General features: G+C 72.0%; 54 protein-coding genes and 2 tRNA genes (1 of these 56 only partly in view). 39 read left to right on the top strand and 17 right to left on the bottom strand.

All coding sequences use genetic code 11. The features are described 5' to 3' along the window. A protein-coding gene (locus CUC05_RS21925) for a multicopper oxidase domain-containing protein (RefSeq protein WP_108668277.1) crosses the window boundary here: on the top strand, positions 1-1499 show its 3' portion. Its footprint begins 796 nt before the window's first position; only the last 1499 of its 2295 coding nucleotides appear in the window; the start codon falls outside the window, past its left edge; it ends in the stop codon at positions 1497-1499. 96 nt (positions 1500-1595) lie between these two features. Further along, on the top strand, positions 1596-2537 hold the full coding sequence (locus CUC05_RS21920) for a Gfo/Idh/MocA family protein (protein ID WP_108668276.1): 942 nt from the start codon (positions 1596-1598) through the stop codon (positions 2535-2537). 21 nt (positions 2538-2558) lie between these two features. Here CUC05_RS21920 and CUC05_RS25465 read toward each other — a convergent pair whose 3' ends face one another. Beyond that, on the bottom strand, positions 2559-3068 hold the full coding sequence (locus tag CUC05_RS25465) for a hypothetical protein (protein ID WP_205712489.1): 510 nt from the start codon (positions 3066-3068) through the stop codon (positions 2559-2561). A 75-nt stretch (positions 3069-3143) separates the two neighbouring features. Here CUC05_RS25465 and CUC05_RS25460 point away from each other — a divergent pair, with 75 nt between their 5' ends. Both CUC05_RS25460 and CUC05_RS21905 read left to right on the top strand, forming a co-directional pair. Next, a complete protein-coding gene (locus tag CUC05_RS25460; protein WP_205712488.1) occupies positions 3144-3617 on the top strand; it encodes an NUDIX hydrolase in 474 nt (157 codons plus the stop codon). Beyond that, complete coding sequence (locus tag CUC05_RS21905) at positions 3614-4693, top strand: hypothetical protein (RefSeq protein ID WP_108668273.1); 1080 nt, start codon at positions 3614-3616, stop codon at positions 4691-4693. The genes CUC05_RS25460 and CUC05_RS21905 overlap by 4 nt, the downstream gene beginning before the upstream one ends. A gap of 54 nt (positions 4694-4747) precedes the next feature. On the opposite strand, the gene CUC05_RS21900 is transcribed toward CUC05_RS21905, so the two are convergent. Further along, positions 4748-5254, bottom strand: a complete 507-nt coding sequence (locus CUC05_RS21900; protein WP_108668272.1) for a GNAT family N-acetyltransferase — start codon at positions 5252-5254, stop codon at positions 4748-4750. A 261-nt stretch (positions 5255-5515) separates the two neighbouring features. Here CUC05_RS21900 and CUC05_RS21895 point away from each other — a divergent pair, with 261 nt between their 5' ends. The 5 genes from CUC05_RS21895 to CUC05_RS21875 all read left to right on the top strand — a co-directional run bounded on the left by CUC05_RS21895 (position 5516) and on the right by CUC05_RS21875 (position 11203). Continuing rightward, entirely contained in the window at positions 5516-6844 is a 1329-nt protein-coding gene (locus CUC05_RS21895) for a sugar phosphate isomerase/epimerase family protein (RefSeq protein ID WP_205712486.1), read from the top strand. A 96-nt stretch (positions 6845-6940) separates the two neighbouring features. Beyond that, complete coding sequence (locus tag CUC05_RS21890; protein ID WP_108668270.1) at positions 6941-8002, top strand: 3-isopropylmalate dehydrogenase; 1062 nt, start codon at positions 6941-6943, stop codon at positions 8000-8002. 69 nt (positions 8003-8071) lie between these two features. Beyond that, positions 8072-8995, top strand: coding sequence for a branched-chain amino acid transaminase (locus CUC05_RS21885; RefSeq protein WP_108668269.1), 924 nt, complete (start codon positions 8072-8074; stop codon positions 8993-8995). A 40-nt stretch (positions 8996-9035) separates the two neighbouring features. Next, the gene (locus CUC05_RS21880) at positions 9036-10448 is read left to right on the top strand and encodes an NAD(P)/FAD-dependent oxidoreductase (protein ID WP_108668268.1); all 1413 of its coding nucleotides are present in this window, start codon (positions 9036-9038) and stop codon (positions 10446-10448) included. A gap of 2 nt (positions 10449-10450) precedes the next feature. Then, complete coding sequence (locus CUC05_RS21875) at positions 10451-11203, top strand: adenylate/guanylate cyclase domain-containing protein (RefSeq protein ID WP_157965875.1); 753 nt, start codon at positions 10451-10453, stop codon at positions 11201-11203. Here the strand turns inward: CUC05_RS21875 and pfkA are convergent. Continuing rightward, positions 11181-12149 (bottom strand): 6-phosphofructokinase, encoded by a 969-nt coding sequence (gene pfkA, locus CUC05_RS21870; RefSeq protein WP_108668266.1) that lies wholly within the window; start codon positions 12147-12149, stop codon positions 11181-11183. The two genes, CUC05_RS21875 and pfkA, sit on opposite strands and share 23 nt — an antisense overlap. Before the next feature lie 106 nt (positions 12150-12255). Here pfkA and CUC05_RS21865 point away from each other — a divergent pair, with 106 nt between their 5' ends. From CUC05_RS21865 to CUC05_RS21830, 8 genes are all read left to right on the top strand, one after another. Further along, positions 12256-14148, top strand: a complete 1893-nt coding sequence (locus tag CUC05_RS21865; protein ID WP_205712485.1) for a potassium/proton antiporter — start codon at positions 12256-12258, stop codon at positions 14146-14148. Between the two features lie 165 nt (positions 14149-14313). Beyond that, entirely contained in the window at positions 14314-15390 is a 1077-nt protein-coding gene (locus CUC05_RS21860) for a DMT family transporter (protein ID WP_108668265.1), read from the top strand. 106 nt (positions 15391-15496) lie between these two features. Next, the gene (cimA, locus tag CUC05_RS21855; RefSeq protein ID WP_108668264.1) at positions 15497-17077 is read left to right on the top strand and encodes a citramalate synthase; all 1581 of its coding nucleotides are present in this window, start codon (positions 15497-15499) and stop codon (positions 17075-17077) included. A gap of 16 nt (positions 17078-17093) precedes the next feature. Beyond that, on the top strand, positions 17094-18086 hold the full coding sequence (locus tag CUC05_RS21850; protein WP_108668263.1) for a YihY/virulence factor BrkB family protein: 993 nt from the start codon (positions 17094-17096) through the stop codon (positions 18084-18086). A 78-nt stretch (positions 18087-18164) separates the two neighbouring features. Beyond that, the gene (locus CUC05_RS21845; protein WP_108668262.1) at positions 18165-18932 is read left to right on the top strand and encodes a fumarylacetoacetate hydrolase family protein; all 768 of its coding nucleotides are present in this window, start codon (positions 18165-18167) and stop codon (positions 18930-18932) included. A 387-nt stretch (positions 18933-19319) separates the two neighbouring features. Then, entirely contained in the window at positions 19320-20849 is a 1530-nt protein-coding gene (locus CUC05_RS21840) for a glutamate--tRNA ligase (protein WP_108668261.1), read from the top strand. A gap of 10 nt (positions 20850-20859) precedes the next feature. Then, positions 20860-21618 (top strand): hypothetical protein, encoded by a 759-nt coding sequence (locus CUC05_RS21835; protein WP_108668260.1) that lies wholly within the window; start codon positions 20860-20862, stop codon positions 21616-21618. 62 nt (positions 21619-21680) lie between these two features. Further along, positions 21681-22337, top strand: coding sequence for an alpha-ketoglutarate-dependent dioxygenase AlkB (locus tag CUC05_RS21830; RefSeq protein ID WP_108668259.1), 657 nt, complete (start codon positions 21681-21683; stop codon positions 22335-22337). Between the two features lie 92 nt (positions 22338-22429). Here CUC05_RS21830 and CUC05_RS21825 read toward each other — a convergent pair. Together CUC05_RS21825 and CUC05_RS21820 are read right to left on the bottom strand one after the other, a co-directional pair. Continuing rightward, positions 22430-22503: transfer RNA gene (locus tag CUC05_RS21825), tRNA-Glu, on the bottom strand. A gap of 74 nt (positions 22504-22577) precedes the next feature. Further along, positions 22578-22649: transfer RNA gene (locus CUC05_RS21820), tRNA-Gln, on the bottom strand. A gap of 161 nt (positions 22650-22810) precedes the next feature. On the opposite strand from CUC05_RS21820, the gene CUC05_RS21815 reads away from it, so the two are divergent. Beyond that, positions 22811-23743 carry a PrsW family intramembrane metalloprotease gene (locus tag CUC05_RS21815; RefSeq protein WP_108668258.1) on the top strand — a complete coding sequence of 311 codons (933 nt, stop codon included), beginning with the start codon at positions 22811-22813 and terminating at the stop codon, positions 23741-23743. Between the two features lie 180 nt (positions 23744-23923). Here the strand turns inward: CUC05_RS21815 and CUC05_RS21810 are convergent, their stop codons facing one another. Further along, the gene (locus CUC05_RS21810) at positions 23924-24286 is read right to left on the bottom strand and encodes a hypothetical protein (protein WP_108668257.1); all 363 of its coding nucleotides are present in this window, start codon (positions 24284-24286) and stop codon (positions 23924-23926) included. A gap of 24 nt (positions 24287-24310) precedes the next feature. Between CUC05_RS21810 and CUC05_RS21805 the strand changes: the two genes are divergently transcribed. Further along, positions 24311-24580, top strand: coding sequence for an SCO5555 family protein (locus tag CUC05_RS21805; protein WP_157965874.1), 270 nt, complete (start codon positions 24311-24313; stop codon positions 24578-24580). 4 nt (positions 24581-24584) lie between these two features. On the opposite strand, the gene CUC05_RS21800 is transcribed toward CUC05_RS21805, so the two are convergent. The 3 genes from CUC05_RS21800 to CUC05_RS21790 are packed head-to-tail and all read right to left on the bottom strand — an operon-like array spanning position 24585 to position 28868. Next, positions 24585-24791 carry a cold-shock protein gene (locus CUC05_RS21800; protein ID WP_108668255.1) on the bottom strand — a complete coding sequence of 69 codons (207 nt, stop codon included), beginning with the start codon at positions 24789-24791 and terminating at the stop codon, positions 24585-24587. Positions 24792-24835: 44 nt separating this feature from the next. Then, positions 24836-25531 (bottom strand): 2-phospho-L-lactate guanylyltransferase, encoded by a 696-nt coding sequence (gene cofC, locus CUC05_RS21795; protein WP_157965873.1) that lies wholly within the window; start codon positions 25529-25531, stop codon positions 24836-24838. Between the two features lie 52 nt (positions 25532-25583). Next, positions 25584-28868, bottom strand: a complete 3285-nt coding sequence (locus tag CUC05_RS21790) for a cell wall-binding repeat-containing protein (protein WP_157965872.1) — start codon at positions 28866-28868, stop codon at positions 25584-25586. 261 nt (positions 28869-29129) lie between these two features. Between CUC05_RS21790 and CUC05_RS21785 the strand changes: the two genes are divergently transcribed. From CUC05_RS21785 to CUC05_RS21775, 3 genes are all read left to right on the top strand, one after another. Further along, positions 29130-30155 (top strand): NAD(P)H-dependent glycerol-3-phosphate dehydrogenase, encoded by a 1026-nt coding sequence (locus CUC05_RS21785; RefSeq protein WP_205712484.1) that lies wholly within the window; start codon positions 29130-29132, stop codon positions 30153-30155. Then, positions 30152-31324, top strand: coding sequence for a D-alanine--D-alanine ligase family protein (locus CUC05_RS21780; RefSeq protein ID WP_108668252.1), 1173 nt, complete (start codon positions 30152-30154; stop codon positions 31322-31324). The genes CUC05_RS21785 and CUC05_RS21780 overlap by 4 nt, the downstream gene beginning before the upstream one ends. A 124-nt stretch (positions 31325-31448) precedes the next feature. Beyond that, the gene (locus CUC05_RS21775) at positions 31449-32021 is read left to right on the top strand and encodes a hypothetical protein (RefSeq protein WP_108668251.1); all 573 of its coding nucleotides are present in this window, start codon (positions 31449-31451) and stop codon (positions 32019-32021) included. 59 nt (positions 32022-32080) lie between these two features. Here the strand turns inward: CUC05_RS21775 and CUC05_RS21770 are convergent, their stop codons facing one another. Together CUC05_RS21770 and CUC05_RS21765 are read right to left on the bottom strand one after the other, a co-directional pair. Next, positions 32081-32314: an Lrp/AsnC ligand binding domain-containing protein gene (locus CUC05_RS21770; protein WP_108668250.1), complete on the bottom strand. Its 234-nt coding sequence runs from the start codon at positions 32312-32314 to the stop codon at positions 32081-32083. Between the two features lie 25 nt (positions 32315-32339). After that, entirely contained in the window at positions 32340-32549 is a 210-nt protein-coding gene (locus CUC05_RS21765) for a dodecin family protein (RefSeq protein ID WP_108668249.1), read from the bottom strand. A gap of 63 nt (positions 32550-32612) precedes the next feature. Between CUC05_RS21765 and thiL the strand changes: the two genes are divergently transcribed. Further along, positions 32613-33599: a thiamine-phosphate kinase gene (thiL, locus tag CUC05_RS21760; protein ID WP_108668248.1), complete on the top strand. Its 987-nt coding sequence runs from the start codon at positions 32613-32615 to the stop codon at positions 33597-33599. A gap of 30 nt (positions 33600-33629) precedes the next feature. Here the strand turns inward: thiL and CUC05_RS21755 are convergent, their stop codons facing one another. Both CUC05_RS21755 and CUC05_RS21750 read right to left on the bottom strand, forming a co-directional pair. Then, positions 33630-34160: a GNAT family N-acetyltransferase gene (locus CUC05_RS21755; RefSeq protein WP_205712483.1), complete on the bottom strand. Its 531-nt coding sequence runs from the start codon at positions 34158-34160 to the stop codon at positions 33630-33632. 14 nt (positions 34161-34174) lie between these two features. Next, the gene (locus CUC05_RS21750; protein WP_205712482.1) at positions 34175-34903 is read right to left on the bottom strand and encodes an AAA family ATPase; all 729 of its coding nucleotides are present in this window, start codon (positions 34901-34903) and stop codon (positions 34175-34177) included. A 55-nt stretch (positions 34904-34958) separates the two neighbouring features. Here CUC05_RS21750 and thiD point away from each other — a divergent pair, with 55 nt between their 5' ends. The 12 genes from thiD (at position 34959) to CUC05_RS21690 (ending at position 46151) form a co-directional block, all read left to right on the top strand. After that, positions 34959-35798 carry a bifunctional hydroxymethylpyrimidine kinase/phosphomethylpyrimidine kinase gene (thiD, locus tag CUC05_RS21745; RefSeq protein ID WP_108668299.1) on the top strand — a complete coding sequence of 280 codons (840 nt, stop codon included), beginning with the start codon at positions 34959-34961 and terminating at the stop codon, positions 35796-35798. Positions 35799-35815: 17 nt separating this feature from the next. After that, positions 35816-37966, top strand: coding sequence for an ATP-dependent DNA helicase RecG (locus tag CUC05_RS21740; RefSeq protein WP_170128083.1), 2151 nt, complete (start codon positions 35816-35818; stop codon positions 37964-37966). Positions 37967-38185: 219 nt separating this feature from the next. Continuing rightward, on the top strand, positions 38186-40492 hold the full coding sequence (locus tag CUC05_RS21735; RefSeq protein ID WP_157965871.1) for a hybrid sensor histidine kinase/response regulator: 2307 nt from the start codon (positions 38186-38188) through the stop codon (positions 40490-40492). 58 nt (positions 40493-40550) lie between these two features. After that, positions 40551-41174, top strand: coding sequence for a 16S rRNA (guanine(966)-N(2))-methyltransferase RsmD (rsmD, locus tag CUC05_RS21730; protein WP_108668244.1), 624 nt, complete (start codon positions 40551-40553; stop codon positions 41172-41174). Continuing rightward, positions 41171-41680 (top strand): pantetheine-phosphate adenylyltransferase, encoded by a 510-nt coding sequence (gene coaD, locus CUC05_RS21725; RefSeq protein ID WP_108668243.1) that lies wholly within the window; start codon positions 41171-41173, stop codon positions 41678-41680. The genes rsmD and coaD overlap by 4 nt, the downstream gene beginning before the upstream one ends. An 11-nt stretch (positions 41681-41691) precedes the next feature. Then, positions 41692-42345, top strand: coding sequence for an ATP synthase F0 subunit B (locus CUC05_RS21720; RefSeq protein WP_108668242.1), 654 nt, complete (start codon positions 41692-41694; stop codon positions 42343-42345). A gap of 184 nt (positions 42346-42529) precedes the next feature. Next, positions 42530-43072: a YceD family protein gene (locus CUC05_RS21715; protein ID WP_114592518.1), complete on the top strand. Its 543-nt coding sequence runs from the start codon at positions 42530-42532 to the stop codon at positions 43070-43072. Positions 43073-43117: 45 nt separating this feature from the next. Next, positions 43118-43300, top strand: coding sequence for a 50S ribosomal protein L32 (gene rpmF / locus CUC05_RS21710; RefSeq protein ID WP_108668240.1), 183 nt, complete (start codon positions 43118-43120; stop codon positions 43298-43300). 31 nt (positions 43301-43331) lie between these two features. Further along, positions 43332-44258 carry a phosphate acyltransferase PlsX gene (locus CUC05_RS21705; RefSeq protein ID WP_108668239.1) on the top strand — a complete coding sequence of 309 codons (927 nt, stop codon included), beginning with the start codon at positions 43332-43334 and terminating at the stop codon, positions 44256-44258. Next, complete coding sequence (locus CUC05_RS21700) at positions 44255-44545, top strand: acyl carrier protein (protein WP_108668238.1); 291 nt, start codon at positions 44255-44257, stop codon at positions 44543-44545. The genes CUC05_RS21705 and CUC05_RS21700 overlap by 4 nt, the downstream gene beginning before the upstream one ends. Before the next feature lie 77 nt (positions 44546-44622). Continuing rightward, positions 44623-45321, top strand: a complete 699-nt coding sequence (gene rnc / locus CUC05_RS21695; protein ID WP_108668298.1) for a ribonuclease III — start codon at positions 44623-44625, stop codon at positions 45319-45321. Continuing rightward, on the top strand, positions 45318-46151 hold the full coding sequence (locus CUC05_RS21690) for a DNA-formamidopyrimidine glycosylase family protein (protein ID WP_108668237.1): 834 nt from the start codon (positions 45318-45320) through the stop codon (positions 46149-46151). Before rnc ends, CUC05_RS21690 begins: the two co-directional genes overlap by 4 nt. 30 nt (positions 46152-46181) lie before the next feature. Here the strand turns inward: CUC05_RS21690 and CUC05_RS21685 are convergent, their stop codons facing one another. Together CUC05_RS21685 and CUC05_RS21680 are read right to left on the bottom strand one after the other, a co-directional pair. Continuing rightward, positions 46182-46571 carry a hypothetical protein gene (locus CUC05_RS21685; RefSeq protein ID WP_157965870.1) on the bottom strand — a complete coding sequence of 130 codons (390 nt, stop codon included), beginning with the start codon at positions 46569-46571 and terminating at the stop codon, positions 46182-46184. Continuing rightward, positions 46568-47581 (bottom strand): alpha/beta fold hydrolase, encoded by a 1014-nt coding sequence (locus tag CUC05_RS21680; RefSeq protein ID WP_108668235.1) that lies wholly within the window; start codon positions 47579-47581, stop codon positions 46568-46570. The genes CUC05_RS21685 and CUC05_RS21680 overlap by 4 nt, the downstream gene beginning before the upstream one ends. Positions 47582-47800: 219 nt before the next feature. On the opposite strand from CUC05_RS21680, the gene CUC05_RS21675 reads away from it, so the two are divergent. From CUC05_RS21675 to CUC05_RS21665, 3 genes are all read left to right on the top strand, one after another. Next, positions 47801-48004 (top strand): coiled-coil domain-containing protein, encoded by a 204-nt coding sequence (locus CUC05_RS21675; protein ID WP_108668234.1) that lies wholly within the window; start codon positions 47801-47803, stop codon positions 48002-48004. A gap of 165 nt (positions 48005-48169) precedes the next feature. After that, entirely contained in the window at positions 48170-51742 is a 3573-nt protein-coding gene (smc, locus tag CUC05_RS21670) for a chromosome segregation protein SMC (RefSeq protein ID WP_108668233.1), read from the top strand. Between the two features lie 77 nt (positions 51743-51819). Further along, positions 51820-54138 (top strand): cell wall-binding repeat-containing protein, encoded by a 2319-nt coding sequence (locus CUC05_RS21665; protein ID WP_108668232.1) that lies wholly within the window; start codon positions 51820-51822, stop codon positions 54136-54138. Between the two features lie 12 nt (positions 54139-54150). Here the strand turns inward: CUC05_RS21665 and CUC05_RS21660 are convergent, their stop codons facing one another. After that, on the bottom strand, positions 54151-55059 hold the full coding sequence (locus tag CUC05_RS21660; protein ID WP_108668231.1) for a sulfotransferase: 909 nt from the start codon (positions 55057-55059) through the stop codon (positions 54151-54153). A gap of 139 nt (positions 55060-55198) precedes the next feature. Between CUC05_RS21660 and ftsY the strand changes: the two genes are divergently transcribed. Next, on the top strand, positions 55199-56476 hold the full coding sequence (gene ftsY / locus CUC05_RS21655) for a signal recognition particle-docking protein FtsY (protein ID WP_108668297.1): 1278 nt from the start codon (positions 55199-55201) through the stop codon (positions 56474-56476). Positions 56477-56499: 23 nt separating this feature from the next. Here ftsY and CUC05_RS21650 read toward each other — a convergent pair. Next, a partial coding sequence (locus CUC05_RS21650) for a hypothetical protein (protein ID WP_157965869.1) occupies positions 56500-56889 on the bottom strand: 390 nt, incomplete at its 5' end.

Genomic DNA, 56889 nt, shown 5'->3' with positions numbered 1-56889 from the left:
GACGGGCCGACGGCCTGCCGCTGGTGCAGGTCGGCACCGACGGGGGGTTGCTGGCCGCCCCGGCCACCAGGGGAGAGGTGGAGGTGTGGCCGTCCGAGCGCGTCGACCTGCTGCTGGACCTGTCCCGGATGGCCGACGGGGAACGGGTGGTCATCGTCGACGCGGGGGTGGGCGACCTGATGGCCGTCGACGTGACCGGCGGCCCGACGGAGCCTGCGATCCTGCCGAGCGAACTGGGGCCCGCCCCCGCCCTCGACCCACCGGAGGTCGTCCGCACCATCACCCTCGACGAACACGGCGGCCGCTTCCTGCTCAACGGGCACGGGTACGACGACGCCGTACGCGACGTGTACGCGCGGCTGGGTGCGGTCGAGCGCTGGCGGCTGGTCAACACGACCTCCTTCGGCCACCCCATCCACCTGCACCTGGTCAGCTTCCTCGTCCGCGGACGGACCACCACCGCCGGCGCCGTGGCCCCGCTGCGACCCGAGGACCAGGGGTGGAAGGACACCGTGCTCGTCCGCGCGTTCGAGACCGTCGAGCTGGACGCCCGGTTCGCCGACCACCTCGGCGACTTCATGTACCACTGCCACGTCCTCGAGCACGAGGACCACGACATGATGAGCCAGTTCCGGGTCGTGGACCTCGGCCGCATCGCCGGCAGCAACCGTGTCCGGACCGCCGCAGCGGTGTCGGCGCACGGGGGCGGGACGGGCGGGACGGTCGTCGTCGCCAGCGGGCTGGAGTGGGCCGGCGCCCTGGCCGGGGCGGCGCTGGCCGACGCCCTCGTGCTGGTGCTGGGGGAGGCGCTGGACGAGGTCGCGGAGGCGGAGCTGCGCCGACGTGGTCCCGACCGGATCGTCATCGCCGGCTCGACGGGGCAGGTGTCGGCCGGCATCGAGGGGGTGCTGGCCGGGATCGCACCGACCAGCCGCGTCGACGCCGACGACCCCGTTGACCTCGCCGCCGGGGTCGCGCGGACGCTGGCGGACCGGGCCGACCGGGTGGTCGTCGCCACGGCCGATCGGTTCCCGGACGCCCTCGCCGCGGGTGTGCTCGGGATCCCGGTGCTGCTGACCGCCCCGACGGCGCTGTCGCCGACGTGCGGGCAGGCGGTCACCGACCTCGGGGTGTCGTCGGTGGTCATCGCCGGTGGCCCAGCGGCGGTCAGCGAGGACGTCGCGGCGGAGATCGCCAGGCAGGGGCTGGCCGTCACGAGGATCGCCGGGCCGGACCGGATCGCCACGGCGGCGGCGTTCGCCCGGGAAGCCGGCCTGCGCCCCACGGTCTACGCCGCCAGCGCCACGAGGTTCCCCGACGCGTTGTCGGCCGGGATCGCCGCGCGGCGGGACGGGACGCTCGTGCTGGTCGACGACGGCGGGCTGGCCCCGGACGCCGAGGCCGTGCTGGTCGACGCGGGTGTGACCCGGATCCGGATCGTCGGCGGGGAGGCCGCCGTCGGCCTCGGGGCCGAGTCGACCCTCGCCGCGCTGCTCTGAAGCCTCGGCTCGGTGGTCGGCGCTCGGCCTGCCGGTTGCGCCCGCGGGACGGACGGCCGACCCCCCGGGGTGACACGTTGGGTACCCTCCGCCGTCATGCTGCGCTGGGGAATCCTTGGAGTGAACACGACGGCGGAGGAATCCGTCGGCCCGGCCATGCGCTCGGTCGGTCACGACCTGGCCGTGGTCTCCGCCGAGACGTTGACTGCTGCCCAGCAGTTCGCGGCCACCCAGGGGGTCCGGCGAGCCCGTCGGGACCACGCCGAGGTCCTCGTCTCGCGCGATGTCGACGCGGTCTTCGTTGCCCTCCCCACCTCCGAACGCGAGCACTGGGTCACCGAGGCGCTGCACGCCGGCAAGCACGTCCTGTGCCTCAAGCCCCTCTCCATCGACGCCGACGGCGCCGCCCGCATGGCCGCTGCCGCGGCGTCCGGGGCCGGCCTGACCCTCATGGAGGCCCTCCCGCTGCGGTTCCACCCGCGTACCGCCGCGCTGCTGGAGCTGGTTCGCTCCGGCGGCATCGGTGCGGTCCGGCTGGTCTCGGCCACGTCCGCCTATCCCATGACCGACGCCGACAGCTACCACGCCGACCCCTCACGCGGTGGCGGTGCCCTGCTGGACGTCGGAGCGGACCTGGTCAGCCTGATCCGCTGGGTCCTGGGCGAGGAGCCCGACGTCGTCCGGGCGGTCACCCGCCGCTGGGCGTCGGGGGCCGACGCGACGACCTCGGCCGTCATGGGTTTCCCGTCGGGGGCCACCGCGGCGCTGCACGCCTCGTTCGACTCGGCCCGTCACTCCACCCTGGAGATCGTCGGCTCCGACGGGACGCTGCGCATGCCTCGTCCCTTCACCGCGGGCCCCGGCGACCAGGCCGCGCTGCTGCGCTCCGACGAGGTCATCGGCACGTGGCGTGCCGACCCCTGGGAACGACTCCTCGAGGCCTTCGAGCACGCCACGCAGGGCATTCGGCCGCCGATCGACGTGGAGGACGCGGTCGCGACCGCCCACGTCATCGACTGGATCGCAGCCTCCGGCTGACCGGCAGCCCGGTCGGCCCCGTCAGGACCGCAGGCGGTCCAGCAGGGCCTCGGACTCCGAGGACAGGCGGGCGATGAGGGCCTCGGACTCCGAGCGCACGCGGTCGATCATGGCGTCGGACTCCGACGTCAGGCGCTCGATCAGCGTGTCGGGTTCCTGACGGCTGCGGCGCCAGCGCATCACGCCGAACGCGGCCGCGCCGAGCACCAGGGCGCCCGCACCGACGATGGCCGGCGCGGTCCGGTACCAGGGGTCGACCTGCTCGGGGGCGGCGTCCGGATGGGACGTGTCGAGCTTCCCGGTGGACGGGTCGGCCTTGTGGGCGCCCAGCTTGGCGGCCATGGCGTCGAGGTCCGGCTTGTCCTGCACGGGGCCGGACCTGCTGCCGGGTCGGTTGCCCTTCGGCACGTGGCCGTCGCCGCCGGACGGGGTGGGGAACGAGGATGCCTCGAGCTCGCCCTCGATCGCGTCGGGGGCCAGGGAGGGGGTTTCCTCGCTGCGTCGGAGTTCGGGTTGTTGTGGAGTGGACATGCCTCACCTCTACCCGGCACGCTGCGCTTCCAACACCCGACGCCCCATCGACGCCGACCCGGAGAGGATCGTTTCGTGCCCGACCCCGAGGCAGACCGACCGGCTGACCCCGCCACGCCGCGGGTCAGGGCGGCCGGGGGAGTGGTCTGGCGGCAGGCCGACGACACCGTGCAGGTGCTGCTGGTCCACCGTCCGCGGTACGACGACTGGTCGATGCCCAAGGGCAAGCTCGACGACGGGGAGTCCTTCGAGGACGCGGCGGTCCGAGAGGTGGAGGAGGAGACGGGCATCAGCGCGGCCCTCGGTGCCGACCTCGGCGAGGTCCGCTACGTCGACCACAAGGGCCGTGACAAGGTCGTGCGGTGGTGGGCGATGGAGGCCGACCGGTCCCGCACCGGCGAGACCGACGTCGAGCACCTCGACCCGATGGACGCCGAGGAGGTCGACGAGCTGCGCTGGGTCCCGCTGGACGACGCCGACGCGCTGCTGACCTACCCGCTGGACGTTGAGGTCCTGGGGCGCTTCCGCGCTACCGTTGGGCGGCGATGACCTCCCTCCACCGACTGTTCGTCCTCACCCTGCTCGTCGCCGTGGCCACCGTCGGCCTGGCCGGTCCGGCGCTGGCCCACGGGCGTGGGTCGGACGCCAGCAACTACCTCAGCCAGATCACCGACGTCCCCGACGTCGAGGGCCTCTCGTGGGCGGTCATCAACTCCGACGAGTACCTCGAGCTGACCAACACCAGCGACGAGGAAGTCACCATCCCCGGCTACTCCCAGGAGCCGTACCTGCGGATCGGGCCCGACGGGGTGTTCCGCAACATCAACTCCCACGCCACCTACCTCAACGAGGACCGGTTCGGCGACGTGCGGATCCCGCCGGAGGTCGACGTCAACGGCGACCCGGACTGGGAACGGATCAGCGACGGCAACGCCTACGCATGGCACGACCACCGCATCCACTGGATGGCGGCCGCCGAACCGCCGGGCGTGCAGACCGACCCCGACAGCGAGCAGGTCGTCAACCCCGGTTGGGAGGTGCCCTTCGTCGTCGACGGGACCGAGTACGCCGTCGTCGGGGACCTGATCTGGGTGCCCGGCGGCAGCCCGTGGGTCTGGCTGGTCCCTGCGCTGCTGGTCCTGCTCGTCCCGCTGGCCATCGGCCTGCGCACCAAGCCGGACCTGGAGAAGGTCGAGTGGCGGGGCCTGTCGACCCCCATGGGGCTCGTGCTGATGATCCTGGCGCTCGCCAACATCATCCACCTGGTCGACGACCTGTTCGCCACCCCCATCCCGATCTCGCAGTCCGCCGTCTCGGCGGTGCAGACGGCCTTCTTCATCGCCATCGCCGCGTTCGGGGCGTGGCGGGCCATACAGGGGGAGGAGGGGGCGTTCACCGCCCTCGGCGTCGGTGCCGGCGCGGTGTTCATCGGGCAGGGCCTGCTGTACTTCTCCGTCCTCGGCGCCTCGCAGACGGCCAGCCTGTTCCCCGGCTGGCTGACCCGCGTCGTCGTGGCGCTCAGCGTCGCGCAGCTGATCCCCATGGCGATCGCCACGGTGATGGGCACCCGCGCCCTGCTGCCGGAGTTCGACGAGGACGAGCTGGCGGCCGAGTCCGCCGTCTGACCGCAGGGAGGCGGCCCGGACCGTCCCCCCAGCCGGGCCGCAGTTCGGCGGCCCTCAGACGATCTCGTCGCGCAGCGCCTCGAGCATGTAGCAGTCGTGCCAGGTGCCGTCGGGACCCCGCTCGTAGGCACGCATCCGACCGACCTTGCGGAAGCCCACCCGCTCGTAGCAGCGGATGGCGGCCTCGTTGGAGGCGGCTGGGTCTATCACCAACCGGTGATGCCCCCTGTCGTGCACGAGGTGGCGCGCGAGCGTGCGGACGGAGTCCGACCCCAGTCCCTGCCCGTGCCAGTCACGCGACAGGAACACGTCCATGCCGGCGTGGCGGTAGTCGGCGGCAGGCTCCTCGAAGTACTGGATGCTGCCGGCCACGACGCCGTGCACGTCGATGACGAACACCACCATCGCCGGTGACTCCAGCAGCTCGCGGCGGACCCGGTCCACGTCGTAGCGACCCCACCAGCGCGCCACCTCGGGCTCGGCCAGGATCTTCGCGAGTGGTTCGATGTCGGCCTCGGTGACCTTGCGAAGGGTCACCTGCGTGCCGTGGAGGACGTCCACGGGATCGGCGCTGCGGGTTGACACGGGGGTTGGCTCCTTTCCGGACCCATCCTGCCAGCCCACGCTGTACCTGCGGGGGACCGACGGACCACCCCCCAACCGGCATGGATTCGAACAAACGGTTGACACAACCAACCGGACGGTGGATTGTTGCGGCAAGCGACATTCGTTGAATGGGGAAACCGCCGAACGGGGCTCCGCCGAGCCCGGGACGGATGTCGTGACGCAGTCCCGCCGGTCGTCGCCCGACCCTTCGTCGTCGTGCGCCGAGACAGCGGATCCCTCGAGCCGAAGGAGCAACCCGCCATGGTCCACAACGTCCACCTCGACCGACGTCGCTTCCTCGGGCTGGGGGCCGGCAGCCTGATGGTCGCCGCCCTCGCCCCGACGGGCGCCCTCGCACAGGTCCGTGCCAGCAGCGGCAACGGCCGCCTCATCCCGCCACCCAGGGTCGGCACGATCCTCTACACCCAGCGCGACGCCATCAGTCGGTGGGGCGTGCACGACAACCCCAATCCGACCATGGGGTACGTCGGTGGACCCGACTACCCCGACGACCCCAACGACCTTGGTCCCCTCGTCCCGCTGCCCGGCGGCTTCCTCGAGGTCTTCGAGTTCCTCGCCGCCGCGGGGTTCCGCCAGGTCGAGTTCGCCGGCTACAACCAGCACCCGAACAACGTCGGCGGGTCCGCCCCGAACGTCGGCAACGGCACCAACCCCAACTACGCCAACTTCGAGGCGTACAGGGACCATGCCCGCACCCTGCGCAGCTTCCTGGACGCCACGGGCCTGGAGGCCATCGGCAGCCACGGCTTCATCCCCGCCACGTGGCCCGGCGGGCCGAACGGCGGCATGACCCAGGGCGACCACGACCGCTTCATGCTCGAGCTCGAGGTCGCCAGCATCCTCGGCATGCCCTACACCGGCACCGGTGGTGACCCGACGAGCGCGAACAACCGCAACGTCGAGACATGGGACCTGGCCGCGGAGAAGTGGCTGGCCCTCAACGAACTGGCCAAGCCCACCGGCGTGGCGATCTACCCGCACAACCACAGCCCGGCCTACGCCTTCCTGCAGGACGGTCCCATGGTCGAGGTCACCGAGGACCGGCTGACCGGGGCGCCGCTGCCCGCGCCCCAGCTGGTCCGCGGCGAGTCCGGGACCAGGCTGATGGAGCGGTACCTGGCGATGACCGACCAGAGCTGTCCCATCGAGCTGGACGTCTTCTGGGCCCACGTCGCCCGCCACCAGCATCGCTGGTACTACGACTGGGACGGCAACCGGGTCGAGCAGGTCTTCGACCCGCACGCCTTCACCGCCGCCAACACCAAGCGGATCCCGCTGTACCACGCCAAGGACGGCGACCGGACCGCCCAGCCGGAGGGGCAGGGGAACGGCTACGACATGGTGCCGTTCGGCGACCCCAGCAGCGACATCGACTACCAGCGGTTCTTCCGCCAGCAGGGCGCGAAGGGCTGGCACAACCCCAACTACGAGCAGGACAACGCGCCGGGCGGGTCCAGCGACCCGGGCCGGTCGCTGCGCGTCTCGCGCTTCAGCGCCGACAACATGCAGAACCTGCGCGGCTGACCGCCACCCGGGGCTCGGATCCGGTCGGTGCGGCATGCCCGCTGCCGGCCCACCGGATCTGGGCTTCGGGCCGTGGCCCGGTAGGCTGCGTCGCCAATGACGACACACCATCTGGCCATCATCGGCGGCGACGGGGTCGGCCCCGAGGTCACCGCCCAGGCACTCAAGGTCCTCGACGCCGCCGAGCAGCGCTTCGGCTTCTCCACCACTCGCACCGAGTACGACCTCGGCGGGCGCCGCTACCTCTCCAGCGGTGAGGTGCTGCCCGACGCGGTCATGGCCGAGCTCGACCAGGCCGACGCGATCCTCCTCGGTGCCGTCGGGACCCCCGACGTGCCGCCGGGTGTGCTCGAGCGCGGCCTGCTGCTGAAGCTGCGGTTCGCCTTCGACCAGTACGTGAACCTGCGTCCCGTCAAGCTGCTGGCTGGCGTGCCCACGCCGATCGCCGGGCTGACCCCGGACCGCTGCGACATGGTCATCGTGCGCGAGAACACCGAGGGCATGTACGTGGGTGCGGGCGGCTCGTTGTTCCACGGCACCGGGGCCGAGGTGGCCACCCAGGAGTCCCTCAACACCCGTCACGGGGTCGAGCGGGTCATCCGCGACGCGTTCGCCCGCGCCCAGCAGCGCCGCAACCACCTCACCCTCGTGCACAAGACCAACGTGCTGAACTTCGCCGGTGACCTGTGGATGCGCACGTTCACCGAGGTCGGCGAGGCCGACTTCCCCGACGTCGAGCGCGACTACGTGCACGTCGACGCGATGTGCCTGTACATGGTCACCACCCCGGAGCGGTTCGACGTGGTCGTGACCGACAACCTGTTCGGCGACATCGTCACCGACCTCGGTGCGGCCGTGCAGGGTGGGCTGGGCCTGGCCGCCAGCGGCAACCTCAACCCGAGCGGCGAGCACCCGTCGATGTTCGAGCCGGTCCACGGCTCGGCACCCGACATCGCCGGCAAGGGCTGGGCGAACCCGGTCGCGGCGGTCCTGTCGTTGTCGATGGCGCTGGACCACCTGGGCCACGCCGATGCCGCCCGCGCGGTCGAGGACGCCGCGGCGGAGGTCCTGACGACCATGACGGCCATGGGCGGGCCGGACATGGGCGGGTCCACCGACGAGCTCGGGGACCGCATCGCCGGCATCGTGGCCGGCTGACCCATCCACCCGCGCCACCACGGTGGCGCACTAGGATGCGGCCCGAGGCCACCGAGCACCGAGGGATCCATGCCCGTACCGAAGATGTCGAAGATCTGGATGGACGGCGAGCTCGTCGACTGGGACGACGCGACCATCCACGTGCTGACCCCGTCGCTGCACTACGGCTGGGCGGTCTTCGAGGGCATGCGGGCCTACGCCACCGACCGAGGCCCGGCGATCTTCCAGCACCGGGCCCACGTCGAGCGGCTGTACCGCTCCGCCCAGGTGCTGAGCATGCAGATCCCCTACTCGCCCGACGAGATCCTCGAGGGGTCGCGCGAGCTGTGCCGGGTCAACGGGCAGGACAGCTACTACATCCGCCCGCTGGCCTACCTCGGCTACGGCGAGATGGGCCTCAACCCCTTGCCGTCGCAGGTGCGGGTGATGATCGCCGTGTGGCCGTGGGGCACCTACCTCGGGGACGAGGGCGTCAAGAACGGCGTCCGCGCCAAGGTGTCGTCGTGGCAGCGCATGGGCGCCAACATCATCCCGACCGGCGCGAAGGCCTCGGGTGTCTACGTCAACAGCTCGCTGGCCAAGATGGAGGCCGTCAAGGCCGGCTACGACGAGGCGATCATGCTCAACGAGCACGGCCGCGTCGCCGAGGGGTCGGGCGAGAACGTCTTCGTCGTCCGTGACGGCGTGCTCGTGACCCCGCCGACCAGCGAGGGCGTCCTGCCCGGGATCACCCGCGCGGCGATCCTCGACCTCGCCCGTGACCGTGACATCCCGGTCGAGCAGACCCCACTGCTGCGCCAGGACCTCTACACCGCCGACGAGGCGTTCTTCACGGGGACCGCGGCGGAGATCGTGCCCATCCGTTCCGTCGACGACCGTGTCATCGGACCGCCCGGTCCCATGACCAAGCAGCTGCAGGACGTGTTCTTCAGCGTCGTTCGGGGCAGGGAACCCAAGTACGACCACATGCTGGACTACGTCAGCCAGCGGTGAGGCCCGCCGTGGCCCTGCCGCTACGAGGAGGAACCGTCAGATGGGTGTCACCCGCCGTGTCGTGATCGTCGGTGCCGGGTTCGGTGGCCTGTCGGCTGCCCGGGCCGTCGCCGGCCCCGACGTCGAGGTCGAGGTCATCGACCGCCGCAATCACCACCTGTTCCAGCCGCTGCTGTACCAGGTGGCGACCGCGGGCCTCGAACCCTCCGACATCGCCTACGCCGTGCGCGGGATCGTCCGCAAGGAGCCGGGCGTGCGGTTCACCGCCGCCGACATCACCGGAGCCGACCTCGACGCGCGGGTGCTGCACACCGCCGGCGGACGCGACATCCCCTACGACACCCTCGTCCTCGCCGCCGGGGCGCGAACCGCCGACTTCGGCATCGCCGGGGTCGCCGAGCACGCGTTCGGCCTGAAGAGCCTCAACGACGCCATGGCCATCCGGCAGCACATGCTCGAGCAGTTCGAGCGCTGCGCCGTCCGGCCCGAGCTCGTCGACGAGGGTGCGCTGTCGGTCGTGGTCGTCGGTGGTGGCCCGACCGGGGTGGAGATGGCCGGCGCCATGTCGGAGCTGTTCACCCGCGTGATGCGGGCGGACTTCCCCGAGCTGGACCTGACCCGGGCGCAGGTCGAGCTGGTGGAGATGGCACCCGAGCCGCTCGGTCCGTTCCACCCCAAGCTGCGCCAGCACGCCATCGACCAGCTGGAGCGACGCGGCGTCACCATGCACCTGGGGCGGTCGGTCGAGGAGGTCACCGACGACGGGGTCCTGCTGGACGACGGCACGTTCCTGGCCGCGGCGACCTGCGTGTGGGCGGCCGGGGTCGAGGCCGAGCCGCTGGGGAGGATGCTCGGGCTGGAGACCGGACGGGCCGGGCGCATCGTGGTCGACGACAGCCTTCGCATCCCCGACCGTCCCAACGTCTTCGTCATCGGCGACCTCGCGGCGGCGACCGACAAGAAGGGGGAGGTGCTGCCGCAGCTCGCGCCCGTGGCCATGCAGCAGGGCCGGCACGTCGCCAAGGTCATGCGCGCCGTGGCCGAGGGGCGCAAGCCACCGGCCTTCAGGTACACCGACAAGGGGTCGATGGCGACCATCGGACGGGGTGCGGCCGTCGCCCAGGTCCCCGGCGGCATCCGGTTCGGCGGCACCCTGGCGTGGCTGGCCTGGCTGGTGCTGCACATCTACTTCCTCATCGGCTTCCGCAACCGCATCAGCGTGCTGGTCAACTGGGCCTGGAACTACCTGACGTGGGACCGTGCGGCGAGGGTCGTCCACGGGGTGGTCGCCCCGGAGGGGCGCGATGTGGTCGCCCCGGAGGGGCGCGGTGTGGTCGCCCCGGAGGGGCGCGATGTGGTCGCCCCGGAGGGGCGCGGTGTGGTCGACCCGGAGGCTCTGGAGGTGCCGGAGAGGTCGGAGTCCTCGCAGGCGTCGGAACGGGCAGCCGGCTGACCGTGGACGTGCTGGCCGCGGTGGCGGGCGTGGCCATCGTGGCCACCCTCGTCGCGGTCGGCGTCCGGCTGCGGCGACGACGCCGGGCCGCCCTCGCCGAGGCCTACGCGGCACCGGAACCCGACGCCGACCGGAGCACGCTGCTCGGCCAGGTGCTGTCGGGGTCGGTGGACCTGCTGGCCGGCACCGTCGGCGGCGCGCTGCGCACCCTCGTCCAGGTCGCCGGTGCCCGCGAGGACGACGGCGTGGTGACCCTGCTGTTCTGTGACATCGAGGGGTCGACCCGCCTGAACGTCGAGCTCGGCGACGACCGCTGGGCGGAGGTGCTGCGGATCCACGAGCACGTCTCCAGCGAGGTCGTGGCCACGCACCGCGGCCGGATCGTCAAGACGGCCGGGGACGGCTTCATGGCGGTCTTCCGGACCCCGGCGGCCGGGGTCCGAGCGGCGGTCGGCCTGCAGGAGGCCCTCGCGGCCAACCCGCGCATCGGGGTGCCGCTGCCGGCCCGTATCGGCGTCCACTGCGGTGAGGTCATCGGCCGCGGCGGGGACTTCTACGGCACCGAGGTCGTGCGGGCCGCCCGTATCGCCGACCGGGCGAAGGGGGCGGAGACGCTCGTGTCCGACGCGGTGGTCGACCACTGCGGCGACATCGACGGGGTCGCCTTCCAGCCGGCCGGGCGAGTGCGCCTCAAGGGGCTGCCCGGCCGACAACCCCTCAGTCGGGTCGCGGTCAGCGGGCCAGCAGGTCGATGAGCTCCAGCAGGGGACCGGCGTCGTGGTCGTTGTCGGTCCAGGCGGTCTCCAGGGCCGTGCGGATGATCTGGCCGGAGCGTTCGCCGACCATGATCCGGTCCTGGCCGTCGAGCAGCGCCTTGACCGCTGCGTGCCCCAGCCGGGCCCCGAGGACACGGTCGCGCATCGTCGGCGGACCGCCACGCTGGACGTGGCCGAGGACCGTCACACGCGAGTCCAGCGAGGTGCCCTCGACCACGCCGTTGGCGATGCCGTAGGCGCCGCCGGCGTCGTCGCCCTCGGCCACGACGACGATGCAGAAGGTCTTGCCCATCTCGAAGGATCCGCGGACGCGTTCGCGGACCGCCTCGATGTCGGTGGGCCGCTCGGGGACCAGCACGGCCGACGCACCGCCGGCCAGACCGGCGTAGAGGGCCAGCCACCCGGCACGCCGACCCATGACCTCCACGAAGAACAGCCGCTCGTGGCTGGACGCGGTGTCGCGGATCCGGTCGATGGCCTCCAGGGCCACGTTGACCGCGGTGTCGAACCCGAGGGTGAAGTCCGACCCGCCCAGGTCGTTGTCGATGGTGCCGGGGATGCCGACGACGGCGAGGCCGTGCTCGACGCTCAGCGCCTGGGCCCCGTGGAAGGACCCGTCACCGCCGATGACGACCAGACCGTCGACCCCGCGGGCTTTCAGGTTGGCCGCCGCGAGGGCGCGGCCCTCCGGGGTGCGGAACTCCTCGGACCTGGCGGTCCCCAGGATCGTGCCGCCCAGCTGGATGATGCCGGAGACCGCGCGGGCGTCCAGCTCGCGCATCCGATCCTTGATCAGGCCCCGGTACCCGAACTCGACCCCGAGGGTCTGGACCCCCAGCGCGTCGGCGGTTCGGACGACGCCACGGACAGCAGCGTTCATGCCGGGCGCGTCGCCCCCGGACGTCAGTACGGCGATTCGTTTCATGAGACTACAAACCCTAGACGGAGGAGTGGGTGGAGGGGTAGTACACCGCGCCCGACGGCCAGCAGACGGTCACGCCGCCCGTTTGCAGCCCATCTAGGCTGTCGGTGTGCATGCGTTCTGGGCCACCCTGCTGCGGCAGGGCCTTCGCCGAGGAGGGAGCACCGGACCCCCCGGTGGTCCGGGACTCGGGCGCCTCCTGCTGGAGGAGCTCGCCTGGGCGGCACGCGAGGCGGTCCACCCGGTCAAGATGGTCACGGCCGGACTGGTCGTGGTGGGGGTCGGTGTGGCCCTCGGTCCCACCACTCCCGGGCCCGTCCTCGGCGCGGGCTGGCGGCTTGCCGTCTCGGTGCTGCTGGGGCTGGTCGCCCTCGCCACCGCCCACGCGCTGCTGCAACGACGCACCGACGACGACGGCCTGCGTGCCCTGCGCGTCGTGCTGGCCGCCACGGCCGTGGTCGTCGTCGGCACGCTGGTCGTCGGGTCACTCCTGGCGGTGATCACCAGCAGCGAGCCCGACCAGGTCGAGCACCTCCTCGAGGTGTCGTTGGCCATCGACCGGCCGCTGCTGGTGGGCGCGGCGCTGCTGGTCGCCGGCATCCTCGTCGCGGGCGTCGGCAACCGCCTGGCCATCCCCGGCGCCCTGCTGTTCCTCGGCCTCGGCATGCTCATCGGCAGCGACGGCCTCGAGCTGGTCAACGTCTCCGACGCGGGGATGGTCCAGAGCATCGGCGTCGTCGCGCTGGTCATCATCCTGTTCGACGGCGGGCTCGGCACCGACGCCGACCGGCTGCGCCGCGGGCTGATCCCCGGGCTGGCGCTGGGCACCGTCGGCGTGGCCGTCACCGCTGGCGTCACCGCCATCGGCACCATGTGGCTGCTGGGTGCGCCGAGCCGGCTCGCGTGGCTGACGGGCGCCATCGTCGCCTCCACCGACGCCGCGGCCGTCCTGCCGCTGCTCCGCCGCGTCAAGGTTCCCAACCGGGTGGCGGACGCCCTCCGGCTGGAGTCCGGGGTCAACGACCCGATCGCGGTGCTGCTGACCGTCGGCCTGCTGTCGTCGTGGGACGCGCCCTCGACCGCCGCGGCATGGATCGGCTTCGGGGCGCTGCAGCTGATCGGCGCGCTGGCCGTCGGGACCGCCGTCGGCTGGTCCGGTGCCTGGCTGCTGCGTCGGGTCGACCTGGGCACCGGCGGCCTGTATCCCGTGCTGGCGCTGGGCGTCGCGGGACTGGCCTACGGCGCGGCCGTGGCCGTCGGGGCCAGCGGGTTCCTGGCCGTCTACCTGGCCGGCATCGTGCTCGCGGCCGAGGCACCGCGCCGCCGCCGCTCGGTCCGCCTGTTCGTCGGCGCGCTGTCGTCGGGCGCCGAGGTGGGCCTGTTCCTGCTGCTCGGCCTGCTGGTCTCGCCCGGCGAGCTACCGGGCGTGGCCGGGACGGCGCTGGCCGTCAGCGCCGTGCTCGTGTTCGTGGCCCGCCCGCTGGCGGTGTGGCTGTCGCTGACCTGGTTCGACCTCTCCCTGCGCGAGATGGCCGCCGTGTCGTGGCTGGGCCTGCGGGGGGCCGTGCCGATCGTCCTGGCCACCCTCGCCTTCTCCAGCGGCCTGCCCGAGGCCGCCGTCGTCTTCGACGTGGTCTTCTTCGTCGTGCTGACCTCGGCGCTCGTGCAGGGCCTGACCGCGATGCCGGTCATCCGTCGGCTGGGCCTGCCGGCGGAGGACGGTCCCAGCGGCTCGGTGGAGATCATGCCGCTGGAGGACGCCGGCGTGGACGTCGCCGAGGTCGTCGTGGACGCCGACTCCTCGGTCGCCGGACGGCTGCTGTCCGACAGCGGCGTGCCCGAGGGCCTGCTCGTGTCGGCGATCGTGCGGGGCGAGCGTGTGCTGGTCCCGCGCGGCAGCACCCGCCTGCTGGTGGGGGACCTGCTGGTCGTCACCACCGCCGACCAGCGGTACGGCAGCCGCGACGTGCAGGCCTGGGTTCGCGGCGACCCCGTCGTCTGAGTCCCATCGCCCGGTGCTGACCGGGGTCGGCCCGACGGACAGGAGCGGACAGGCCACGGCGCGTCATCCGCGGGTGCACCATGTCGCGTGCCGCGGGGGGAATTCCGCGCCCCGTTCTGCCCTGACTGCCGGGAAGGGCAAACCCGCCATCGTCCAGGAACGCTGATGCTTCAGCTGTACCCGGGCGCGGCCCGCCGACGCGCCGACGTCGGTCGCCCCGTGCCCGGTTCCCGTCTGCCTGCCGCCGTGTCATCCGCCATGTCTGCAGCCGTCCACACCGTCCGCGGCTCCGGCCGCGCCCTCACCCTCCTCGCCTTCCTCGGCTTCGCCGTCGCCGGCGTGCTGGGCAAGTTCGCCTACGCCCAGGGCGCCGAGCCGCTGTCGCTGCTGGTCGTCCGGTTCGCCGCGGCCGTCGTCGTGCTCGTCGTCCTCGGCCGCCGGCAGCTGCTGGCGATCCCGCGCCGGACCATCGCGATCCTCCTCGCCCTCGGCACGGTCTTCACCGGCCAGTCCATGGCCTTCTACTCCGCCGTCGAGGTCGCCCCGGTCGGCCTGGTCGTCGTGGTCGTGGCCGTCTACCCGGTCATCGTGATGTTGCTGGACTCCCTGCTGGCCCGACGCGTCCCGTCCGTCGCACGGCTGTCGTTGCTCGTCGTCGCCCTCGCCGGCCTGTGGCTGGCGGCCGGCATGCCGACCGGACGGCTGGACCTCGGCGTGCTGCTCGCCCTCGTCTGCGCGATCGTCTACGCGACCTACATGCGGCTCAGCGAGCCGCTGCTGAGCGGTGTCCCGCCGCTCGTCGCCACGACGTGGGTCACCATGGGCGGCCTGCTCAGCGCCGCCGCGCTGGTGCCCCTCGTCGTGCCCGCGTGGCCGACCATGGCCGGGGTCGGCATCGCCGCCCTGCACGGCGCGTTCGCCACCGCCCTGCCCGTCGTCGCCCTCTACGCGGCGGTCCAGCGGATGGGTGCCACCCAGGTCGCGTCGTTGGGCCCGGCCGAGCCGATCATGGCCACGGCGTTCGCCGCGGTCGCGCTCGGCGAGCCGGTCACCGCCGTCCAGGTCGCCGGTGGCGCCCTCGTCCTGTCCACGGTCGCGGCCCTCGCCGGCGTCCGTCCCCGGGCGGTCCTGCCGCGCGTTCCGGGCGCGTCAGCGCTGCGGCGCCGGCCCCTCCCACGTCCGCGTCCGCGTGTCCGCGTTCGTCCCGTCCTGCGCCGTCGCATGGAGGAGAGCCGGGTCTGACGACACGTCCCTCCCGCGGGTCGTCGACGCACGATCCGACCGTGGGAGGGGGCAGGGCCCGGCGGGATCGGGCAACCACGGTCCCGGCGACTACGATCGTCCAACCATGACGGTCGAGCTCTACGACACCACCCTCCGCGACGGCACCCAGCAGGAGGGCATCTCCCTGTCCGTGGAGGACAAGCTGCGGGTCGCCCGCACCATCGACGCGCTCGGGGTGCCCTACATCGAGGGTGGCTGGCCCGGCGCCAACCCCAAGGACACCGAGTTCTTCAAGCGGGCCGCCGCCGGCGAGCTGGAGCTGACCACCGCCACGCTCGTCGCCTTCGGCATGACCCGCAAGCCCAACCGCGAGGCCGCCGGTGACGAGAACCTGGCCGCACTGCTCGAGGCCGCCACCCCGATCGTGACCCTGGTCGGCAAGTCCGACATCCGCCACGTCACCCACGCGATCAACACCACCGGCGAGGAGAACCTCGCCATGCTGCAGTCCTCCTTCGAGCTGATCCGCGGCGAGGGACGGCGCGCCTTCTACGACGCCGAGCACTTCTTCGACGGGTACCGGCGCGACCGGGCCTACGCGCTGGACGCCCTCCGCGCCGCCATCGCCGGCGGGGCCGAGTGCGTCGTGCTGTGCGACACCAACGGCGGCATGTTGCCCCGCGAGGTCGAGGCGGTCGTCTCCGACGTCATGGCCGAGGTCGGGGGCGACGGGCCCGGCCGCGCCCAGGTGGGCATCCACGTCCACAACGACACCGACTGTGCGGTCGCCAACTCGCTGATCGCCATGGACGCCGGCGTCACCCACGTCCAGGGCACCCTCAACGGCATCGGTGAGCGGACCGGCAACGCCAACCTCTCCTCGATCATCCCCAACCTGACCCTCAAGAAGGGCATGACCGATGTCGTCGGCGAGGGGGCCGTCGGCCGCATCACCCACATCGCCCACCAGGTCGCGGAGATCATGAACCTCTCCGTGCCGCCCTCGGCCCCCTACGTCGGCAACGCCGCGTTCGCCCACAAGGCCGGACTGCACGTCTCGGCGCTGGCGAAGGACACCGACCTGTACCAGCACGTCGACCCGGGCAGCGTCGGCAACCGGATCCGCCTGCTCGTCAGCGAGCTCGCCGGCCGCGCGACGGTCGTGATGAAGGGCGCCGACATGGGCCTGGACCTCGACTCCGCCGACGCGATGGCGATCCTCGAGCGGGTCAAGGAGCTGGAGCACCTCGGCTACTCCTTCGAGGCCGCCGACGCCTCCTTCGAGCTGCTCGTGCGTCGTCACACCGGCCAGGACGTCGACCGGTTCGTGCTGGAGTCCTTCCGCACCATCGTCGAACGGCGCGAGGACGGCAGCATGGTCGCCGAGGCCACCGTCAAGGTGTGGGTCGGCGACACCCGCTTGATCGGCGTGGGGGAGGGCAACGGCCCCGTGTCGGCGCTCGACCATGCCTTCCGAGCGGCGATCGGCGGGGTGCTGCCGCTCGACGAGCTGCACCTGGCCGACTACAAGGTGCGCATCCTGGACGCGCAGGCCGGCACCAACGCCACGACACGCGTGCTGATCACCTCCAGCGACGCCGACCACGAGTACACGACCGTCGGTGTGGACGCCAACATCATCGAGGCATCCTGGCAGGCCATGTCCGACGCCTACACCGCGTCGCTGCTGGCCCGCGAGAGCTGATCCCCGTCGCCGCGACATGAGCAGGATCCAGCGCCTCATCGGGCGCCTCCCGCCACGCGTCCGGGGTGCGGTGCAGGTCCTGGTCGACACCGGCAAGGAGTCCGCAGACGACCGGGTGACCGGCCTCGCCGCCGAGATCGCCTTCTGGATGCTGCTCAGCCTGCCGCCCCTGCTGCTGACCGTCGTCGCCTCCGCCGGGTTCGTCGGTGACGTGCTCGGCACGGACGTCGAGGTGCAGCTGATCACCCAGATGGTCGATCTGGCAGCTCAGGTGTTCGCCACCGACACCGTCGACGCAACCATCCGTCCGACGCTGGAGAGCCTGCTGACGGAGGGGTCGGGGTCGGTGGTGTCGTTGTCGTTCCTGACGACGTTGTTCTCCGCCAGCCGTGCCCTGCGGGTGGTCGTGCATGCGCTGACCATCGCCTACGACCTGGAGGACACGCGGCCCGGCTGGGTCAGCGTCCTGCTGGGCTTCGGCTTCACCCTCGTGATCTTCCTCGGCGGGCTGGTCGTGATCCCGCTGGTCGTCGCCGGCCCGCGGATGGGCGAGATCATCGAGGACCGGCTGGGCGTGCAGTTCCTGCTCGCCGAGACGTGGCGGTTCCTCTACTGGCCGGTCGCCATCCTCCTCGGGACGGCCCTGCTGGCGGCCCTGTACCACTGGGCCACGCCCTGGCGGACCCCGTTCCACCGCGAGCTGCCCGGTGCGGTGCTCGCGGCGGTGCTCGGGTTGCTGGCCAGCCTGGGGTTGCGGACCTACACCAGCTTCGCCTTCGGCGGTGAGGCCGTGTACGCGCCGCTGGCCGCACCACTGGCCATCCTGCTGTGGGTGTGGCTGCTGGCGATGTCGTTGCTGATCGGCGGCGAGCTGAACGCCGAGATCGAACGTGCCCACCCCGCCGGTGACCCGCCGCCGGACGTGCCGACCCTCGGGCAGATGGGACGCCGGGCGGTCACCGAGGTCCGACGGCTGCGCAACAACGGCACGTCCGACGGGCAGGGGTGAGGGCCGGGGGCGGGGCCGGGGGCGGGACCTGAGGGGCGCGGCGCACATCCGGCGCCGGGCGTGCCATCATCGTGGGCCATGCGCTTCGTCCGAGTCTCCCGCCCCGACGGCCCCGCCTGGGCCGCACTCCACGCCGACGGCCAGCACGTCATCCTCCTGCAGGGCAACCCGTTCAGCGAGTACACGCTGACCGAGATGGTCGCCCCGATGGAGAAGGTCACCCTGCTGCCACCGGTGCTGCCCACCAAGCTGCTGTGCGTCGGCAAGAACTACGCCGCCCACGCCGCGGAGATGGGCGGGGACGTGCCGGCGCAGCCGCTGATCTTCTCCAAGCCCTCCACCGCCGTGATCGGCCAGGACGGCACGATCGTCCTGCCGACGCAGAGCGAGGAGGTCCACCACGAGGCCGAGCTCGCGATCGTCATCGGTGCGGTCGCCCGCAACGTGCCGGCCGCCGACGCCCACAAGGTCATCATGGGCTACACCTGCGCCAACGACGTCACCGCCCGCGACCTGCAGCGCAGCGACGGCCAGTGGACGCGGGCCAAGGGGTTCGACACGTTCGCCCCGCTGGGCCCGTGGATCGACACCGACTTCGACCCGTCGTCGGGTGCGAAGGTCCGCTGTCGCGTCAACGGCGAGGCCCGCCAGGAGGGCTCGCTGGACGACCTGGTCTTCGGGGTCGGCGAGCTGGTGGAGTGGTGCTCGTCCTTCGCCACGCTGCTCCCGGGCGACGTCATCCTGACCGGCACCCCCTCCGGCGTCGGCCCGCTCGCCGACGGCGACACCGTCGAGGTCGAGGTCGAGGGCCTGGGCATCCTCCGCAACACCGTCACCGCGGCATAGCCGGACCGGCCGGCCCGGGCGGCGGGGTGGCCCTGGCGGCGGGGTGGCCCGGCTCGGTCGGCGGGGTGGCCCGGCTCGGCCCGGGCGCGCCGGCTCGGCCCGGGCGCGCCGCCCGAATTGTTCACCTTGGCCACGTGTCGGGCTGAGGTGCACGAGACGGCTCGGGTCTCGTGCAGCTCAGCCACGTGGGGCACTGAAGTGCACAACTCCTGGTCGGCCCCGCCGTCTCGTGGTCGGCCCCGCCGTCGCCCCGGCCGCGGTGGTCGGCCCCGCCGTCGACCCGGCCCCGCCGTCGACCCGGCCCCGCCGTCGCCCCGGCCGCGGTGGTCGGCCCCGGCCGCGTGACCGGGTGGGCGGCGTCGTCGGCCCGACTACCATGCGGCCCCCATGAGCACTCCTCTTCGCGTCCGGTTCTGTCCTGCCCCGTCCGGCTGGCTGCACGTCGGTGGTGCCCGCACCGCCCTGTTCAACTGGCTGTGGGCCCGTCGCCACGACGGCACCTTCGTGCTGCGCATCGAGGACACCGACGCCGAGCGGGCGACTCTGGAGTCCGCGGCCGGCATGATGCAGGCGCTGGACTGGCTCGGCCTGACCTGGGACGAGGGGCCCGCGATCGGCGAGTTCGAGGCACGCGGTGACCACGGTCCCTACCTGCAGTCCCAGCGCCGCCCCCTCCACGACGCGGTCGCTCGTCGGCTGCTCGAGGCCGGCCACGCCTACGAGGCGTTCGAGACCCCCGAGGAGCTGGAGGCGCTGCGGGCGTCCAACCAGCCCTACAAGACCGGCCACCGCGACCTGACCGACGAGCAGCGTGCCGCCTACCGGGCCGAGGGTCGCGAGCCCGTCCTCCGAGTCCGCACTCCCGACGAGGGCGAGGTGTCGTGGGAGGACGGCGTGCGCGGCACGGTGACCTTCCAGTGGGCCGAGATCGGCGACTTCGTCATCACCCGCGCCGACGGCTCGCCGACCTACCAGCTGGCCAACGTCGTCGACGACATCGCCCAGGGCGTCGGGTTCGTCGCCCGAGGTGAGGACCTGCTGTCGGCCACCCCCCGACAGATCTTGATGACCCAGCTGCTGACCGCCGACGGGATCCTCGACGCGGCCCTGGCCGACGTGGACTTCCCCGCCCGCGAGGACGCCTGGCCCGACTCCCTCACCTACGCCCACATGCCGCTGCTGGTCGGCGAGGACCGCAAGAAGCTGTCCAAGCGGCACGGCGACGTCGCGATCGAGGCGTTCGAGGCCGAGGGCATGCTGCCCGACGTGATGATGAACTTCCTGGCGCTGTGCGGCTGGTCGCTTGACGGCACGACCGAGCGGTTCACCGTCCCGGAGCTCGTCGAGGCCTTCTCCTTCGATCGGGTCAACCCCAGCCCCGCGTTCTTCGACACCGCCAAGCTGCGGTCCCTCAACGGCGATGCGATCAAGGCCATGTCCGACGCCGACTTCGCCGCAGCGCTCGTGCCCGTCTTCCAGCGCGCCGGCCTGGTGGCCGACCCGGCGCCCGAGGCCGACGTCGCGCTCATCGCCGCCCTCGCCCCGCACCTGAAGGACCGTTCGCAGACCCTCAACGACGCCGTGCCGTTCGTCGCGTTCGCCTTCCGCGACGAGGTCGAGTGGGACGACAAGGCGATCAAGAAGTGGCTCAAGCCGGCCGCCGGGGACGTGCTGGACTTCGTCACCCCTCGCCTGGAGGCGCTGGAGTCCTGGGACGCCGAGTCGATCATGGCCGTCTTCACCGAGGCGACGGAGGCCCTGGAGGTCGGGATGGGCAAGGCCATGCAGCCCGTCCGCGTCGTCGTGACCGGGTCGGCCGTCAGCCCGCCGCTGCCCGAGACCCTGGCCGCCCTGGACCGCGAATGGGTCCTGGCACGTGTCCGCGACGGCCGATCGAAGGTCCAGGCAGGGGAGTAGCCTTCCCGCCGTGGCGGCCGACTCCATCACCGATCCCGACGCCTCCCGCGCAGCTCGGCTCCGCTGGGGCCTGGGCGACGCCGCGTGGGGGATCGGCGGGCTTGCCTTCATGGCGCTGCTGGTCGTCCTCGGGCTGACCGCCTTCGACGTGATCGAGGGGTGGGCCTGGCCGACCGTCGCTGCCGGTGTCGTCGGGCTGGGCCTGGGTGCGATCGTGCAGCGAGGCATGGAGGACCCGGTGGTGCACGGTTCCGAGCTGCGCTTCACCTCCGCGGAGGAGGACGGCCCGCCGGCCGCGCTGGTCCCGATCGCCGCCCGTCAGGACGCGCTGGCGGTTCGCCTGCTCGCCGCCGTGGGGGCGCTGGACGGCGCCGAGGGGGATCCGTCGCTGGTGGAGGTCGTCCTCGCCGGCCGGCGGGTGGCCTACCTGTCCGCCGTCAACCTGCGTGACGCCGTGCCGTTGCTGGCGGAGGCAGAGGCGGAGATGGTGGAGGACATGCTGCTCGACGACTCCGTCGTGCCGGAGCGGGAGGTCGGCCTCGTCGACGGGGTCACGGCGCTGCAGGACCGCGTCGAGCAGGCCCTGGCCGAGCTGGAGGAGCTGGTGGCCACGCTCGGACCGGTCCGACCGGGCAGCCGCGAGGACCGGCAACAACGGGCGCTTGAGGAGCTGTCGGCCCTCAACGACTGGGTGGCCCACCGCCAGCAGGCCCTCCGGAGCCTCTCGGGGGAGTCCGAGCCGCCGGAGGGTCGTCGCTCGACCGGCTGACCCGTCGGGTGCGGGCGCTGTGACTGCTGGCGCGAATCGAACACCTGTTCTACGCTGGGGGCATGAGCGCAACGCCGGTCATCGCCCGCCAGCCCTCCCTGCTCGACCTCGACGACGGGATCACCCACGACCCGTCGTTCGCCGACGTCCAACGGGTTCGCCTCGACCGGGGCGCGTGGGTCGACCTCTCCCGCGGGTGGGTCAGCGGGCACGAGTCGTTGTTCGAAGCGGTCCTGGAGGCCGCCGACTGGCAGGTGTGGACGCGGCCGATGTTCGACAAGGTGGTCGAGCAGCCCCGGTTGTCGGTCAGCTGGTCCGGCTCGGCCCTGCCGCCCGGGCTGGAGCCCATCAAGGCGATGTCGGCGTCGCTCTCGGCCCGCTACGGCGTGCCGCTGACCCGCGTGTCGGCCAACCTGTACCGCGACGGCTCCGACTCGGTGGCCTGGCACGGCGACACGCACCTGCGCACCCTGCCGACCGCGACGGTGGCCGTGGTGTCGCTGGGGCATCCGCGGCCGTTCAAGATGCGTCCCCGCGGTGGGGGCAGGAGCGTCGGCTGGTCGCTCGGCCGCGGGGACCTCGCCGTCATGGGCGGGACCTGCCAGCGGACGTGGCAGCACGCCGTGCCCAAGGTCGCGCGGTCCGGCCCGCGGATCTGCGTCATGTTCCGTACCGAGGACTGGGACGGTGGCGGCGGTCGACCGCCGTCGGCACGGTGACCCGCGCACAACCCCTCCCCCTGTCACTGCTCGGATGTCCGGGCAGCAGAACGGCCGCTCGATAGCTGGGTCGAGCGGCCGTTCGTGTTGTGTAGTCCCGAGGAGATTCGAACTCCCGTTTCAGCCTTGAGAGGGCCGCGTCCTAGGCCAGCTAGACGACGGGACCATATGTCGAGCGCGGTTCGGTGCTTGCCGTTCCTTGCTCTGCTTGTGCCGGGTGAGTGTTGTGGCTCACCCTCGCTCCGGGGGAAGGACTTGAACCCTCAATGACTGGACCAGAACCAGCTGTGTTGCCAATTACACCACCCCGGAAAGGGTCCGCCACCTGCCTGACTTGGGCGGCGGCGGATGCAAGAGAGTAGCAGCGCCTCCCCGAGTCGTCCAACTCGGGAGTCGGGTTTGTTCCTCGGATCACGAGCGCGCCCTGTCCGGACGGTCCGGTCGGCCCTGTTCGTGGCAGGCTTGCCGCCACCATGTCGCTGTTCCTGCTCGCCCTGGCCGGGGCGGTCCTGCCCTGCCTCCTGTGGCTGTGGTTCTTCTACAGCCGCGACCGCCACGATCCCGAGCCCATCGGGCTGATCATCAGGCTGTTCCTCATCGGTGCGCTGCCGGTGGCGTTCGTGGCCGGGGTCGTCAACGCGGTGGCGCTGCTCGTCATCGCCGGCGGGGACCTGTCGGGGGAGCGGGCGCTGCTCCTACTGCCCGTCCTGGCCATCGGCATCGCGCCGGTGACGGAGGAGACGCTGAAGTACTGGGGCACCAAGCTCGGGGCGTGGCGCAGCAGGGCCTTCAACGAGCCGATGGACGGGATCATCTACGGCACCACCGTCGGGCTGGGCTTCGCGGCGGCCGAGACGACGGACTACCTGATCCAGGCGTGGATGGGCGTCGGGCCGTTGGGCTCGCCGATCGACTTCTGCGACGCGGGGCTGGAGTGCTTCGCGGTGACCGCGTTCCTTCGGGGGATGGGATCGGCGGTGCTGCACGCCACCGCCAGCGGCATCGCCGGCTACGGGATGTCGCGGCGTCGGCTGGAGGGCCGCCCGGTCACCACGGCGATCGGGTTCGTCCTGCTGGCGATGCTGGTGCACGCCCTGTGGAACACCGCCAGCTTCCTTGTCCTGGTCATCCCCGTCGTCGTCTACGCCCAGCTGGTCAAGGGTGCGCTCGAGCGCTCCCCGTTCGTGGCTCGCGCCGTCGTGCCCGAGCGGTACTGGGTCCCCGAGCGCTTCGGCGTCCCGGGGACGTGGCCGACCGGCGGTGAGCCGGTCCAGTGGCGCGGCGGCCCACCACCGCCCGGTTCGCGGCCCCCGACGTGGCCCGAGCCCCCTCCTCCCCATCCAGGTCCGCCATCCCGACGCCCGGACGGGCCGCCGAGGCCTCCCGGTCGCCGTCCTCGAGGCTGACCACGGGCCGCAGGGTGGTCGAGCGGATCGTGCCGGTCGTCGGCCATGGACGACGGAGGCCCCGATCGCGCCGAACGGGAGGCCCACCAGCCGGACGGATCGTGCCGGTCGTCGGCCATGGACGACGGAGGCCCCGATCGCGCCGGTCGCCACCCGACGCACACGGCGCCGCGGGAGGGGTTACTCCGCCGGGGTGGGCGGGCGGAGGAGGAGGGCGCCCAGGGCCACGGCCAGGACGATGCCGGCGGCGCTGACGACGCCGCGGAACTGGCCGATCCCGCTGAGGATGGCAAGGGCACAGACGGCCAGTCCGACCCAGCGTGCCCACGCCGCACCGCGCCACAGCCCCCACGCCAGCACCGCGAAGACGAGGGTGCCCACGCCGAAGGCCACGACGGCCGGGGGAACGGCGCCGCCCTGGGGGCCGATGCGGGACAGCAACGGCACCGTCACCCCCGTGTGGGCGATCCCCAGCAGCAGGTTGCCGAAGGCGGCGATCCCGGCGATGACGGCGGCGGTCCGAGAGCTCGTGAGTGCGTTCACGAGCTCAAGCGTACGCTGGTGGACATGGCCGATCAGCAGCCCACCGCCCCCACCAGCAGCCCCGCCGCGAACGACCCCACGCTCGACCTCGCGGAGGAGCTCAAGCAGGCGTTCGCCGCGCTCGGGCCGGCCGACATCCCGGTGGAGGACAAGCAGCGCTGGCAGCAGCGGCTGATCGCCATCACCAACTCCTCCAAGCACGACGTCGCGACCGCCGCTGGCCGCATGGAGCGCTACTGGCAGGAGTGGGAGGACACCGTCGGGCCGCGTACCCCCGCGAGCCCCCCCGCCTGACCCGCTACAGCGAGACGAGCTGGAGGTTGGTGACGCGCCGATCGTCGTCGCTGCCCTCCAGGTCGAAGCGCACGCGCTGGCCGATCCGCAGCTCGGCGAGCGCGGAGGCCTGGAAGGTGGCGGTGTCGTAGGTGAACTCGGTCATGTCGTCCAGGACCAGGCTGCCCGACCGGGTGCCGTGGTCGAACGATTTGATCGTGCCCTGCGGCATCGCATCTCCTTGAGTCGTTGGGCCGGACGTCGGCCCGTTTCGGGTCAGCGGTGAGGGTACCGCTCGACCGGCCCGGTCTCCGAGTCGACGGACCCGCGGCCGCCCGCCGTCACTGCCCGCCACCCGCCGGCGAGGGCGATGTCGCTCGGCCGGTCCAGGTCCAGGGCCAGCCCGGGGAGGAGGAGGCGACGCACGGGCACGCCCACCCGCCGGGCAGCGTCGACGTGGGCGTCGGCTGACCCGGGCCCGTAGCACGGCGGCACGACCCCTCCCGGCGCACGCAACAGGCCACCGGTGCCACCGTCCGCCGTCGGGCACACGACCACTCCGGGGACACCCGGGAGCGCGTCGACCATGGCGTCGAGGTCCTCGGCGGTCACCAGGGGCAGGTCGGCGGGGATCACCAGCGTCGCAGTGTCGGCCAGCGAGGCGTCCGCCTCGGCCAGCGCGGCGTTGAGCCCGCCGGGCCCGGGGGTCTCCCGGACCACCGACGCGCCGGACATCATCGCCCAGGCAGCCCCACGGTCGTCACCGACGACGACCAGCACCTCGGTCACGGCCACACATCGCCTGGCGGCCGCAACGACCCGGTCGAACGTGCGGCGCAGCAGCAGCGCCCGGTCGTCGGGGGACAACGCCGGCGCCATCCGCGTCTTGGACGAGCCGATGGCCTTCAGCGGCACGACCGCCACGACCGCCGGAGGGGGGCGATCGCCAGCGACTCGGTCCGGACAAACCACGACCGGGAGCCTACGTCGCTCCCGGTCGTGTCAACGCATCCTCGTGCTGGCGTCAGCCAGCCCGACGGGCACGGGCCCGACGCGGGACCCAGCCCAGCAGCAGGCTGACCATGATCCAGCCGGCCACCGCGTACCACAGCCACGCCGGCATGCCGCCGTCGTCGTCGCCCATCGCGAGCTCCGGTGCCATGAACGAGGCCAGCGCCGGGGTGGTCGCCGCACCGTCGGGGATCTCGGGTCCGTCGAACTCCGCGCAGGCGACCTTGTTGCCGTCGGGGTCGTGGATGACCACCGAGCGGGCGTCGTTGCCGGCGATGGCGAACGCCGTGTCGGTGCCGCGACCCACGCCGACCGCGTCGGAGGTGAAGCGCGGGTGGATCTCGTTGGGCGGCATCATCGATCCACCGGGCACGAACTGGAAGTGGTCACCGCCGGCCACGTCGCACGAGTCCACGTGAAGGTGGACCGGCGCGAAGGTGTTGGCCGGCATGCCCTCGACCAGGACCTCGACCTCGGTGGTGCCGTGGATGGTCCGGACCATCGTGGCGGTGCCGGTGACGCCGGCGTAGGCCTGGTCGACGTCGGGGAGCGGGGCGAAGGATCCGGTGGACACGAAGGTCCCGTGCGACCGGTCTCCGCGGACGTCGCCGGTGACGCCGCCGGTGGCGGTGAGGATGGTGTCCTCCACCTCCTGGCTGACGGCGGCGGTCCCACCGGCGATGCGGATGTGCTCGAGGATCGAGTTCTTCTCGGTGATGTAGTCGAGCACCGGCGACTCGCCGTCCAGCGAGGCCGGCACCTGCAGCAGGACGCCCTCGTCGACGGCGGCAGCCGCGGCTGCGCCGAGCGCGTCCGGCCAGTTGTCGACCGTGGCGATCCACAGCTCCGTGTCGTCCTGGCCGATCTGCACGCCGAGCTCGGCCATCATCGCGGACGTCTCCACCGCGTCGGCCCCTGCGGTCCGTTCGATGTCGACGATGCGGGGCTGCACGACCGGCAGCTGCGCCATGACCGCGTCGGACACGGCCGACCCGACCAGGCGGATGTCGACCATCAGGCCGCCCTCGAGGAAGGTCTCGAGCTCGGGGGAGATGGTGTCGGCCGACGTCAGCAGCACGGGCCGTCCGACGAGCGCACCGACGGCGGAGGCCGACAGCGCGGAGGCGAAGTCGCCACCCTCCACGAGGAAGGCGTTGCCGGAGCCGATCATCCCGGCGATCAGGGTGGCCGTCTCGAAGCGGTTCGCGCCGCCGACGCGGGTGATCTCGCGGATCCCCAGCGCCTCGAGGTCGGCGACCACGGTGTCGGACAGGGCGGCCGTCTCACCGAGCAGCCAGACACGCTGGGCACCCAAGCGGGTGATCTCCTCGGCGACGCGGTCGTCGAGGCCGCCGGTCGGGGTGATCAGCAGGGGGGCCTCGAGGTGCGCCGCCAGCGGGGCACCGGCAAGGGCGTCGGCGAAGTTGTCGGCCGTCGCCAGCACGACGTTGGCGGACTGACCCGGGAAGGCCTCACGGGAGGTCATCAGGTTGGTCTCGATGCGCTCGGCACCGGCCAGGCGGTCGACCGTCGGCCCCTCCGGGGTGCGGTCCGCCGGCGGCTCCGGGGTGGAGAACCAGTTGCAGCCGGGCGGGTTGGGCTCGCTGCCACGGGAGTAGGAGGCGCACTGCGCGGCCGTGACGATGCCCGGTCCGGGCGTGAACGGCGGACGGGGGTCACATCCGGGCAGCGGGATGCCCGGGACCTGGAACACACCCGACCCGTCGCCGACAGCGGTGGTGGGGGCCCCACCGTCGATGCCGACGTTGTCGGTCCAGCAGTTCCCCTCGCCCTCGCCGTCCCACACCATGTCGGTGCCGTTGGGCTGGGCCAGGCCGTTGATGTTCACGCCGTAGGTCGACCCGCGCCAGGTGTTGAAGTTGGAGGTGTCGAACTGCTTGTCGGGGGCGTCCTCGCCACGAAGGGTCGCCGGCACGAAGAACTGGAAGGTGCCCTGGCGCCAGTTGTCGTAGACGCGGTTGTTCTCGAAGAGGTTGTAGTTGCCGCCGGCCAGCACCAGGCCGGTCCCGACGGGAAGGGGCACCACCGGGCAGACGATCCCCTCGTCGTAGTCGCGCTCGCTGAACGGACCGGTGCACTTGCCGGCCAGCAGGTCACGCTCGTAGTAGCCGGTGTTGTTGGAGTGGAACAGGTTGTCGTGGAAGTAGGCGTGGTCCTGCGGCAGGCCGGGGTGGTCGGGGAACAACGAGTCGGTCGCCGCGCCGACGAGGTTGCGGTCGAACTCGTTGTGGTGGGTGTGCACGGAGTTGCCGGCGGTGCCGGAGTAGCCGAGGGTGTTGTGGTGGCCACGGCAGCCGCGGATCTCGGTGCCGAAGCGCAGGCCCTCGTTGTCGTCGAAGAGGCCCGCGTCCTGGTTGAGGTCGGTCGCCGACCCCGGGTAGATGGCGGAGTCGCCGTTGCCGTACCCCTCGCAGTTCTGGTACAGCCCGTGGTCCACGGCGAAGGACAGGAACCCGTACTCGTCGTTCCAGCGGGTGATCATCTCCTCGAAGACGAACCCGTCGGACTCGATGATGTACACGGCGTTGAACTCGAACCGCTGGACGGTGAAGTTCCGCAGGTACAGCCCGTCGGCCCGGTCGGCGCGGATGCCGTTGAGCTGGGAGTAGTCGCCGTCGATCACGGTGTCAAGCGGTGAGGCGCCGGTGCCCTCGATCTGCAGGTTGCACAGCGCGTTGTCGCAGACCGAGTCACCGTCGGTGTCGCCGAGGATCGGGATGAGGTTCTGCAGGAACGGGCACTCCCGCTGCTGCTCGTAGGACAGCACCAGCGCGCCGGGGTTGTTGTTGCCCTCGTCCTCGGTGGGGTCCTCCTGCTGGTACAGCTCGTGCTGCTGCATCGGCGGCAGGGGGATGGCGCCGATGTCCATGATGCCGCCGCCCTCGTCGTCGGCGGGGGGCTCGATCTCGAGGCACGCCGGGTCGACGGCGCCCACGTAGGGCTCCTCGCGGTACACGCCGGGCATCACCAGGATGCGGCTGCCCTGCTCGCCGTTGGCCTCGACCTCGGCGATCGCCTCGTTGATGTGCTCGAACGCACAGTCCTCCAGCAGCGCCTCGTTGCGGGTGCGCAGCGCATCCGGCAGCACCTGCAGGCGCGCCTCGGTGTCGGGCTTGCACACCACGTGGGTGTCCCCGTCGAAGCGGTACGCCGGTGTGCCCAGCGCCCCGGCGGGGAACTCCGCCGGCCGTTCGGGGTGCGCCGCCACGGGGGCAGCGACCAGCAGCGACGCCAGCAGGCAGGGAACGAGGGCTAGCAGCAGAAGACGTCTGTGCACGAAGAGACCTTTCGGGTGACCGCGACGACCCCTCCCGGGCCGACCGTCGGCAGGGTAACCCGACGGTGGGACAATGGACAGGAGAAGTGGACTGTCGCTCCACATTGTCGGGTCGGCGACACGGTCCGGCGCGACGGGTCGGCCGGTCGGGCCAGCGTGGGTGCTGCCGTCGAGGTCGGCCTCGCCCGTAGACTGCGGACCCGGCGGCGACCCGCCGACGACGCACCCGCGTTCTGCCAGTCGACCCCGAGGAGGCCAGCCGTGACCACCGCCGTTGCGGTCATGGGCGCGGGGTCCTGGGGAACCGCCTTCGGGTCGATCTGCGCCGACACCGGCGCCGAGGTGCGGCTGTGGGCCCGCCGGCCCGAGGTGGCCGACACGATCAACGCGGGCCTCGGCAACCCCGAGTACCTGCCCGACATCGGGCTGAACGAGGCGTTGCGGGCCACCCCCGACCCGGAGGAGGCGCTGGCGGGTGCCGACATCGTGGTCCTCGCCGTCCCCTCCCACGCCCTCGTCGACTCCCTGGCCGCATGGCGTGCCCTGGTCCCGCGCGACGCCGTGGCGGTCAGCCTGGTCAAGGGCATCGCGCTGGACACGGGCCGCTGGGCCAGCGAGGTCATCCGCGACGCCTGGGACCTGCCCGACGAGCGCGCGGTCGTCGCCAGCGGGCCGAACCTGGCCCGCGAGTGCGCCCAGCGCTTCCCGTCCGGGACGGTCGTGGCCGGGCCCGACGAGGCGATCTGCGCCCGGGTGCAGGCGATCTGCCACACCCCGTGGTTCCGGGTCTACACCAACCCCGACCGCACCGGCGTGGAGGTGGGCGGTGCCGTCAAGAACGCCATCGCCCTCGCCGCCGGCATGGCCGACGGGATGGGCTACGGCGAGAACACCAAGGCGATGCTGCTGACCCGCGGCCTGGCGGAGATGACCCGCCTGGGCCTCGCGCTCGGCGGACGGGCCATGACCTTCGCCGGGCTGGCCGGCATGGGCGACCTGGTCGCCACGTGCACCAGCACCCAGTCGCGCAACCGCCACGTCGGCGAGCAGCTGGGCCGGGGACGGCCCCTCGCGACGATCATCGACGAGATGAACATGGTGGCAGAAGGAGTGAAGTCGTCCCCCGCGATCGCACGCATCGCGCGGGACCACGATGTCGAGATGCCGATCGTGGAGCACGTCGTCCGTGTCCTCCACGATGGGCTCGACCCGCAGGACATGGCCGTGGCCCTCATGGGACGATCTCCCAAGTCGGAGTTCCACGGCATGGAGGAGGCACGAGGATGAGCCAGGAAACCGACGACACGCAGACGGCGGACAAGCCGCGCGTCCTGGTCCTGTTCGGGGGCCGATCCAGCGAGCACGAGGTGTCGTGCCTGTCGGCCCGGGGGGTGCTGTGGGCCATCGACCCCGACATCTACGACGTCGTCAGCGTCGGGATCACCCGCAGCGGCCGCTGGACGCTGATGCCACACGGCGTGCCGCGGACCCGCGAGGGCACCCTTCCGGCGGTGCCCGAGGACGGCGAGACGGTGACGCTGGTCCAGACGCGCGTCGGCCCGCGCCTGATGCTGCTGCCCGACGACGTCGAGGCAGGGGCCGAGGACGTCGTCGACGCCGACCGGGGTCGCACCGTCGACCTCGGCGGGATCGACATCTGCTTCCCGGTGCTGCACGGCCCCTACGGGGAGGACGGCACCATCCAGGGGCTGCTGGCCAGCGTCGGGGTGCCCTATGTCGGCGCTGACGTGGCCGCCAGCGCCATCGCGGTGGACAAGCGACAGATGAAGCACGTGTTCGCCGCGGCCGGGCTGCCCCAGGTCGCCCACGACGTCGTTCGCCGTGCCGACTGGGAGCGCGATCCGGAGGGTGAGCTCGCCCGGATCGAGGGGCTGCTGGAGTACCCGGTGTTCACCAAGCCGGCCCGTCAGGGGTCGTCGATCGGCATCAGCCGGTGCACCGACACCGCCAGCCTCCGTGCCGGGGTGGAGGATGCGCTGGGCTACGACCGGGTGGTCATCGTCGAGCGTGGCCTGGACGGCGTCCGCGAGCTGGAGTGCGGCGTCATCGGCAACGACGACCCCGTCATCACCGCGCCGGGCGAGACGATCCACACGGGTGCGTCGTTCTACGACTTCGACGCCAAGTACCTCGAGCCGGTCAAGCTGCAGTGCCCCGCCGACGTGCCCGACGACGTGATCGAGCGCTGCCGTGATTACGCCGCGCAGGCCTACGACGCCGTCGGTGCCCGCGGGCTGGCCCGCGTCGACTTCTTCTACCTGCCCGACGGGGACGAGGTGCTGGTCAACGAGATCAACACGATCCCCGGCCTGACCCCGCAGTCGATGTTCCCGCCCGTGTGGGAGGCCCAGGGGATGGCGTTCCGCCAGCTCATCGACCGCCTGCTGGCCTACGCGATGGAGGCCAGCGAGGAGTCGCTCCGCTACTCGCCCTGATCGGTGTGCCGGGAGAGGATGTGACGGGCTCGAAACGAGCCGGTCCGTCCCTTCCCCTCGGTGTTAGTGTCGACGGATCAGCGTCTGTGAGGGGCGCGCGTCACCGAGGGAAAGGACGCCGAAGATGAGCGACTACCAGCAGGGGTCGAGCGGCCCACCGCCCACTCCGTTCGGGGGGCCGAGCGGTGCGACCGCCGCCCCACCGGGTTCGCCGCAGGCCTACAACCCGGCACCACAGGCACCCCCGCAGGGCCACGCCCAGGCGTACGGGCAGCCTGGTACAGGCGGGCAGCCGGCCTACGGCGCCGGCGGGTTCGCCCAGCAGGCGGAGAAGGGGAAGGGCGACCCCATCGCGTGGCTGACGGTCGTGTCATCGGTCCTGCTGGTCGTCGGCACGTTCCTGCCGTGGATCGACCTCGGCCCGATCACGCTGACCGGCCTGGACGCCGACGACGGCGTGATCGTCATCGTCCTGGCCGTGATCCTGCTGATCTGCGGTGTCGTGCGGGCATTCCTGCGGTTCCGCTGGGTGTCGATCGTGGGGCTGCTGTTCGCCCTGTTCACGCTGCTGGCCGTCGTCATCGACGTGGGCAGCGTCAGCGACGTCGGGGCCACCGTCGGCATCGGCCTGTGGCTGTGCCTCGTCGGTGCGGTCGGCGCCACGTTGGGCACCGCGATCACGCTGCGCAAGACCTGACCACGGGCGTCCGGCCGCTGCCGAGGGGGGCGGCCGGGGGCCGGTGCGTCAGGGCTGGCCTAGAGGTGCACGACCGGGCACGTGAGCGTCCGGTCGATGCCCTCGATGGACTGCACGCGGGCGACGACCAGCCGGCCGAGCTCGTCCATGTCCTTGGCCTCCGCACGCACCACGACGTCGTAGGGGCCGGTGACGTCATCGGCGGCCTTCACCCCGGGGATCTCCGCGACCGCGGCCGCGACCTCGGCGGCCTTGCCGACCTCGGTCAGGATGAGGATGTAGGCGGAAACCACGGGTCTGTCCCTTCGCTGGTGGGCATCACGGCTGCCGGTCGACCTCGAAGAACAGGCGGATGGTCGTCCGGTACTCCCGTTCCCCCTCCGCGTCGACCCCCACGCCCACGGCCAGGACGTCCAGGCGCATGATGCGCCGCAACGTCCGGCCGGCTTCGCGCACGGCATCCTGAGCGGCGTCGTCCCAGCCGATGCTGGAGACGCCTTCGAGTTCGATCGAGTTGAGGACCGGCATGTTCGGCAGATCCTACGCCACGACGTCCACGGTGCGCGCAGGCGATCGCGCCATACTCCGCTGATGACCTCCAGGGGCGAGTTCCAGCGGCTGGCCGACCTCGGCCGTCACCTCGCGGGCAGCAGCCCGGCGGTGCCCGTCGGCGTCGGCGACGACGCGGCGGTCGTGCGGATCGGCGAGCAGGACGTCGTCGTCTGCGTGGACGTGATCGTCGACGGGGTGCACTTCCGCACCGACCTGTCCTCACCTGCCGACGTCGGCTGGAAGGCCATGGCGGTCAACGTCAGCGACCTCGCCGCGATGGGGGCGATCCCGCACGCGGCGGTGGTCGGGCTGCAGCGCACCGCGGCGCTGACCGAGGAGGTCATCGACCAGCTGTACGCCGGCATGGCCGAGGCCGGCCGGGAATGGGGAGTGGCCATCGTCGGCGGCGACACGGTGACCGCGCCGGTGTGGTCGGTCTCCCTCACCGCGCTGGGTCGCCCGGCGGCGGACCGGTCGATCACCCGTGCGGGTGCCCGTCCCGGCGACCGCCTGGTGCTGGTCGGGACGCTCGGGGCGGCGGCGACCGCGCTGTGGGCCGACGGCGAGGGCGTGGCCGTGCCGCCGGACCTGCTGGCCGCGCATCGTCGACCGCGCGCCCTCCCCGCCTCCGGGGTGGCCCTGGCCCGAGCCGGTGCGACGGCGATGATCGACATCTCCGACGGGCTGGGCGCCGACGCCGGGCACCTCGCCCGCGCCTCCGCCGTGGACCTGCACATCGACCGCACCGCCGTCATGGCCGCCGTCCCCTCCACCGCGGTCGACCTGCTGCCCGACCACCTGCTGCACCGCGTCGCGCTGGGCGGCGGCGAGGACTTCGCGTTGCTGGCCACCGTCCCCGCCGACCACGCCGATGCCGTCGCCGAGGCGCTGGACGCCACCGCCGAGGCACCCTGGCGCTGGATCGGCACCGCCGGGACCTCGGGGGAGGAGGGGACCCCAGCCGTCTGGCTCGACGGCCTCGGCGGCCCCGACCGCATCGACACGTGGGGCTACGACCACGGGTGAGCCGGGTGATCGGCGAAGCCGGGTGGAGGGTCAGAACGGTGGGGCGTAGTGGAACCGGCCCGTGGGGTGGTCGGGCACCAGCGGGCGGACCTGGAAGTGGACGCCCCACGCCGGGTCGGGTGCCTCCACGCCCACGTCGGTGGAGGTGACGTAGCCGAACCGGGCGTACCAGGCCGGGTCGCCCAGCAGGGCCAGCAGCGTCTCGCCGGCATCGGTGGCCAGCCGGGTCACCGTGGTCATCAGCGCCGCGCCGACCCCGCGCCCCTGCACGGCCGGCAGCACGCCGATCGGCCCGATGCCCACCGCCGGGACCCCGCCGGCGGACCCCGACCCCACCCAGCCCCGCGAACAGGCGACGTGGCCGACGACGCGGTCGTCGACCTCCGCGACCAGCGTCACCCCCTCCAGCAGGTGCCCGCCGTCGCGCAGCGCCGCGACCAGCCCGACCTCCATCGGCTCATCGGCACCCTCCGGCACGGGGAACGCGGCACGGTGCACCGACGCCACCGCCTCGGCGTCCCCGGGCATCTCCGGCCGCAGCATCAACGTCACCTCGTCCACGCCCAGAGGGTAGGTCAGTCCGGCCGGTCGTCCGGGGCGAGCAGGTGGCGGAGCACCCGCTGGGGGTCGTCCAGGACGGTGCGCCAGAGGGCGACGGCGTCGACGTCCTCCCACTCCACGACGTCGATCCCTCCGGCGTGCAGCTCGTGGATGACCGCACTCGGGTAGGCCATCAGCAGCGGCGAATGGGTGGCCACGACGAACTGCGCCCCGTCGGCGACCGCCTGGTGCATCATCGCCAGCAGGCGCAGCTGCCCCTGGATCGACAGCGCCGACTCGGGCTCGTCCAGGACGTACAGGCCGTCGCTGCGCATCCGTTCCTCCACCAGCAGCAGGAACGACTCGCCGTGGGAACGGGCATGCAGGTCGGGGAACATCGCCGCCACCCCGGACACCGGGTCATCGTCCTCGGCGATGTGGCTGGCCATCCCGTAGAAGGTCTCGGCTCGCAGGAACCAGCCCCACCGCGGCCGGGTGCGCCACACCAGCCGCAGGTGATCCGACAGGTCGCTGTGCGTGTCGTGGGTCCCGAACCGCAGGTTGCGGCTGCCGCCCTCGGCGTTGAACCCCGCGGCGACGGCGATCGCCTCGACCAGGGTCGACTTGCCGGTCCCGTTGTCGCCGACCAGCATCGTCACGTCGCCCAAGCGCAGGTCCGCCACGCGCCGCACCGCCGGCAGGGTCCACGGGTATCCGTCCGTCGGCGCGTCGTCGCCGAGGCGGACATCGGTCAGGTACGCCACCACAGTGTGGACGGTACAGCCGGCGCGTCGCACCCCGGCGCTACCGTGGACGGCCATGGCAACCACGTCCTCCGACCTGCCGGTCGTCCTGACCATCGCCGGCTCCGACTCCGGTGGTGGGGCCGGCATCCAGGCCGACCTGAAGACCTTCCAGGAACACGGCGTCTTCGGCACCTCCGTCATCGTCGCCCTGACCGCCCAGAACACCGTGGGCGTGCACGGGGTCCACGAGGTCCCCGCCGACTTCGTCACCGCCCAGCTCGACGCCGTCGCCTCCGACATGGACGTCCGTGCGACCAAGACGGGGATGCTGGCCAGCAGCGAGCTGGTCCACACCGTCGTCGACGGCATCCGCCGGCACGGCCTGACCAACGTCGTGGTCGACCCCGTCGCCGCCAGCAAGCACGGCGATGCGCTGCTGGCCCCCGAGGCGCTGGCGACCGTCCGCGACGTCCTGCTGCCCGTCGCCACGATCGTCACCCCCAACCTGGGCGAGGTGGCGCTGCTGACCGGCGTGGAGGTCACCGGCACCGACGACCTCGACAAGGCCGCCGAGGCGATGAAGGCGCTCGGGCCGCAGTGGGTGCTCATCAAGGGCGGGCACCTGCCCGACAACGCCGAGGCCGTCGACCTGCTGTTCGACGGCGAGCGGATGATCGAGATCGCCACGGCCCGCTCGGCGTCGACCGACACCCACGGCACCGGCTGCACCCTCTCCTCCGCGATCGCCGCCAACCTGGCGAAGGGCATGGACGTCCCGTCGGCGGTCCAGGTCGCCAAGGACTACATCACCGGCGCGATCAGCCACGGCCTGCGGATCGGGGCGGGCATCGGCCCGGTCGACCACGGCTGGCAGCGCCGCCCTGTGCCCGCCACCGACGTCGCGCAGGCGTAACGGCCCCACGAGCGCACGTGTCGCCCTCCCTGTCCCTCGACGACCCGGTCACCGACGTCCCGGGCGTCACCGCTCGCCTGGCAGGTGACCTGGCCGCCGACCCCTTCCGCATCGAGACGATCCGCGACCTGGTCTGGTACCTGCCCAGGCAGGGGGCCTACCGCGACCTCGGCGCCCTCGTGCCCATCGCCGAGCTCGAGATCGGCAAGCCGGCGACCGTCGTGGCCACGCTGGTCCGCTGGGACAAGGTCTTCCCGCAGAAGCGAGGCCGCGGCGGCAAGAAGCTGACGATCCAGAAGGCGACCCTCCGCGACGAGCAGCGCGGGACCATCACCGCGTCGTTCTTCAACCAGCCGTGGCTGCCCGGCAAGCACGCCGAGGGCAGCAGGGTGGCGATCTCCGGCACGGTGGAGAAATGGCGCACCGAGCTGCGGATCAAGGCCCCGAAGATGACGTCGCTGGACGACGACGTGGTGGCCAGCGACCTGGAGGAGAACCAGTTCGTCCCCGTGTACAAGGCCACCGAGAAGGTGTCCTCGCCACGCATCGCCCGGCTGGTCCAGCAGGCCCTCGAGCTGCTGCCGACGATATCCGACCACCTGCCCGATGACCTGCGCAGCCGACACGAGCTGGCACGCCTGGACTGGGCGCTGCGGACCATCCATTCCCCGCCGGACCAGGCCGACCTGGCGATCGCCCGCGAACGGCTGGTCTACGACGAGCTGCTCGTCCTGCAGCTGGTCCTCCAGCGACGCCGAATCGAGCTGGAGTCCGACGCCGTCGGCCTGATCCACCACCCCGTCGCCATGGGCGCGGTCGACGCGTTCCGGTCCTCGCTGCCGTTCGCCCCCACCCGCGACCAGGAGCAGGCGTTCGACGAGATCGACGCCGACCTCGCCGAGAGCGCCCCCATGCACCGGCTGCTCCAGGGCGACGTGGGGACCGGCAAGACGATCGTGGCCGCCCACGCCATGCTCCGTGCCGTCGACGCCGGACGGCAGGCCGTCCTGATGGCCCCGACCACCGTCCTGGCCGAGCAGCACCTCGTCACCTTCCAGGCGCTGATGGAGAAGGTGATGATCCCCGCGCTCGGCCGGCCACCCCGGGTGCACCTGCTGACCTCCGCGATGCCGAAGTCCTACCGGGCCCGCGTCATGTCCGACGTCGTGTCCGGCGACTGCGACCTCCTGATCGGCACCCACGCGATCCTCGAGGACAACGTGGCCTTCGCCGACCTCGGCGTGGTCGTCATCGACGAGCAGCATCGCTTCGGCGTCGAGCACCGGGCGGCCCTGGCCAGCAAGCGGCCCGACGGGGCCTCACCCGACGTGCTGGTCATGACCGCCACCCCGATCCCGCGGTCCCTGGCGCTGACCATCTACGGCGACCTCGACGTCACCGTCCTGCGCAACCGGCCGGGCGCGGACACCATCACCGTCCGCACGGAGGTGATCGAGTCCCACTCCGACCGGCGCGAGAAGCTGTATGCCTTCGTGCGCAGCGAGGTCGACGCCGGTCGCCGTGCCTACGTCGTCTGCCCGCTGATCGACCCCTCCGAAGCGCTGGAGAAGGTGACCTCGGCGGTGGAGATGCACGAGGAGCTGGCCGAGGGGCCGTTCAGGGGCTACGAGGTGGGGCTCATGCACGGCCGCATGTCGGCCGAGGACCGCGACGCGGTCATGAAGGCCTTCCGCGACGGCACCGTGCCGATCCTCGTCGCCACGACCGTCATCGAGGTCGGCGTCAGCGTCGACGAGGCGTCGGTGATGATCATCGAGGACGCTGACCGCTTCGGGATCTCCCAGCTGCACCAGCTGCGCGGCCGCCTGTACCGCGGCTACCCGACCAACTTCTGCGTGCTGTTCGCCGAGGATCCGACGGACAACCCGCGGCTGGCGGCGCTGGCCGCCAGCGACGACGGGTTCGAGCTGGCGGAGGAGGACCTCAAGCTGCGGCGCGAGGGCAAGCTGTTCGACACCGCCCAGACCGGTGAGGGGGACCTGCGCATCGCCTCGGTGGTCAGCGACGTCGACGTCGTGGCCCGCACGCGCGACGACGCCAGGGCGCTGCTCGAGGCCGACCCGGACCTCGACGCGCACCCGGCGCTGCTGGCCGAGGTCGGCCGCCGCTGGGACGCCGCCGACTTCGGGGTGCTCGAAGCGGGTTGACCGAACATCCTTCACTGGGTGATGCTGAACGCGCAGTTCGTGCCTCTTGGTGCCGATGGACCTCGCGGACAGACATTTCTCGCGTGATCGGTCGAACGACTGCGCGAAACGGGAGGGGCAGCACCGATGGTGACGCAGGACCGGACGACGAGGGCATCGAGCGACGCGGGGGCGCGGGCCGCTCGGCAGACGGGCAGATGGGCCGCACGGTGGGACGACGTGCCGATCACCGGCAAGGTCGCGGCGGTCGTCTCGATCCCCCTCGCCCTGCTGCTGCTGACCGCGCTCGTGCTGGTCTCGACCGCATCGGCCGCCCGGTCGCACGCGGCCATCGACGTCCAGTTCGCGGCCATGAGCGAAGGGGCCTATCACCTGTTCCTCGGGCTGGAGCAGGCCGAGGGCGCTGCCCACGAGATCGGCCACGGTCGAGCCGAGGGCGACATCGCCGCACGCGACGCGAGCCTCGACCGGGCCCGAGACGGCCTCCAGCGGTTGGGCACGATCGATCGCACGCTGACCGCACGCCTGAGCTTCCACGTCGTGCACGAGCTGGCCGAGCACGTGATCGCGTCGCTCGCCGCGGTCGAACCCTCGACTGACCTCGACGTCGACGAGCTGGACACCGGGCACGAGCACGACGTGGTCGCCGACGCCCTCCAGCAGCAGGTCGAGGCCAGCCTCGGTGACGGCTGGCAGCGGCTGGAGACGGCACGGGACGCCGCCGACCGGGACGCGCAAGTCCTCCGCTGGCTGGCCGTCGCGCTGCTGGTGGGCGTGGCCGGCGCGCTCCTGGCCGCCCGGTCCTTCGGCACACGGCTGGCGAACCGGATCGTCCGGCTGCAGGACGACGCCGCACGGCTGGCCGAAGAGACGGCGCTGGCCGCGCCGGAGGAGGACTGGCCCGACGACGAGCTCGGCCGCTGCGCCGGCGCCGTGCACCGGGCCAGCCGCCTGCTCGCCAAGCGGGCCCAGCAGGCCCAGGCGGCCTCGCGGGCCACGACCGCGTTCCTGGCCAACGTCAGCCACGAGATGCGCACCCCCATGAACGGGGTGCTCGGGATGACCGCACTCCTGGACGTCACCGACCTCGACGCCGAGCAGCAGCAGCACGTCGGGATCATCCGGTCCTCGGCCGAGTCGATGGTCGAGCTGCTCAACGAGCTGCTCGATGCGTCCAAGGTGCAGGCCGGCACGTTCGGCATCCGCGAGGAGGTGCACGATCCCGGCGAGGTCATCGGCGAGGCGGTCGGCCTGTTCGAGGGCATGGCCGCCGACAAGGGCACCGACCTGTCGGTACACCTCGAACCCGACCTCCCACGGCTCGTCCTCGGCGATCCCCAGCGCCTGCGACAGGTCGTGCTGAACCTCGTCGGCAACGCCGTCAAGTTCACCGAGGGTGGACGGGTACTCGTCTCGGCCGGCGTCAGGCCCGGCGAGCAGGGACGGACGATCTCCGTGGCGGTGTTCGACACCGGCGGAGGGATCCCCGCGGACATGGTCGACGTGATCTTCGACAGCTTCGTGCAGGTCCAGGACGACGACTCGTCCACGGTGGCGGGCACCGGCCTCGGCCTGTCGATCGCCAAGAAGCTGGTCGAGCGCATGGGCGGCACGATCGGGGTGCGCAGCAGCGTCGGCCACGGCAGCTGCTTCTGGTTCGTCCTGCCCTTCGGCGAGGTGGCCGACCAGCCGTCCCCACCCGTCCCCGACACCGTGGAGCCCGCTGTCGAGGTGTCCGCCACCCCGCTGCGGCTGCTCGTGGCCGACGACAACGAGATCAACCGGCGGGTCGCCCGTGGGCTCCTGGGGGCGCTCGGCCACGAGGTCCTGCTGGTCGGCGACGGGAGAGAGGCGGTCGAGGTGGTGCGCAACGTTCCCATCGACGCGGTCTTCATGGACGCCCAGATGCCGATCATGGACGGGGTGACGGCGACAGCCGCCATCCGCGCCCTGCCCGGCCCCGAGTCGGCCACCCCGATCATCGCCATGACCGCCAGCGCCCTCGACACCGACCGCGAGCGGTTCCTCGCCGCCGGCATGGACGACTGCGCCTTCAAGCCGCTCGTGTGGGACGACCTTCGTGCCGTCCTCGAGCGGGCCGTCATCAGCCACGTCCACGCCACCACCCCCGACGAACCCCACGACGACACCCACGAGGACCCCGTCGAGGACCCGCTCGACCAGCGCATCCTCCACGGGCTGGTCCTGCTGCACCGCTCCGGCCAGCGCCTCGACGAGCTGCTGGACGGCTTCGAGCTGCGCGCGAGGGAACGCCTGCGGGAGATCACGTCTGCGGCAGCCCGCGGCGACGCCCACACCGTGGCCCAGGCCGCGCACAGCCTCCGCGGCAGCAGCGGCAACCTCGCCGCTGGCCGGCTGGCCGCCACGGCCGAACGCGTCGAGCTGTCCGCCGAGGAGGGCGACCTCGACGTGGTCGAGTCGCTGACCCGGTCCATGCGTGAGGAGCTGGTGCTGGTCATGCACCTGCTGCGCGCGACGTTCGGGGTGCCGACCGGGGTCAGGTGATCCACCGGACGGGCGGTCGCCGTGACGGACGTGCGGCCGGCGCCTACGGTTGGCGTCCATGACCAGAGTCATCGCGGGCACCGCCGGCGGGCGGCCCCTCGCCGTCCCCGACGGACGGCGGACCCGCCCCACCGGCGACCGAGTGAAGGAAGCGTTGTTCTCCTCCCTCGGTGACCTGACCGACGCGGTCGTGCTGGACCTGTTCGCGGGCACCGGGGGCCTGGCCATCGAGTCGTTGTCCCGTGGCGCCGCCCGGGCGGTCCTCGTCGAGCAGGACCGGCGAGCCGTCGCCACCGTCCGCGCCAACCTCGAGGCGGCTGACGTCGCCGACCGAGCACGGGTGGTCGCCACCACGGCCGAACGGTTCGCCATCGACCCCAGCGGTGGGCCGTTCGACGTCGTGTTCGTCGACCCGCCCTACGCGATGGACATGGCCGACATCGCCGACACGCTCGAGGTCCTCGTCGACGGCGAGGCGTTGCGCCCGGGTGCCCGGGTGGTCATCGAACGCGACAAGCGCCGCCCCGAACCGCCGCCACGCCTCCTTTCCCATGATCGGGACCGGACGTACGGTGAGACCGTGCTGCGCTACTTCACCTACATCCCCGCGTCGACCCGACCCGCAGCCACTCCGGCGGCCGACGCGACCGACGAACCCCTTCGAGACGAGGTGTCCTCGTGACCGTCCGCGCCGTTTGCCCCGGGTCCTTCGACCCGGTGACCCACGGACACCTCGATGTGATCCGACGCGCCAGCGACACCTTCGACCACGTCACCGTCGCGTGCATGCGCAACGTGTCCAAGCGCGGTGGGCTCTTCGAGCTGGACGAGCGCCTGGAGATGCTGGAGGAGGTCACCGCCGACCTCCCCAACGTCGAGCTGGCCGTCTTCAAGGGCCTGCTCGTGGAGTTCGCCCGCGAGAACGGCATCAACGTCATCGTCAAGGGACTCCGGGCGGTCAGCGACTTCGAGTACGAGCTGCAGATGGCCCAGATGAACCGCTCGATCGGCCACATCGAGACGTTGTTCCTGTCGGCCAACCCCGACCACTCCTTCCTGTCCTCCTCCCTCGTCAAGGAGGTGGCCCGCTTCGGCGGTGACGTCAGCGCCTTCGTGCCCCCGGGTGTCGAGAAGCGCCTGCTGGCCAAGTACGCGGACGCCCAAGCGTCCTCCCACGACGAGTCCTGATCGGAGCCACGATGGACCTCGAGAACGCCCTCGCGCAGCTGGAGCACCAGCTCGCCGACGCACGGCCCGTGCCGCTGTCGGCGTCGGTCATGGTCAACAAGGACGAGCTGGAACGCGTCGCCCAGGCCATCCGTGCGGCCCTGCCCGAGGAGATCCGCCAGGCCCGCTGGGTGCTGAAGGAACGCGACACGATCCTGGCCCAGGCATCCCGAGACGCCGAGCAGATCGTCGAGGACGGCCGTCGCGAACGCGACCGGCTGGTCGCCGACACCGAGCTGGTCCGCGAGGCCCAGCGCGAGGCCCAGCGCATCGTGGACCGCGCGGGGGAGGAGGGGCGACGCATCCGCAACGAAGCCGAGGACTACGTCGATGCCAAGCTCGGCGACTTCGAGGTCGTCCTCCAGAAGACCCTGTCGACGGTCACCCGTGGCCGCGACCGGCTGCGCGGCCGACAGGCCTCCTCGGAGATCCGGTCCGGCGAGGACCCCACGCTGCCCGCCGGCCTGCCCGTCCAGCAGGGCCAGCCGTCCCCGCACGGGCCCGAGGACACGATCCCGCCCGGTGAGGCCACCCAGTGGCCCGGTGCCGAACGGGAACAGCCCGGCGACGACATGTCGCCGCGCACGGGTGGCGTGAAGTTCTTCGACCACGAGGAAACGCTCTAGGCGGGACACCCCTGAAGGGACACGCCGGGCCGGTGGCCAGCGCCGCCGGCGTGCGCTACGCTTTCTGACCCTGCGCGATTCCCGCGCACGTCAGCGTGCCTGCATCCCGACCCGGTCCGGGCGGATGCCACGCCCCCGATCCAGAAGGATTCACGACCGCGGCCTGCCGCCACGGCCATCTCCCATGACCAACGACCCGACCGAGCTGGCGTCGACGAAGATCGACGTCGCCGAGCTGCTCGACACACCCGGCGCCACGCGCGAGGTGGAGCTGGACCTGCCCGTTCCCGAGGGGTTCGAGGTGCCGCTCACCGCGTTCGGTGACGAGGTCCGCGTCGACGGCGTGCTGGAGTCCCTGGTCGACGGGGTGCTGCTGCGCGGCACCGTGGAGATCGACGTCGACCAGCAGTGCGCGATGTGCCTGGAGCCCATCGACCGGCACCCGTCCACCGCCGACGTCGCCGAGCTGTTCTCCGACCCGGCGACCGCCGAGGATCCCGAGGACGTCGAGGTCGGCTACACCATCCGCGGCGGCGTCATCGACATCGACACGCTGATCCGCGACGCGCTGGCCGCCGACATCGACACGGCGCCGCACTGCCGTCCCGACTGCAAGGGCCTGTGCCCCACCTGCGGCATCAACCGCAACGAGGCCACCTGCGACTGCCACGACACGGTCGTCGACGACCGCTGGTCGGCGCTGGCCGACCTCGACCTCGACAGCTGACCCCCCAACTCTCCCGACCGACCAACCATCCCGAGGAGCTCTGCCATGGCAGTCCCGAAGCGCAAGAAGTCCCGCAGCACCACCCGCCACCGCAAGGCGCAGTGGATGAAGACCGCCGCCCCCACCGTCACCAAGTGCGGCCAGTGCGGCAGCGACACCCGTCCCCACACCGCCTGCTCGACCTGCGGCACGTACCGCGGCCGCCAGGTCGTCGAGCCGAAGCTGTAGGCGTTGCCCATCCGCGTACGCGGATGACCCCATGACGATCCCCGCCGGGGCCGTCGTCGTGGACGCCATGGGTGGCGACCACGCCCCCTCGGCTGCGCTGGACGGTGCCGCCGTCGCCGCAGGGCGAGGGGTCGATGTCGTGCTGTGCGGCGACGCGTCGCTGCGCGACCGCACCGACCTGCCCGTCGTCGTGTCCGACGGCGTCGTCGCCATGGACGAGGACGCCGCCCTCGGGCTGCGTCGCGTCCCCGACGCCTCGATCCGGGTGGCGGCCCGCACCGTGGCCGCCGTTCCCGGCAGCGTGCTGCTGTCGGCGGGGTCGACCGGCGCGACCGTCGGTGCTGCCCTGCTCGAGCTCGGGCGCTGCGACGGGGTCCGCCGGCCGGTCGTCGCGGCCCGCGTACCGCTGCCCGCCGGCGGGATTGTCGTCCTGCTGGACGCCGGCGCCGACCCCGACCCGCAGCCGGATGCCTACCCGACGATGGCGCGCCTCGGGGTCGAGCACGCCCGCGCCCACGGGGTCGCACAGCCCCGGGTGGGGCTGCTGAACATGGGTGTCGAACCGGGCAAGGGCACCCGCCGGACGATCGAGGCCGAGGGCCTGCTGGCCGACACCGACGGGTTCGTCGGCAACGTCGAGCCCGGCGACGTCCTCGACGGCGCCGTCGACGTCGTCGTCTGCGACGGCTTCACCGGCAACCTCGTGCTGAAGACGATCGAGGGGCTGTCGGCTCGGCTCGCCGACGGCGTCGGGGCCCGCGTACCCCACGATCGTGCCGCCCAACTGCTCGGCGTTCGGGGTACGGTGCTGGTCATGCACGGTGCTGCGACCGGCGAGGACTTCGCCGAGGCGGTCTCCCTGGCCGCCGAGCGCGCAGCGGCCGGTACCGGAACCGCTGCGGCCCCCGCCGCACGGACCACGGACCCCGTCGACACCGACGCTGACACACGACCATGACAGGTGACGAGATCTACAGCCTCCTCGCTCCGCGGCTCCAGGCGGTGCTGGCCCTCGATGCGCCGCCGGCACCGACCGCCCGGTTCGACGAGGACCTGCACGCCGACTCCCTGGACCTGGTGGAGGTCGTCGAGGGGGTCGAGCAGGACCTGGCCGCCGCCGGGGTGGACGTGCGCCTGCCGGAGGACGACCTGCGCTCCCTCGGCACCGTCCGCGACGCCGCCGAGGCCTTCGCCGCGCTGACCCAGCATCCCACCTCGACTGCGACACGGAAGGAGCCGACGTGAAGACCGACCAGACCAACCCCGACGACGGCGCCGCCGTATCCGTCGAACCCGACACCGACGACCGGCCGGAGGCCGAGATCGCGCTGGAGGAGGCGCTGGGCTACCGGTTCGTCGACCGCGGGCTGCTGCACAAGGCGCTCAGCCACCGCAGCTATGCCTTCGAAGCCGGGGGGCTGGCCGACAACGAACGGCTGGAGTTCCTCGGCGATGCGGTGCTCGGCGTGATCGTGACCCACGAGATCTTCACCCGGCTGCCGAACTCCGCGGAGGGTCGGCTGGCCAAGGTGCGGTCGGCCGCCGTCAACACCCTCAGCCTGGCCGACCTCGCCCGCGGCATCGGCATCGGCGAGGCCGTCCGCCTGGGCGTCGGCGAGGAGCAGTCCGGCGGGCGCGACAAGGACTCGATCCTGGCCAACACCATGGAAGCCGTGATCGGCGCGGTGTACCTGGACTCCGGCATCGAGGCGGCCACGACCGTCGTGCTGGACCTCACCCGTGACCTGCTCGACGACATCATCGATCGTCGTGAGTCCCTGGACTTCAAGACCTCCCTGCAGGAGCTGACCGCCGGCGAGCTGTCGACGCTTCCCAGCTACGAGCTCAGCGACGTCGGGCCAGACCACGCCAAGACGTTCACGGCGGTCGTGCGGGTGGCCGGCGAGGAGCTCGGGCGCGGCGAGGGCCGCAGCAAGAAGGAAGCCGAGCAGAACGCCGCCGCCGAGGCCTACAGCCTGCTCAGGACCAGATTCACCAACCGACAGAAGGACAGTCAGTGACCCAGTTGCCCGAGGTCGAAGTCATCAAGCGTGAGCTGGAGAAGGAGCTCGTCGGCAAGAAGATCAAGGAGGTCTGGCTGTCGCCGGCCGAGCTGGTCAAGCGGCACGGCACGATCAAGGACTTCTCCGCCAGCCTGGTCGACAACAAGATCACGTCGGTGGACCGCAAGGGCATGTGCCTGCTGTTCGAGCTGGACAACGACACGACGCTGGTGGTCATCCCCGGCAGCCGTGCGCGCATGACCAAGGAGACGGCCAAGGAAGCCCGCGGCGACGCCACCCGGATGGTGCTGACGTGGACCACCGGTGGGTCGGTGCACTACCACGACCTGGAGGCCGACGGTGACCTGTTCGTCGTCGACACCGACACCGTCGACGACCTGGACGACCTCGCCAAGCTGGGCATGGACCCGCTGGCCGAGCCCATCCCCTGGCCGGTGTTCTCCTCCGCGCTGACCGACCGCAAGGACCTGCTGAAGGCCGTCATGGTCGACGACAGCTTCGTGGTGGGCCTCGGCAACATCTACTCCGACGAGATCCTCTTCGAGGCCGGCCTGGCCCCGGCCCGCAACTCCGCGACCCTGTCCAGCCAGGAGGTGCGCCGGCTGCACCGGGCGATCCTCGAGGTCATCTACGAGGCCATCAAGCAGGGCGGCACCGACAAGGCACCCAGCGAGACCGACAAGGGCTTCCTGCCCTACGAGGAGGTCGACCACCTCAAGATCTACGCCCGCGAGGGCCAGGCCGACGCCCGGTCCCGCGCCACCATCGAGTACGGCAAGATCAAGAAGGGCCTGTACGCCTACCACTCGCCCCGCACCCAGACCTGAGCAGGGGAGGGGGCGTCGCTGCTGGACCGGTCAGCGGAGGTCCAGCAGCAGGGCCAGGCCGACGACGCCGAGCCAGGCGCACAGGGCCAGCCCGAAGCGGTTCATCGGCGGGGTGTCGGGATCGACGTGGCGGGCCATGCGGTGCTGGGCCTGCCACCAGCCGAGGACCGCGCCACCGCCCACGGCGGCGACCATGACGAACGGGCCGTTGGTGCCGGTGATGTTGCGCACCCCGACGGCGATCATCAGCCCGACCCACATGTAGGCCACGAACCACAGGTAGCCGGCGAGCGTGGCCCAGCCCTTCCGGGCCGGACGGCTGACCTGCTTGACGGTGTCGCCGTGGCGGTTCCACCAGCGGCCGGTGGCCCGACCGAGCTGTCGGCTGACCGGCACCTCGGGGGCGGGACGATCGGTCACGCGCCGCCGCCGAGGCGCGGGCTGGTGCTGGCGATGTGGTCGATGGCCTTGCGCAGGGCGGAGTTGAACTCCGTGGCCATGGCGGCCGAGACGTCGTGGTCGCCCTCGACCTCGACCACCAGCGGGTCGTTCAGCAGGTCGATCAGCTGCAGCTGTGCGCTCGGTGGGACCAGGCGGTCGCGGGTGGTGACGACGACCGCCGAGGGCACGTCGATGCCGGTGATCCAGCCGCGGGAGTCGAAGCGGGACAGCTCGCGTCCGGCCTCGGCGAGGTCCTCGATCTCGCCGCGCTGCAGCTCGCCGACCACCCAGGGGAGGAGGGGCGACAGCTCGGTGATCCCCGGCGCGGCGCGGCGCAGCAGGTTGGGGCCGACGGCGTCCTGGGCCTGGGTCAGCAGGACCCGCTCGATCCACGTCCGGGGGAGGAGCCGCTGGCCCAGCTGGTACAGCGTGATGAACCGCCAGCCGAGCGCGGTGACGGTGGAGAAGTTGAAGTGGGCGGCCGTGGCGCACAGCACGATGCCGGCAACGACGTCGGGGTGGCGCTGCCACAGCAGCTGGGTCAGCGGGCCGCCCATGGAGTAGCCCACGATGATGGCCGGGCCGGTGCCCTCCGCACGGAGCAGGGCGGCGATGTCGTCGGCCACGTCGGCCAGGCGGAACGGCATGCTGTGGCGCGCGCCGCGCCCGTGGCCCCGGTGGTCGGGGGCGATCACGCGCCCCACCTCCTCCAGCGGACCGTAGGTGGTGAACCAGTTGAGGTCCGCGGAGACGACCCAGCCGTGCAGCAGCACGATCGGCGGCTTGTCGGCGGGGCCCGGCTGGTCGCGGAAGAAGATCTCGCCGTGCCCGTCGAGGGAGACGGTGCGCGACGGCGGCAGCCCGCTGGGCGGCTTGGCGACGCCGAGGGAGGTGTCGTCGGGACGGGAACGACCCGTGACCCATGCGGTGGCGGCGGTGACGGCCGCGGCGCCGCCGGCCGCGGTCAGGATCCAGCTGGTGCGACTCATGTCGTCCCGAAGGGTAGGACCCCTGTACGATCGACGCTGCGAGACCCCGAAACCCCCTTGTTTCGGCGGCGTTTCGCGTCGTACACTCCCGGAGGGACGGCTGCTGCGCACGTTGGGTGTGGCGTGGTGTCCCCGCGGTGCCACTCACTGTCAGGCGCCCATCGCCCGTCGTGCCGGGTCACTCGCACGCAACTCGAAGACCTCTTTCTAGGAGAACGCATGAAGGCGCTCGTCGGATCCTGGGACGCCGCTCCCCACAAGCTGCTCGCGGAGATCACCGCGCTGCGCAGCAAGGTTGCCCAGCTGAAGGCCGAGAACGAGGGCCTGCAGGCCGAGAACGCCATGCTGCGCGGCCTCGTCGACGCCGACGACCGCGCGGGCGTCGAGATGGTCGCCGAGGACCTGGCGACCGCCTCCGCCTAGCAGCCCCACGACGCGAGCCTCTGCCGGTCCCGGCAGGGGCTCTTGTTGTGTTCCCGTCGGCCGACCGGCGGACCAGCTACCGCAATGTCCCTCCGATCGCACCGGCCACCCGGCCGTCCGGCCTGATCCGGGCGTCCGTCCGCGGCCGTTAACCTTCACTCGACCGTGTACCTCAAGTCTCTCGCCCTGCGTGGCTTCAAGTCCTTCGCCGACTCGACTCGGCTGGACTTCGAGCCCGGCATCACCGTGATCGTCGGACCCAACGGGTCGGGCAAGTCCAACATCGTGGACGCCCTGACCTGGTCGATGGGCACCCGGTCCGCCAAGGACCTGCGCGGCGGGTCGATGTCGGACGTCATCTTCGCCGGTGCCGGCAGCCGCAAGGCCATGGGCCGTGCGTCGGTGGAGATCACCATCGACAACTCCGACGACAGCCTGCCCATCGAGTTCACCGAGGTCACCGTCGGCCGGGCGATGTTCGCCACCGGCGAGAACGCCTACACCATCAACGACGTCGAGTGCCGTCAGCTGGACGTCGCCGAGCTGCTGTCCGACACGGGGCTGGGCCGCGAGACCCACACCATCGTCGGCCAGGGCCGCATCGACGCGGTCCTGAACGCCCGCCCCGAGGAACGCCGCGCGTTCATCGAGGAAGCGGCCGGCATCCTCAAGCACCGCCGTCGCAAGGAGCGGGCGCTGCGCAAGCTCGGGCAGATGGAGGGCCACCTCGAGCGCCTGGTCGACCTGCTCAGCGAGATGCGCCGCCAGCTTCGGCCCCTGGAACGCCAGGCCGAGGCCGCCGCCAAGCACCGGAACCTGTCGGACCAGCTGCACGCCATCCGCACCGACCGTGGGCTTCGTGACCTCGCCCGCCTGCTGGACCGCTGGTCGACCGAGCAGGCCAGCCGCTCCGCGTCCGACCAGCGGCTGCGCGAGCTGGAGGAGACCAACGCTGCCCTCAAGCGGGACGAGCAGGCCATCGCCCAGGGCCTGTCGGAGCTGACCCCCGCCGTCCGCCTGGCCACCGAGACCCAGTTCGCCCTCGCCAACCTCGTCGAGCGGTCCAGCGGCATCGTCGAGCGCATCGTCGAGCGACGCAACGGCCTCGCCGAGGCAGCCGAGGAACCCGTCGCCGGACGCGACCCCGAGGAGCTGCGCGGCGAGGCCCAGCGCGACCGCGGGCACCTGGCCGAGGTCGCCGAACGGGTCACCACCACCTCCGGCCTGCTGGAACGCGCACGCCAGAACACCCGGCATGCCGAGCAGGCCCGCCGCGCCCACGAGCAGGCTGCTGCCGCCGAGGCACGCCGCCGGGTCGAGGCCCGCGAACGGCAGATCCGCTGGGAGGGCGAGGTCGGCCAGCTGCGCAGCTCGCTGGCCCAGGCGTCGGGGGAGGAGGGCCGGCTGAGCATCCAGCTGCAGGCCCAGCAGGACCGCTCCGACGAGCTCGAGGCCGACGTCACCGCCGTCCAGAACGAGATCCAGCGCCTCGACGCGGCCGTGCCGGACCTGTCGGACCACCTCAGGACCATGGAGGAGCGGCGGGCGCGCGCCCAGAAGGCCGCCAGCGGCGCCGCCAAGGAGGAACGCGAGCTCGAACGCCGACGGGCCAGCCTCGAGGCACGCGCCGACGCGTTGTTCGCCGCCTCCGCCGAACCAAGCGAGGGCGCCGCCGTCCTGGCAGAAGCCGCAGAGACGGGACAGGTCGACGGGGTCCTCGGCCCCCTGGCGGCGCTGCTGCAGGTCGCCGACGGCCATGCCGTCGCCGTGTCCGCGGCGCTCGGTCCGCTCGCCGACGCCCTGGTCGTGGCCGGCCGTTCGGCTGCCGAGTCGGCGCTGGGCTTCGTCGCCGCCCGCGAGGCCGGACGGACCCTGCTGCTGGTCGCCGGCGCGCCGCACAACGAACCGGCCGACCAGCCGTCGCTTGACGCCATCGGCGCACGTCCGCTGGCCCCCATGGTCGACGGCGAACCGGGCATCCGCGCGGCCGCCCGCCGGGCGCTGGCCGGCGTCTACGTGTGCGACGACCTCGACACCGCGCTGCGGCTGGCCGACACCAAGCCCGAGCTGGTCTTCGTCACCACCGACGGGCAGATCGCCGGAGCCCGCGGACACGCTGGCGGGGGGGCGGTCGCCCACACGGCCGTGCTGTCGCGGGCCGCGGCGGAGGAAGCCAAGCAGCAGGCCGACGCCGTCGCGGCTGAGCTGCGGATCGTGCATCGCAAGGTCGGCGATGCCGATCGCGAGCTGGAGGAGGTCCGCCAGCAGCTGGAGACCGCCCAGGCGCAGATGCAGGAGTCCGACGCGCAGATCACGTCGGCTGCCGAACGGCTCGGACGGCTGAACAAGGAGCTGTTCCGCTGCCACCGCGAGCGTGATCAGGTCCAGAAGCAGCACGACCAGCTGGTCGCCCAGACCAAGGCCCGTCAGGAGAAGCTGGACGAGCTGGAGGCACGCGGCCCCGAGCCGTACGTGCCCGACCCCCGGTTCGCCGACGACGAGGGCGGCGGTGACGTCGAGGCCGAACGGCTCGACGATGCCCTGACCGAAGCCCGTGAGGCCGAGGTCCAGGCTCGCCTGGCGCACTCCACCGCCGAGCAGGAAGCCGGTGAGCTCCGTCGGCGGATCGCCGCGCTGGAGCAGGAAGCCCAGCGGGTCGAGGCGCAGCTGGCCGAACGCGAACGGCGGCAGAAGGCCCGGCTGGCAGCCATCGCCCGCTGTGACGAGCTGGAGCACGTGGCCCGCGCGGCGCTGGCCCGTGCCGAGGCGTCCCGCGTGGAGGCCGCGGCCGAGCGGGACCGCTTGGAGGAGGCACGCGCCGAGCAGCAGCGTCGCCTGGGTGTGGCCCGGTCCAAGCTGGCCGAGCTGGCGCAGCAGCTGGAGTCGCTACGCGACAGCCGCCACCGCGAGGACCTGATCCGCCAGGAGCTGTCCATGCAGCTCGACGGAGTGCGGTCACGACTCCGCGAGATCGGCATCGAGGACGGCGAGGCGGCCCTGAAGGAACGCACCGCCGACCCCGAGGACGACCTGCTGGCGGGTGGCGAGGAGCGTGACGCCGAGCTCGCCGAGGCCGAGGACGACCTGGCCCGCAAGATCGGCCTGCTCGGGACGGTCAACCCGCTGGCGCTGGAGGAGTTCCACGCGCTGCAGGAACGTCACGAGTTCATGACCGGCCAGCTGGAGGACCTGCGCACGTCCAAGAAGGACCTCATGCGGGTCGTGGAGGCCGTGGACGACCGTATCCGCGAGGTCTTCGCCGCCGCGTTCCAGGACGTGGCCGGTCACTTCGAGCACATCTTCCCCAAGCTGTTCCCGGGCGGGCAGGGCAAGCTGATCCTGACCGACCCCGACGACATGCTGACCACCGGCGTGGAGGTCGAGGCACGTCCGCCGGGCAAGAAGGTCAAGCGCCTGTCGCTGCTGTCCGGTGGCGAGCGCTCTCTGACCGCCCTGGCCGTCCTGTTCGCGATCTTCGCCGCCCGACCCTCGCCGTTCTACGTGCTGGACGAGGTCGAGGCAGCCCTGGACGACGCCAACCTCGGCCGGTTCCTCAGCGTGGTCGAGGAGTTCCGGGGCTTCAGCCAGTGGATCATCGTCAGCCACCAGCGGCGGACGATGGAGATCGCCGACACGATCTACGGCGTGTCGATGGGGTCGGCAGGTGTCTCGCGGGTCGTCAGCCGCAAGCTGGACCAGTCGGGCCTCGCCCGGTCCAGTCCCGTCGAGGCGTCGTGAACACGCCTCACGGGCCACCCGTGACGCGACGATGACAGGGCGTTGACGCTGCCCTGACCGGAGCGGATACTCCGCCGATGAACGTCGCATCCTCACGCGACGTTGCGGGGGTCGTGGTCGCGGCTGTGTGTCTAGCCGTGCTTGGGGTACCTGCACCGTCGTCATCCCAGCCGTCCGACACGATCTCGGTCATCAAGGCCGAGACCCCACCGTCCAACGTCGACATCGCCGTGGCCCTCAGCCAGGTCACCACCTTCGACGCCCTCGACACCGTCCTCATCGGGCGGGACGACAACTTCGCCGACGCCCTTGCCTCCGGCGTCCTGCAGTCCCGCTCGCCGCTGCTCCTCGTGCCCTCCGCCGGCCCCGTCCCAGACGAGGTCGTGGAGGAGATCGAGCGGCTCGCGCCCTCCCGTGCGGTGGTCCTGGGCGGCGAGGCCGCCGTCCAGCCCGCCGTCGAGCAGCAGCTGCGTGACATGGGGCTCGACGTCGAGCGACGGGCCGGCGGGTCGCGGTTCGACACCGCCATCACCATCGCCCGGACCGACGCCGGCGCTGCCGACACCGCCATCCTGGCTCGTGCATTTCCCTCCGAGGGCTCGACCGACCCCACCCAGGGCTTCGCCGACTCCATCGCCGCCGGCGGCATGTCGGCGGAGATGGGCTGGCCGGTGCTGCTGACCCAGTCCGACACCCTCACCGAGGCCACCCGCACCTACCTGACCGAGGCCGGCATCCAGCAGGTCGAGATCATGGGCGGCACCGCGGCCATCGCCGCCGCCGTCGAGCAGCAGATCCGCGACATGGGCATCACCACCGAACGCCTCGCCGGCAACAGCCGGGCCGAGACCGCCCTCGCCGTCGCCGACAAGCTCGGCGCCCCGACCGCAGCGGACGCCGACCACGTCGTGGTCGTGCAGGGCCAGACCGCCGACGCCTGGGCCGGCGGGTTCGCCGCAGCGGCCCACGCCGCCTCGCTGGACGCCCCCATCGTGCTGGCCACCGGCGACACCCTGCCGCCGGCCACCCTCGACTGGCTGCGCGACGGCGTCACCGACCCGACGTACGCCGAATCCGGCTACGCCGTCGTCCCCGGCGACGGGGGACCGGTCCTCACCTGTGTCGTCGTCCCCTCGCTCTGCGAAGAGGCCCGCGTCACCCTCGGCCTGCCACCCGACACCGGAGCAGCCGGACCGCTGGAGCTGCTGAGCACCGACGCCGACGGGACGGCCACCGGCGGGTTCGCGCCGGCCGTCTCCGGCGACGGCACCGTCGTGGCCTTCGTCAGCGACGGCCCCGTCGCAGGCCTCGCCGACCCCACCGAGGAGCGGTACCACGCCTACCTCGTGACCCCCGATGGCACGGAGATGCTGGACACCACCCCGTCGGGTCAGCCGGCCAGCGGTGATTCCTCGAGCGTGCACGTGTCCGGCAACGGGCAGGTCGTGGCGTTCACCAGCGAAGACCCGACCCTCGCCGGGCAGGACGTCGACGCTTCACGCACCGCCTACGTGCGCGACCTGGCAACGGGCAGCACCCGGGCGGTCTCATTCGACATCGAGGGCACTCCAGGCAACTACGTGGACCACCCCTCCCTCGACGAGGACGGGTCGGTGGTCACCTACGTCTCCCAGGGGTCTGTCGGCCGCCCGACATCCTGCTCGTGCTACTGGTACTGGTGGCACGACCTCGACAGCGGGGAGATCGGCTACGTCGCCACTCCCGACGGCGAGCCGGTCGAGGCGGAGGGCAGCCACCGGCCGATGCTGTCCGGCGACGGGCGCTGGATAGCCTTCATGACCAGCGCGTCGCTGCTGCCGCTGGACACCAACACCGCCACCGACGCCTACGTGTTGGACCGCACCACCGGCACGCTGGAGCTGGTCTCGGTCACCCCTGACGGCACCGCCAGCACGGCGACGGAGTTCAACCTGCCTGACGAGATCGGCATCAGCCACGACGGCCGGTTCGTGGCCTTCGCCCACGAGGGGGCAGACCTCGTGAACCCGCCGGCGACGCTGCCGGACCAGGTGTACCTCCGCGACCGCACCGCCGGGACGACCACGCTGGTCAGCCCCGGCGGGGAGGGACAGGGCACCCGCCTGTCGGCCAACCCCCAGGTCTCGCCCAACGGCGAGTGGGTCGTCTTCGCCAGCTTCCGGACCCTCTCGGGCGACGGGGCAGGGTGCGGGGTGTACCGCTGGTCCGTCGCCGAGGGGACCCTCGACCGCATCGACGTCGACCCCGTCGAGCACGCCAACAACTGTCCGTTTCGCTCCGACGTCGCCAACGACGGCACTGTGGTGCTGGACCACCTGGCCACCCTGCACGCCGGCGACGACACCCACCAGTTCGTCTACGGCGGATGGGACGTGTACCGCTCCGGCCCCGGCTGACCCGTCAGCAGATCAGACGTCGTCGTAGAACAGGCTGGCGACAGCGTGGGTTCGGGCACGGATCGTGTCGGCCTCGTCGTCATCCAGCCGTGCGCGCCACGTGTCCACCGTTGCCGAGCTCTGCCTGACCACGGTGCGGAACTCGGCCGGCGCGATGTCCTTGGACGGCGCCCGCACGTTGTCGCGCTCCACCGCCCGGACGACCTCCGGCGTCCAGTCCAGGCCCAGCCGCTCGTAGACGGGCGGGAGGGTCTCCAGCGGATCGGCGGCCATCTCCTCGTGCCGCAGGAACAGCCAGTCGGGATGGTCGGCCCGGAAGCGGTCGGCCATCGTGTAGATGCCGTTGTAGATCGTGATCGCCTGGTCGAAGATGGGCAGGTCCGTGGCCGCCGCCCGCGCGACCTCGTCGGCCACGCCCCCCAGCAGGCCCATCAGCCGCTCGTCGGTGGCCCAGACGGTGAAGTCGAACCCCCACCCCAGCCGGGTGATGCTGCTCACGTAGGCCTCCGGGCGGCGGACCATGAACACCACCGGCCCGCCCGTCGCCTCGTGCACGGCCGGGGCCAGCAGGCAGGCGGTGGGATCCTTGATCAGCACCCGTCGCCGTCGTCGCGCGACGGCCCGGCCGACCTCCCTGACCGCCATGCCGAACGGCTTCCATGCCGTCACGTCGCGCCGCCAACCCGCCGGGTTCGGGACCCGCCCGGCCAGCAGTCGGTCCAGCGCCGCTTGCTGCACCGCTTCCAGCGTCGTCGCGTGGGTGAAGTGGGCGCGCGTGGGGATGCGGCCGACGGCCGGGTCCAACGACGGGCTGAACGGCTCGTGGACGTACGCCACATCAGCCGCCAGCGACAGGACGTTGCCCATCCACGTCGTCCCCGACCGGTTCGCGCCGGTCACGAATATCGGAGGGCCCGCCATCTCGTCTCCTCGCCCGCGGGCCACCTCGGCGCCCGCTCGAACGACGTTCTCACGATCCGGGGGACGGGGTCAACCACGGGCACGAGTCACCCGGCCGACAGCGGCGATGTCGGCGTCCGGCGGTAGCCTGCGACTCGCCATGGAACTCATCATCATCCTTGCCGTCGTCGCCGTCCTGACCCTCGTGGTGGTCGGCGGCCTGTTCGTCGGTCGCCGCGGTGGCGGAACCGCCACCCTCCCCCCGAGGACCGGGACCGACAGCGAGGCCCCGACCCTCTCGCCGACGCCGACCGAGGACGCGATCGACCCGGCGGCGACCCCGGCGGTCGAGACACCCGACCCGGACCTCGACGTCGACCCCTACCCGGGCGGCCCGAACCTGCTGACCGAGGACGAGCCCGACGTCGTCGTCGAGGCGCCGCTCAGCCTCGTCCAGCGGTTCCGCCAGCAGCTGACCCGTGCCTCCTCGGCCCTGGGCAGCAACCTCCGTGGCATCTTCTCCAGCGGCCTCACCGAGGAGGCGTGGGAGGAGCTCGAGGAGTCCCTCATCGCCGCCGACGTCGGCGTCGACGCCACCCTCGAGCTGGTCGAGGGCCTGCGCGCGCGGGTCAAGGAGCAGGGCATCACCGACGGCGAGGGTGCGCTCGCGCTCCTCAAGGAAGTCCTCCGCCTCGAGCTCGGCACCGCCGACCGGACCATGGCCCGCCGACCCGACGGCACCACCGTGTGGCTGTTCACCGGCGTCAACGGCACCGGCAAGACCACCTCCATCGGCAAGCTCGCCAAGCGCCACGTCGACGCCGGCGAGAAGGTCGTCCTGGCCGCCGCCGACACCTTCCGTGCCGCCGCGTCGGAGCAGCTGGAGATCTGGGGCGAACGCTCCGGTGCCCGCGTGATCCGTCAGGACGAGGGAGCCGACCCGGCCGCCGTCGCCTTCGACGGCTGGAAGGCCGCCAGCGCCGCGAACGCCGACCTGCTGATGATCGACACCGCCGGCCGCCTGCAGAACAAGAAGGAGCTGATGGCCGAGCTGACCAAGGTCAAGAAGGTCGTCGTCCGCGAGGCCGAGCACCTCGACGAGGTCCTGCTGGTCATCGACGCCACCACCGGCCAGAACGGGCTGTCGCAGGCCAAGGCGTTCACCGAGGCCGTCGACGTCACCGGTGTGGTCCTCACCAAGCTCGACGGCACCGCCAAGGGCGGCATCGTCATCGCCATCCAGCGAGCCCTCGGCCTTCCCGTCAAGCTCGTCGGCCTCGGCGAGGGCATCGACGACCTGGCCGAGTTCGACCCCGACGCGTTCATCGACGCGCTCTTCGCGGAGGTCGTGCAGGAGGTCGAGCTCGAGGACTTCGACGCCGAGCTCGCCGACCTCATCGCCGACCAGCAGGACGACCAACGCGACGGGGACGCCTGAGCCCGCTCAGATCCTGAGCAACATCAGCAGGACGCCCAGCTGTCGCGGTGTTCGTCGAACCGGTTGATGGTGTCCCAGTTGTTGTACCGGTAGACCGGGACGCCTCGACGTTCGAGGCACACGAAGGTGTCACCGTCCGGCACCCAGTGCCGCTCGCCGGTCTGGTCAACGTAGAACGAGGTCTGGTCGGGCCCGACCAGCAGCGCCAAGCAGACCTGGTGCCCACCCTCGGGGATGGCATCGACCTGGTCCTGGGTCACGTTGTTGATCAGCGGGCGTCCCCGCAGCAGGGAAAGGCAGTTGTAGGTGCCGCCGTTGGGGATCCAGTGTCGGACCGAGCTGCCGTCGACGTAGTACGACGTCCCGTCGGGTCGGCGGATGATGTGGTCGCGTGCCTCGGTGACGGTGCAGGT

Source organism: Euzebya rosea (assembly GCF_003073135.1).
Classification (GTDB): domain Bacteria; phylum Actinomycetota; class Nitriliruptoria; order Euzebyales; family Euzebyaceae; genus Euzebya; species Euzebya rosea.
This window is presented reverse-complemented; position numbering and strand designations above follow the sequence as displayed.

Bases quoted from the DNA above. Each gene is read 5' to 3' on its own strand.
- CUC05_RS21815 (WP_108668258.1), top strand. From the start codon at position 22,811: ATGTCGCTGTTCCTGCTCGCCCTGGCCGGGGCGGTCCTGCCCTGCCTC.
- CUC05_RS21705 (WP_108668239.1), top strand. From the start codon at position 43,332: ATGACGATCCCCGCCGGGGCCGTCGTCGTGGACGCCATGGGTGGCGAC.
- CUC05_RS21850 (WP_108668263.1), top strand. From the start codon at position 17,094: ATGAGCAGGATCCAGCGCCTCATCGGGCGCCTCCCGCCACGCGTCCGG.
- rpmF (WP_108668240.1), top strand. From the start codon at position 43,118: ATGGCAGTCCCGAAGCGCAAGAAGTCCCGCAGCACCACCCGCCACCGC.
- ftsY (WP_108668297.1), top strand. From the start codon at position 55,199: ATGGAACTCATCATCATCCTTGCCGTCGTCGCCGTCCTGACCCTCGTG.
- CUC05_RS21890 (WP_108668270.1), top strand. From the start codon at position 6,941: ATGACGACACACCATCTGGCCATCATCGGCGGCGACGGGGTCGGCCCC.
- CUC05_RS21830 (WP_108668259.1), top strand. From the start codon at position 21,681: ATGAGCGCAACGCCGGTCATCGCCCGCCAGCCCTCCCTGCTCGACCTC.
- CUC05_RS21800 (WP_108668255.1), bottom strand. From the start codon at position 24,791: ATGCCGCAGGGCACGATCAAATCGTTCGACCACGGCACCCGGTCGGGC.
- CUC05_RS21700 (WP_108668238.1), top strand. From the start codon at position 44,255: ATGACAGGTGACGAGATCTACAGCCTCCTCGCTCCGCGGCTCCAGGCG.
- CUC05_RS21845 (WP_108668262.1), top strand. From the start codon at position 18,165: ATGCGCTTCGTCCGAGTCTCCCGCCCCGACGGCCCCGCCTGGGCCGCA.
- CUC05_RS21880 (WP_108668268.1), top strand. From the start codon at position 9,036: ATGGGTGTCACCCGCCGTGTCGTGATCGTCGGTGCCGGGTTCGGTGGC.
- pfkA (WP_108668266.1), bottom strand. From the start codon at position 12,149: ATGAAACGAATCGCCGTACTGACGTCCGGGGGCGACGCGCCCGGCATG.
- CUC05_RS21765 (WP_108668249.1), bottom strand. From the start codon at position 32,549: ATGCCGGTCCTCAACTCGATCGAACTCGAAGGCGTCTCCAGCATCGGC.
- CUC05_RS21680 (WP_108668235.1), bottom strand. From the start codon at position 47,581: ATGAGTCGCACCAGCTGGATCCTGACCGCGGCCGGCGGCGCCGCGGCC.
- CUC05_RS21840 (WP_108668261.1), top strand. From the start codon at position 19,320: ATGAGCACTCCTCTTCGCGTCCGGTTCTGTCCTGCCCCGTCCGGCTGG.
- CUC05_RS21715 (WP_114592518.1), top strand. From the start codon at position 42,530: ATGACCAACGACCCGACCGAGCTGGCGTCGACGAAGATCGACGTCGCC.
- CUC05_RS21905 (WP_108668273.1), top strand. From the start codon at position 3,614: ATGACCTCCCTCCACCGACTGTTCGTCCTCACCCTGCTCGTCGCCGTG.
- CUC05_RS21675 (WP_108668234.1), top strand. From the start codon at position 47,801: ATGAAGGCGCTCGTCGGATCCTGGGACGCCGCTCCCCACAAGCTGCTC.
- CUC05_RS21805 (WP_157965874.1), top strand. From the start codon at position 24,311: ATGGCCGATCAGCAGCCCACCGCCCCCACCAGCAGCCCCGCCGCGAAC.
- thiD (WP_108668299.1), top strand. From the start codon at position 34,959: ATGGCAACCACGTCCTCCGACCTGCCGGTCGTCCTGACCATCGCCGGC.
- CUC05_RS21860 (WP_108668265.1), top strand. From the start codon at position 14,314: ATGCTTCAGCTGTACCCGGGCGCGGCCCGCCGACGCGCCGACGTCGGT.
- rsmD (WP_108668244.1), top strand. From the start codon at position 40,551: ATGACCAGAGTCATCGCGGGCACCGCCGGCGGGCGGCCCCTCGCCGTC.
- thiL (WP_108668248.1), top strand. From the start codon at position 32,613: ATGACCTCCAGGGGCGAGTTCCAGCGGCTGGCCGACCTCGGCCGTCAC.
- CUC05_RS21720 (WP_108668242.1), top strand. From the start codon at position 41,692: ATGGACCTCGAGAACGCCCTCGCGCAGCTGGAGCACCAGCTCGCCGAC.
- CUC05_RS21780 (WP_108668252.1), top strand. From the start codon at position 30,152: ATGAGCCAGGAAACCGACGACACGCAGACGGCGGACAAGCCGCGCGTC.
- CUC05_RS21775 (WP_108668251.1), top strand. From the start codon at position 31,449: ATGAGCGACTACCAGCAGGGGTCGAGCGGCCCACCGCCCACTCCGTTC.
- CUC05_RS21660 (WP_108668231.1), bottom strand. From the start codon at position 55,059: ATGGCGGGCCCTCCGATATTCGTGACCGGCGCGAACCGGTCGGGGACG.
- cimA (WP_108668264.1), top strand. From the start codon at position 15,497: ATGACGGTCGAGCTCTACGACACCACCCTCCGCGACGGCACCCAGCAG.
- CUC05_RS21885 (WP_108668269.1), top strand. From the start codon at position 8,072: ATGCCCGTACCGAAGATGTCGAAGATCTGGATGGACGGCGAGCTCGTC.
- CUC05_RS21665 (WP_108668232.1), top strand. From the start codon at position 51,820: ATGAACGTCGCATCCTCACGCGACGTTGCGGGGGTCGTGGTCGCGGCT.
- CUC05_RS25465 (WP_205712489.1), bottom strand. From the start codon at position 3,068: ATGTCCACTCCACAACAACCCGAACTCCGACGCAGCGAGGAAACCCCC.
- CUC05_RS21920 (WP_108668276.1), top strand. From the start codon at position 1,596: ATGCTGCGCTGGGGAATCCTTGGAGTGAACACGACGGCGGAGGAATCC.